This is a genomic window from Robertmurraya siralis, assembly GCF_005502275.1.
GTDB classification, from domain to species: domain Bacteria; phylum Bacillota; class Bacilli; order Bacillales; family Cytobacillaceae; genus Robertmurraya; species Robertmurraya siralis.
Genome location: NZ_SWLZ01000007.1, coordinates 57,672 through 115,342, shown reverse-complemented (window position 1 = coordinate 115,342; position 57,671 = coordinate 57,672). Strand labels below are relative to the sequence as shown.

Annotated in this window: 59 protein-coding genes (2 of these 59 cut by a window edge); 17 read left to right on the top strand and 42 right to left on the bottom strand. The window is 38.0% G+C overall.

All coding sequences use genetic code 11. The features are described 5' to 3' along the window. Window positions 1-272, bottom strand: the 5' portion of a protein-coding gene (yugI, locus tag FCJ93_RS11260; protein WP_095314328.1) for a S1 domain-containing post-transcriptional regulator GSP13. The gene continues 118 nt to the left of window position 1, outside the view; only the first 272 of its 390 coding nucleotides appear in the window; its start codon is at window positions 270-272; its stop codon lies beyond the left edge, outside the window. A 549-nt stretch (window positions 273-821) separates the two neighbouring features. Between yugI and FCJ93_RS11255 the strand changes: the two genes are divergently transcribed. Then, window positions 822-1,208, top strand: coding sequence for a hypothetical protein (locus tag FCJ93_RS11255; RefSeq protein WP_095314326.1), 387 nt, complete (start codon window positions 822-824; stop codon window positions 1,206-1,208). Window positions 1,209-1,416: 208 nt separating this feature from the next. Here FCJ93_RS11255 and FCJ93_RS11250 read toward each other — a convergent pair whose 3' ends face one another. The 27 genes from FCJ93_RS11250 to FCJ93_RS11120 form a co-directional block, all read right to left on the bottom strand. Beyond that, complete coding sequence (locus FCJ93_RS11250; RefSeq protein ID WP_137743712.1) at window positions 1,417-2,352, bottom strand: metallophosphoesterase; 936 nt, start codon at window positions 2,350-2,352, stop codon at window positions 1,417-1,419. Window positions 2,353-2,564: 212 nt separating this feature from the next. After that, the gene (locus tag FCJ93_RS11245; protein WP_095314321.1) at window positions 2,565-3,641 is read right to left on the bottom strand and encodes an acyltransferase family protein; all 1,077 of its coding nucleotides are present in this window, start codon (window positions 3,639-3,641) and stop codon (window positions 2,565-2,567) included. Between the two features lie 111 nt (window positions 3,642-3,752). Continuing rightward, window positions 3,753-4,706 carry an ATP-grasp domain-containing protein gene (locus FCJ93_RS11240; protein WP_137743711.1) on the bottom strand — a complete coding sequence of 318 codons (954 nt, stop codon included), beginning with the start codon at window positions 4,704-4,706 and terminating at the stop codon, window positions 3,753-3,755. 13 nt (window positions 4,707-4,719) lie between these two features. Next, complete coding sequence (locus FCJ93_RS11235) at window positions 4,720-6,444, bottom strand: M28 family peptidase (protein WP_137743710.1); 1,725 nt, start codon at window positions 6,442-6,444, stop codon at window positions 4,720-4,722. 20 nt (window positions 6,445-6,464) lie between these two features. Next, on the bottom strand, window positions 6,465-7,763 hold the full coding sequence (locus FCJ93_RS11230) for a type III PLP-dependent enzyme domain-containing protein (RefSeq protein WP_235879451.1): 1,299 nt from the start codon (window positions 7,761-7,763) through the stop codon (window positions 6,465-6,467). Between the two features lie 11 nt (window positions 7,764-7,774). Beyond that, a complete protein-coding gene (locus tag FCJ93_RS11225) occupies window positions 7,775-8,701 on the bottom strand; it encodes a beta-1,6-N-acetylglucosaminyltransferase (protein ID WP_137743709.1) in 927 nt (308 codons plus the stop codon). A gap of 149 nt (window positions 8,702-8,850) precedes the next feature. Then, window positions 8,851-9,903, bottom strand: a complete 1,053-nt coding sequence (locus FCJ93_RS11220; RefSeq protein ID WP_170211291.1) for a lipid II:glycine glycyltransferase FemX — start codon at window positions 9,901-9,903, stop codon at window positions 8,851-8,853. Next, the gene (rfbB, locus tag FCJ93_RS11215) at window positions 9,900-10,949 is read right to left on the bottom strand and encodes a dTDP-glucose 4,6-dehydratase (protein WP_095314311.1); all 1,050 of its coding nucleotides are present in this window, start codon (window positions 10,947-10,949) and stop codon (window positions 9,900-9,902) included. The genes FCJ93_RS11220 and rfbB overlap by 4 nt, the downstream gene beginning before the upstream one ends. Before the next feature lie 217 nt (window positions 10,950-11,166). Beyond that, window positions 11,167-12,258, bottom strand: a complete 1,092-nt coding sequence (locus tag FCJ93_RS11210) for a DegT/DnrJ/EryC1/StrS family aminotransferase (RefSeq protein WP_137743707.1) — start codon at window positions 12,256-12,258, stop codon at window positions 11,167-11,169. Then, window positions 12,224-13,129 carry a glucose-1-phosphate thymidylyltransferase RfbA gene (gene rfbA / locus FCJ93_RS11205; protein WP_095314305.1) on the bottom strand — a complete coding sequence of 302 codons (906 nt, stop codon included), beginning with the start codon at window positions 13,127-13,129 and terminating at the stop codon, window positions 12,224-12,226. The genes FCJ93_RS11210 and rfbA overlap by 35 nt, the downstream gene beginning before the upstream one ends. Before the next feature lie 36 nt (window positions 13,130-13,165). Then, window positions 13,166-13,663 carry a GNAT family N-acetyltransferase gene (locus tag FCJ93_RS11200; RefSeq protein ID WP_137743706.1) on the bottom strand — a complete coding sequence of 166 codons (498 nt, stop codon included), beginning with the start codon at window positions 13,661-13,663 and terminating at the stop codon, window positions 13,166-13,168. A 2-nt stretch (window positions 13,664-13,665) separates the two neighbouring features. Next, a complete protein-coding gene (locus FCJ93_RS11195) occupies window positions 13,666-15,156 on the bottom strand; it encodes a lipopolysaccharide biosynthesis protein (RefSeq protein ID WP_137743705.1) in 1,491 nt (496 codons plus the stop codon). Then, window positions 15,153-16,145, bottom strand: coding sequence for a glycosyltransferase family 2 protein (locus FCJ93_RS11190; protein ID WP_137743704.1), 993 nt, complete (start codon window positions 16,143-16,145; stop codon window positions 15,153-15,155). The genes FCJ93_RS11195 and FCJ93_RS11190 overlap by 4 nt, the downstream gene beginning before the upstream one ends. Window positions 16,146-16,176: 31 nt before the next feature. Beyond that, entirely contained in the window at window positions 16,177-17,532 is a 1,356-nt protein-coding gene (locus FCJ93_RS11185; protein WP_170211290.1) for an O-antigen ligase family protein, read from the bottom strand. Further along, on the bottom strand, window positions 17,525-18,598 hold the full coding sequence (locus FCJ93_RS11180) for a glycosyltransferase (RefSeq protein ID WP_137743702.1): 1,074 nt from the start codon (window positions 18,596-18,598) through the stop codon (window positions 17,525-17,527). Before FCJ93_RS11180 ends, FCJ93_RS11185 begins: the two co-directional genes overlap by 8 nt. 1,480 nt (window positions 18,599-20,078) lie before the next feature. Continuing rightward, complete coding sequence (locus FCJ93_RS11170; RefSeq protein ID WP_137743701.1) at window positions 20,079-21,167, bottom strand: glycosyltransferase; 1,089 nt, start codon at window positions 21,165-21,167, stop codon at window positions 20,079-20,081. Further along, window positions 21,160-22,173: a glycosyltransferase gene (locus FCJ93_RS11165; protein WP_170211289.1), complete on the bottom strand. Its 1,014-nt coding sequence runs from the start codon at window positions 22,171-22,173 to the stop codon at window positions 21,160-21,162. Before FCJ93_RS11165 ends, FCJ93_RS11170 begins: the two co-directional genes overlap by 8 nt. 65 nt (window positions 22,174-22,238) lie before the next feature. Then, window positions 22,239-23,399, bottom strand: a complete 1,161-nt coding sequence (locus FCJ93_RS11160; protein WP_095311220.1) for a glycosyltransferase family 4 protein — start codon at window positions 23,397-23,399, stop codon at window positions 22,239-22,241. Window positions 23,400-23,450: 51 nt separating this feature from the next. Beyond that, complete coding sequence (locus FCJ93_RS11155; RefSeq protein ID WP_137743699.1) at window positions 23,451-24,215, bottom strand: tyrosine-protein phosphatase; 765 nt, start codon at window positions 24,213-24,215, stop codon at window positions 23,451-23,453. A 26-nt stretch (window positions 24,216-24,241) separates the two neighbouring features. Continuing rightward, window positions 24,242-24,928, bottom strand: coding sequence for a CpsD/CapB family tyrosine-protein kinase (locus tag FCJ93_RS11150; protein WP_211344110.1), 687 nt, complete (start codon window positions 24,926-24,928; stop codon window positions 24,242-24,244). Next, window positions 24,906-25,649: a YveK family protein gene (locus tag FCJ93_RS11145; RefSeq protein WP_137743698.1), complete on the bottom strand. Its 744-nt coding sequence runs from the start codon at window positions 25,647-25,649 to the stop codon at window positions 24,906-24,908. The genes FCJ93_RS11150 and FCJ93_RS11145 overlap by 23 nt, the downstream gene beginning before the upstream one ends. Before the next feature lie 63 nt (window positions 25,650-25,712). Then, the gene (locus FCJ93_RS11140) at window positions 25,713-26,048 is read right to left on the bottom strand and encodes a helix-turn-helix domain-containing protein (RefSeq protein WP_095311228.1); all 336 of its coding nucleotides are present in this window, start codon (window positions 26,046-26,048) and stop codon (window positions 25,713-25,715) included. Between the two features lie 56 nt (window positions 26,049-26,104). Beyond that, the gene (locus FCJ93_RS11135; RefSeq protein ID WP_095311383.1) at window positions 26,105-27,217 is read right to left on the bottom strand and encodes a DegT/DnrJ/EryC1/StrS family aminotransferase; all 1,113 of its coding nucleotides are present in this window, start codon (window positions 27,215-27,217) and stop codon (window positions 26,105-26,107) included. An 81-nt stretch (window positions 27,218-27,298) separates the two neighbouring features. Further along, on the bottom strand, window positions 27,299-27,904 hold the full coding sequence (locus tag FCJ93_RS11130) for a sugar transferase (RefSeq protein WP_095311230.1): 606 nt from the start codon (window positions 27,902-27,904) through the stop codon (window positions 27,299-27,301). An 81-nt stretch (window positions 27,905-27,985) separates the two neighbouring features. Further along, window positions 27,986-29,047 carry a UDP-glucose 4-epimerase GalE gene (galE, locus tag FCJ93_RS11125; protein ID WP_095311232.1) on the bottom strand — a complete coding sequence of 354 codons (1,062 nt, stop codon included), beginning with the start codon at window positions 29,045-29,047 and terminating at the stop codon, window positions 27,986-27,988. A gap of 349 nt (window positions 29,048-29,396) precedes the next feature. Continuing rightward, on the bottom strand, window positions 29,397-29,567 hold the full coding sequence (locus FCJ93_RS25885) for a hypothetical protein (protein ID WP_170211288.1): 171 nt from the start codon (window positions 29,565-29,567) through the stop codon (window positions 29,397-29,399). A 14-nt stretch (window positions 29,568-29,581) separates the two neighbouring features. Continuing rightward, entirely contained in the window at window positions 29,582-31,405 is a 1,824-nt protein-coding gene (locus tag FCJ93_RS11120; RefSeq protein ID WP_137743697.1) for a polysaccharide biosynthesis protein, read from the bottom strand. Between the two features lie 800 nt (window positions 31,406-32,205). Between FCJ93_RS11120 and FCJ93_RS11115 the strand changes: the two genes are divergently transcribed. Both FCJ93_RS11115 and FCJ93_RS11110 read left to right on the top strand, forming a co-directional pair. Beyond that, a complete protein-coding gene (locus FCJ93_RS11115) occupies window positions 32,206-33,546 on the top strand; it encodes a sodium-dependent transporter (RefSeq protein ID WP_095311236.1) in 1,341 nt (446 codons plus the stop codon). A 166-nt stretch (window positions 33,547-33,712) separates the two neighbouring features. Beyond that, window positions 33,713-33,946 carry a helix-turn-helix domain-containing protein gene (locus tag FCJ93_RS11110; RefSeq protein WP_095311238.1) on the top strand — a complete coding sequence of 78 codons (234 nt, stop codon included), beginning with the start codon at window positions 33,713-33,715 and terminating at the stop codon, window positions 33,944-33,946. Window positions 33,947-34,127: 181 nt separating this feature from the next. Here FCJ93_RS11110 and FCJ93_RS11105 read toward each other — a convergent pair whose 3' ends face one another. Beyond that, the gene (locus tag FCJ93_RS11105; RefSeq protein WP_095311239.1) at window positions 34,128-34,721 is read right to left on the bottom strand and encodes a TetR/AcrR family transcriptional regulator; all 594 of its coding nucleotides are present in this window, start codon (window positions 34,719-34,721) and stop codon (window positions 34,128-34,130) included. A gap of 111 nt (window positions 34,722-34,832) precedes the next feature. Between FCJ93_RS11105 and FCJ93_RS11100 the strand changes: the two genes are divergently transcribed. After that, window positions 34,833-35,381 carry a hypothetical protein gene (locus FCJ93_RS11100; RefSeq protein ID WP_137743696.1) on the top strand — a complete coding sequence of 183 codons (549 nt, stop codon included), beginning with the start codon at window positions 34,833-34,835 and terminating at the stop codon, window positions 35,379-35,381. A gap of 241 nt (window positions 35,382-35,622) precedes the next feature. Here FCJ93_RS11100 and FCJ93_RS11095 read toward each other — a convergent pair whose 3' ends face one another. Both FCJ93_RS11095 and FCJ93_RS11090 read right to left on the bottom strand, forming a co-directional pair. Further along, complete coding sequence (locus tag FCJ93_RS11095) at window positions 35,623-36,792, bottom strand: aminotransferase (protein WP_137743695.1); 1,170 nt, start codon at window positions 36,790-36,792, stop codon at window positions 35,623-35,625. Beyond that, the gene (locus FCJ93_RS11090) at window positions 36,792-37,292 is read right to left on the bottom strand and encodes an Lrp/AsnC family transcriptional regulator (protein WP_137743694.1); all 501 of its coding nucleotides are present in this window, start codon (window positions 37,290-37,292) and stop codon (window positions 36,792-36,794) included. Before FCJ93_RS11090 ends, FCJ93_RS11095 begins: the two co-directional genes overlap by 1 nt. Window positions 37,293-37,604: 312 nt before the next feature. On the opposite strand from FCJ93_RS11090, the gene FCJ93_RS11085 reads away from it, so the two are divergent. Then, window positions 37,605-38,468: an alpha/beta fold hydrolase gene (locus FCJ93_RS11085; protein ID WP_137743693.1), complete on the top strand. Its 864-nt coding sequence runs from the start codon at window positions 37,605-37,607 to the stop codon at window positions 38,466-38,468. 75 nt (window positions 38,469-38,543) lie between these two features. Here the strand turns inward: FCJ93_RS11085 and FCJ93_RS11080 are convergent, their stop codons facing one another. Continuing rightward, window positions 38,544-38,798 (bottom strand): DUF1871 family protein, encoded by a 255-nt coding sequence (locus FCJ93_RS11080; protein WP_211344106.1) that lies wholly within the window; start codon window positions 38,796-38,798, stop codon window positions 38,544-38,546. 128 nt (window positions 38,799-38,926) lie between these two features. On the opposite strand from FCJ93_RS11080, the gene FCJ93_RS11075 reads away from it, so the two are divergent. Further along, window positions 38,927-40,096, top strand: a complete 1,170-nt coding sequence (locus FCJ93_RS11075) for a MalY/PatB family protein (RefSeq protein WP_137743691.1) — start codon at window positions 38,927-38,929, stop codon at window positions 40,094-40,096. Window positions 40,097-40,175: 79 nt separating this feature from the next. Here the strand turns inward: FCJ93_RS11075 and FCJ93_RS11070 are convergent, their stop codons facing one another. After that, window positions 40,176-40,385, bottom strand: a complete 210-nt coding sequence (locus FCJ93_RS11070) for a hypothetical protein (RefSeq protein WP_095311255.1) — start codon at window positions 40,383-40,385, stop codon at window positions 40,176-40,178. Between the two features lie 126 nt (window positions 40,386-40,511). After that, window positions 40,512-41,213 carry a peptidylprolyl isomerase gene (locus FCJ93_RS11065; protein WP_095311257.1) on the bottom strand — a complete coding sequence of 234 codons (702 nt, stop codon included), beginning with the start codon at window positions 41,211-41,213 and terminating at the stop codon, window positions 40,512-40,514. A 122-nt stretch (window positions 41,214-41,335) separates the two neighbouring features. On the opposite strand from FCJ93_RS11065, the gene FCJ93_RS11060 reads away from it, so the two are divergent. Further along, complete coding sequence (locus FCJ93_RS11060; RefSeq protein ID WP_095311260.1) at window positions 41,336-41,716, top strand: kinase-associated lipoprotein B; 381 nt, start codon at window positions 41,336-41,338, stop codon at window positions 41,714-41,716. A gap of 62 nt (window positions 41,717-41,778) precedes the next feature. Here the strand turns inward: FCJ93_RS11060 and kapD are convergent, their stop codons facing one another. Next, complete coding sequence (gene kapD / locus FCJ93_RS11055; RefSeq protein ID WP_137743690.1) at window positions 41,779-42,399, bottom strand: 3'-5' exonuclease KapD; 621 nt, start codon at window positions 42,397-42,399, stop codon at window positions 41,779-41,781. 307 nt (window positions 42,400-42,706) lie between these two features. Here kapD and FCJ93_RS11050 point away from each other — a divergent pair, with 307 nt between their 5' ends. Beyond that, a complete protein-coding gene (locus FCJ93_RS11050) occupies window positions 42,707-44,572 on the top strand; it encodes a transglycosylase domain-containing protein (protein ID WP_211344105.1) in 1,866 nt (621 codons plus the stop codon). A gap of 62 nt (window positions 44,573-44,634) precedes the next feature. On the opposite strand, the gene FCJ93_RS11045 is transcribed toward FCJ93_RS11050, so the two are convergent. The 3 genes from FCJ93_RS11045 to FCJ93_RS11035 form a co-directional block, all read right to left on the bottom strand. Next, window positions 44,635-45,810 carry a TIGR04053 family radical SAM/SPASM domain-containing protein gene (locus tag FCJ93_RS11045; protein WP_095311266.1) on the bottom strand — a complete coding sequence of 392 codons (1,176 nt, stop codon included), beginning with the start codon at window positions 45,808-45,810 and terminating at the stop codon, window positions 44,635-44,637. 284 nt (window positions 45,811-46,094) lie between these two features. Further along, window positions 46,095-46,652 (bottom strand): DUF5366 family protein, encoded by a 558-nt coding sequence (locus tag FCJ93_RS11040; RefSeq protein ID WP_095311269.1) that lies wholly within the window; start codon window positions 46,650-46,652, stop codon window positions 46,095-46,097. Window positions 46,653-46,870: 218 nt separating this feature from the next. Continuing rightward, window positions 46,871-47,089, bottom strand: a complete 219-nt coding sequence (locus FCJ93_RS11035) for a hypothetical protein (protein ID WP_095311272.1) — start codon at window positions 47,087-47,089, stop codon at window positions 46,871-46,873. Window positions 47,090-47,595: 506 nt separating this feature from the next. Between FCJ93_RS11035 and FCJ93_RS11030 the strand changes: the two genes are divergently transcribed. The 8 genes from FCJ93_RS11030 (at window position 47,596) to FCJ93_RS10995 (ending at window position 54,940) form a co-directional block, all read left to right on the top strand. Next, window positions 47,596-50,004 carry a Na+/H+ antiporter subunit A gene (locus FCJ93_RS11030; protein ID WP_137743689.1) on the top strand — a complete coding sequence of 803 codons (2,409 nt, stop codon included), beginning with the start codon at window positions 47,596-47,598 and terminating at the stop codon, window positions 50,002-50,004. Further along, on the top strand, window positions 50,001-50,423 hold the full coding sequence (locus FCJ93_RS11025) for a Na(+)/H(+) antiporter subunit B (RefSeq protein ID WP_095311277.1): 423 nt from the start codon (window positions 50,001-50,003) through the stop codon (window positions 50,421-50,423). The genes FCJ93_RS11030 and FCJ93_RS11025 overlap by 4 nt, the downstream gene beginning before the upstream one ends. Then, window positions 50,423-50,764, top strand: coding sequence for a Na(+)/H(+) antiporter subunit C (locus FCJ93_RS11020; protein WP_095311280.1), 342 nt, complete (start codon window positions 50,423-50,425; stop codon window positions 50,762-50,764). The genes FCJ93_RS11025 and FCJ93_RS11020 overlap by 1 nt, the downstream gene beginning before the upstream one ends. After that, window positions 50,757-52,238, top strand: coding sequence for a Na+/H+ antiporter subunit D (locus FCJ93_RS11015; RefSeq protein WP_137743688.1), 1,482 nt, complete (start codon window positions 50,757-50,759; stop codon window positions 52,236-52,238). The genes FCJ93_RS11020 and FCJ93_RS11015 overlap by 8 nt, the downstream gene beginning before the upstream one ends. A gap of 5 nt (window positions 52,239-52,243) precedes the next feature. Beyond that, window positions 52,244-52,720 carry a Na+/H+ antiporter subunit E gene (locus tag FCJ93_RS11010; RefSeq protein ID WP_137743687.1) on the top strand — a complete coding sequence of 159 codons (477 nt, stop codon included), beginning with the start codon at window positions 52,244-52,246 and terminating at the stop codon, window positions 52,718-52,720. Beyond that, entirely contained in the window at window positions 52,720-53,004 is a 285-nt protein-coding gene (locus FCJ93_RS11005) for a Na(+)/H(+) antiporter subunit F1 (RefSeq protein ID WP_137743686.1), read from the top strand. Before FCJ93_RS11010 ends, FCJ93_RS11005 begins: the two co-directional genes overlap by 1 nt. Next, on the top strand, window positions 52,988-53,353 hold the full coding sequence (gene mnhG / locus FCJ93_RS11000) for a monovalent cation/H(+) antiporter subunit G (protein WP_095311287.1): 366 nt from the start codon (window positions 52,988-52,990) through the stop codon (window positions 53,351-53,353). Before FCJ93_RS11005 ends, mnhG begins: the two co-directional genes overlap by 17 nt. A 441-nt stretch (window positions 53,354-53,794) precedes the next feature. Next, window positions 53,795-54,940, top strand: coding sequence for an FAD-dependent monooxygenase (locus FCJ93_RS10995; RefSeq protein WP_095311289.1), 1,146 nt, complete (start codon window positions 53,795-53,797; stop codon window positions 54,938-54,940). Between the two features lie 14 nt (window positions 54,941-54,954). On the opposite strand, the gene FCJ93_RS10990 is transcribed toward FCJ93_RS10995, so the two are convergent. Together FCJ93_RS10990 and FCJ93_RS10985 are read right to left on the bottom strand one after the other, a co-directional pair. Next, window positions 54,955-55,338, bottom strand: a complete 384-nt coding sequence (locus FCJ93_RS10990; protein ID WP_137743685.1) for a hotdog fold thioesterase — start codon at window positions 55,336-55,338, stop codon at window positions 54,955-54,957. A gap of 50 nt (window positions 55,339-55,388) precedes the next feature. Next, a complete protein-coding gene (locus FCJ93_RS10985) occupies window positions 55,389-55,994 on the bottom strand; it encodes a DedA family protein (protein WP_095311293.1) in 606 nt (201 codons plus the stop codon). 235 nt (window positions 55,995-56,229) lie between these two features. Here FCJ93_RS10985 and FCJ93_RS10980 point away from each other — a divergent pair, with 235 nt between their 5' ends. Next, window positions 56,230-56,637 (top strand): hypothetical protein, encoded by a 408-nt coding sequence (locus tag FCJ93_RS10980; protein WP_137743684.1) that lies wholly within the window; start codon window positions 56,230-56,232, stop codon window positions 56,635-56,637. A gap of 492 nt (window positions 56,638-57,129) precedes the next feature. Here the strand turns inward: FCJ93_RS10980 and FCJ93_RS10975 are convergent, their stop codons facing one another. Both FCJ93_RS10975 and FCJ93_RS10970 read right to left on the bottom strand, forming a co-directional pair. Then, window positions 57,130-57,360 carry a hypothetical protein gene (locus FCJ93_RS10975; RefSeq protein ID WP_095311297.1) on the bottom strand — a complete coding sequence of 77 codons (231 nt, stop codon included), beginning with the start codon at window positions 57,358-57,360 and terminating at the stop codon, window positions 57,130-57,132. 275 nt (window positions 57,361-57,635) lie between these two features. Beyond that, window positions 57,636-57,671 carry the 3' end of a Na+/H+ antiporter family protein gene (locus FCJ93_RS10970; RefSeq protein ID WP_095311299.1) on the bottom strand. It continues 1,275 nt past the right edge of the window, so the window shows 36 of its 1,311 coding nt (coding positions 1,276-1,311); the start codon falls outside the window, past its right edge; the stop codon is at window positions 57,636-57,638.

Here is a 57,671-nt window from a genome sequence, read left to right as displayed (position 1 = left end):
TCCTTCGGTGCTTCCGTTTGAGCCGGAGCCTCTTGAGTAGCACGGATGGATAAACCAATCTTTCCTGCTTCTTCGTCAATGGAAAGTACTTTTACAGAAACTTCATCTCCTACTTTTAAATGCTCGTTAATATCTTTAACAAAACCGTGAGTAACTTCAGATATATGAACTAGTCCTTGTGTATTTTCATCAATTGCAACAAACGCTCCGTACGGCTGGATTCCCGTTACCTTTCCAGTAACAACACTTCCTACTTCAATCTTTTCAGTCATGTAAACACTCCTAAGTTATGATATATTTTTATACTTTACCCTACTCTATAGGCGATAACCCTATAATTTTAGGGAATTTGCCTTAGAGTACAACCAACCTTAGTAATCATAAACGAGACAAATATTCCGTCCACATATTCTACTTGTCCTTCTTATATAAATGATGATTACTTCCTAAGATTGATATCACTTTATACGCAATATAAAATTATATCATAACATAGTTTTTTTTTCAAAAAAGGGAAAACTGTAACTGTAAGATTTTAATTAACTTTTATTTCATGTTCTCTCAATGCTATTTTAATATCCATTCATTTTATTATTTCTTAAACATCTTATAATCCCACCCTTACACTTTGAACAATATTATTGATAAAACTCATCAACGCTGGCATATAAGAAAGCTTAGCAAAAAATAAATCTGTAAATTAAAGAAACACGATAAGAAAATTTATGATAAACTTATCTAACAAACGGAGTAACGTATCGAATTGTCCGAGTATAGACAATATACTTAGTAGTAGATGATAACAAATAGGAGATGAATATATGCTTAAACGGATTCGAAATAAAATAAATGCCATACAAGAAGCGGAAATGGAGCTAGATAATATTTATACAATCTTACCTCCACCAGGTACCATTATTGGTGAGGCTACAGAAGAGGAAATGGAAAAAGCAGCTGAACTTGAAATAAAACACATGGCTTTTATTAGATTGCAGGACATGAATATCCATTTTGAAGGTGCTTCATATCGAGAATTATTAAGAGATTTTCAGGAATTCGAAACAGAATCAAGTCAATTTTGGAGAGGTGTAGCAAAACGGCTAGCCGTTCCATATGAATGGCCGATTAGAATCGACCATGCAAACGGCCCTATTTATCTGGGGGAACACGAGATAATTGAAGAATTAGAAGAAGAGAGAGCAGATTAATTAATTTTGCATACTTAATGCGCCAACCTATTGGTTGGTGCTTTTTTTTCAAAACATGCTCAGCCATCTTAAAGACGAACAATACGATTGTTGAACATTCAAGAGAGTAATGACTTCAAGTCCTTTGTACTGCAAACGGATAGAAAAAACAGACTTGAAGTGCACATTCATGAAATTGACTAACCTATAAACTGACATCAGTATTTGATTATTTTTTCTTTAATGTGAGCACATTTACTTCCGGTGGATTGTAAAATCGAAAATTCAAAAACGAAATTGCATCACTGCTACCTAAACCTGTACTAACATATTGTTGAATTCCATTATAGTTCCACAAGCCCTTGACCCGATCCTGAGGTGGAAAAAAACCGTCCCACAAATAATAAGGCTCGGGGATAAACACAGCACCAATGTACGGCAGGCGAATCTGCCCTCCATGATAATGACCAGCTATCAATAAATCATATGCCCACAAACGTTCCTCTTCTTTTAAGAGATCGATTCTGTCGTCAGGGATGGGGTAATGATTTAAGGCGATGAGCACTTCTGAATCGAAATACTGCTCTAACATCAGCAACCTCTCAATGTAGGGATCGAGCTTTTTATCCTGCTCACTCTGCTCTAATAACGCGATGGAATTTTCAAAATAGGTAAAATATAAGTTGGAGGAACCGACTTTCACTTTTTCAATTGTGTCTAACAATTTTATACCGCGCTCTTCCATTCCCTTAATAAAACGGTCTCTTTCATATACTTCCTTTTCCCCAATGATAAAGCTTTGTGGGTCCGTATTTCCTGGTACGAAATAGGCAATATTCTTCTTTCTTATTCCTTCAATCAAAGTATAAAACGGAGCATAATTGTTGCTTTCTGGTGAAACAAGCATATCTCCGGTAAACACAATCGCGTCATAGTTGATGGAATTAATCATATTTATCAGCTTACTCTGTTCTTTTCCAAAGACTTTTTCATGTAAATCTGTTATTTGCACAATTGTGAAACCTTCCAAGTCTTCAGGAAGCTCTCGAATAGGAATGGACTCCTCTACAACAACAATCCGATTGTTTTCCCAAATTATATATCCGCACATGATCATCAAGATGATCATCATGGCCCATAATTTTTTCCTGAGCAAAGTTTTCATAAAATACAGATGCTCCTTTGTTTCATCTCGACTTTTTATCAATAACTGCAAAAGCGCTGTTTTTTACCTAATATCAACAGCATTTTAAAACGAAGGCTATGCTATATGATTCTGTTGATTTTTGGCTCATTTCGTGAGAAAGCTTGTTTTCTCCCTCGTTTCATCGAGTCAGAGCGAAAATGAGCAAATAATGGCATGATCAACAATATTTTTTAACACAACCAAAAAGAGAAGAAACTTTGCACGACGACAATTTCCATGCGCTTTGTTCTTTTTCTCAGCCTTCGATACAATGGTTTTTCCACAAACGCATATACAAATACACCACCTATCATTGAAGCTGTAATAAGCAAAATAGCTAACATGATGTTAGGAATAGCCAATGATGAAGCAGTACTAAAGAAAATACTTATAGCAGACATGGAGGTGAAATGGGTTAAATAAATCGAAAATGAAGCATCACCTAATAACTTAGCTAGCCTTGGAATGCGGATTTCCTTTTGTAAATCCAGCGACGAAAAACCAAGAATAAGAAGAACAGATGCAATTGTCGTAGTATATGGCAAATCAATGGGAAGAAAACGATTTTGTTCATTGATCCATGCCAAAGGAAAGCCCGCAAGTCCAATAATCACCATAATCGTTGAAATCTTCACACTAATTTCAACTCTTAAAATAACATAGGCGCATAAGAATCCGAGCAAAAAAATGAGATTATTAAAATTGAACAAATAATTTATAAAATAATTTGTACTGGACAATATATGTAAACTGAAAAACAAAGATAGCATTGCCCATAGAACGGGAAGAAACAGGGAAAGCCATTTGTTTTTAAAAAAGAGCAGACCAATGATTAAATAAAAAAAGACCGTATGAACCAACGACCACGCCACGCCTAATATCGGCGGTCTCCCATCAGGAAAGAGCAGCAAGGAAGAGAGTATATGCCCGATTTCTCGTTCATTTCCGGAACCAAGATTAGGATAGATGAAATAAATAGGTAATATCATGAACGTGATCATCCAATACAGTGGATAGATTCTAATGAATCTGTGGTATAAATACTCTTTTAATTTTGAAGGATCGCCAAAGCTTTGATGATACAAGTAATACACCATAAAGCCTGAGAGGGCGAAAAAATAGTACACTCCTCCTGAACGGTCAACATTAGATAGATGCAAAAAATCGTAATGGAAGTAAGTAGTTAGAAAAGCTTTGGCATGCAATAAAATGACAAAAAACGGGACCAGGACTCTTGAAAATTGAATTAAATTCAAATGTTTCCTCATCACAACGTCCTCTTTCCATCTGGAAATTTAATTTCTATCTTATATTGCGATTGCTCCTTACCATTTTGGAAGATTTTTTAAAAGCCGATAGCAGTAAACGAACGATCACGATTACAAAACAAGATAATGGTCATATTTTATAAGAATTTTTCCTTCTTGATAATTTACTTCATCACGGACATTGGCGATATTTTGCAAGTTAGTGACTAAATTTTTGACAAAGTTTTGCCCCATTGCATGAGCATGGAGATAGCCGCCACCGAATCTTGGATTAATTTCGGAAATCACATATCCCTGCTCCGTATAAAAGCAATCAATATCAATTGGACCGACTGGCTGCAAAACTTCCAATAATGCGGTCATAAGCTCCCTTAGCCTTGGATCTTTGACAGCAACCGATTTGTCTGTTTCACCAGCCCTCATTTTTATTTTTTTCTTCATAAAAATATTCGTTGCTTCTTTTGTAATCAAATCTATATAGCAATCGACCCCAAATTCTTCACCTTCAATAAAAGGCTGAATCACAACATCATGGTTATAAAAGAATTGAAGCTGCGTAATTGTGGTGACATATTGTATCCCCATGCTTGCACTGCCGTTTCTCGGTTTAATGATTAAAGGAAAACGCAGGATTCCTTTCCCTAAAGCGCTTCTCACTTCCTCTATATTTGTATAAGTAGGAATGTGAGGAAGCCCATGCTCCTGCAAAAACGTCGAAGTCAAATATTTATCAAAACAAATTTCTATTATCGGCTCGTCTGAAACAATCACCGCGACACCATCTTCTTTAAATTTTTCCTTGTAACGAGCCAACAATGAAAGCTCTGGATCGATCAACGATAGAACAGCCGAAATCTCATACTTCTTGCATAACGCCTTAATTTCCTGAACATAGTCATGCTGATCAATTCGAGGAACAATTTCAAATTGATCAGCAAAGTACAGCGCTGGTGCAGTTGGATCACAATCAACGGCAACAACCTTGCCATTGATTTCATTTAACTCCCTTTTGAAATATTCAATCAATTTAACACGTCTTCCTACACTGCATATTAATATATTCATAGCTTTCTCCTTTTTAGTGACTCCACACTAATAAAAATGTCAATACCCCCGACAGTAATAAAAACGCTGGGAATATAGATAAATAGCGTCTACTTATTTGACTGAACGCTGGAATTATGAACACCAGAGATAATGCAAAAGCAGCAGCAAGAACTCCCACATAATGGATGGTGAGCAGCACATAAACTAAATACATAATCGGGGTGATAAACAGGCATGAAAAAATAACGATCATTAAAGAGACTACTTTTTTCATTATGCTTTTCTTTATCCTCAAGAAAACATTGACTCCAATCAGAGCAAATAAATATGGCCAAACAAAGATATAACTAGAATCTTGATAAAGAAAACTGCTTACGACGATTAAAATTAACCATCCTAATAATGATCCCATGAAAAAATTCAGCCCTTTTATAGCATCTAGTATGAAACAATAAGCACCAGTAAGAAGGGCAGCAATCATGAATAGAATTGAGATAAATAAAGGATTACTCAATTTTGGATAAGCACCGATTGACCATAGATCGGAACCGGTCAACGCTGAATAAAGTTTTAATAACCCTTCTGCTGCAAAATAAGAGAAAGCCACACTTAAAACGCAGAAAAGAAAACCAAACAGGATTCTTGCTGTGGTCATCTCTTGTTTTCTTATCCCATGCACGCATGTTAAAATAAAGAGAAAAATAGCCGCAATCATGATTGGAATGACGTACTGCTTCCCATAAAAGACGACCTTTTCGGCAAACAGGTTGAAAAATAGGCTGGAGCCATCTTCTTTCGCCTCCAGTTCCATGTTTCCGAAATGATGAACTAATTCAAGCATATTTTCACCATGATGCTGGAGACTTTTGATACTTAAATTTTCAATAGAGTCTTCGGGAGAATGGTAGCCATATGTGCCTTCAAAAAAGGCAAAATTCAACCCATACATTCCATGTGATTTATATAAAGTTAAATCTGTTTCGTTCGGCATCATTCTATATAAATCGGAAATAAAGGAATGAGCGATTGGATGGGAGCTCCCTTTCGCAAACTCTTCTATTAATCTTTCATTATGTTCATTCGTTTCAAATAAAACTGAAGGACCTTCACTTCCTCTCGCCTCAAAATTTAAGACAATTCCTATATCGTGCACCCACGGATGCTCGTTAACAAACGCTTGCGCTCCCAGTAACCCCAATTCTTCACCGTCAGAAAGGAGAATAATAACATCATTTTTTAATGGTTCTCCTTCCTGCAAAATCCGAACCGTTTCCAAAATGGCCGCCACAGCCGCTCCATCATCAGCAGCGCCAGGACTATTATGTTCCGAATCATAATGGGCTGTTAGCATAATCGCTTGCGAGGAATTCTGTCCCGGTATTCTTGCTAAAATGTTCTCAACGATGCCATCAAAGGGTTCACCCCATGAAAAAAGAGAGTCTGCAACTGTCTGTATTTCCGGAGAGAGCCCTAGCCCCTCCAAAGCGTTCACTAAATAATCTCTGACTCTTTCATGTTCAGGTGAGCCAACAGGATGCGGGCTGATTGCAAAGTTCTCCAAATATCGCAAGGCCCGCTCTGCTGAAAATTGCTCTGCGTTAGCTTGAAGCGGTTTCACCTCCGGTCCACGAAACTGCAGAAAACCGAGGTAAACAGCAATGATGCATGTCACCAAGATCGCAAAAATATAGAGGACATTTGCAAGAAGATACTTTCTTTCGCTAATAGGGACTGTTCTTCTTAATTCTTCTTTCATGCTTTCCCTCTTTCCTCAATTTAAAAACGATAAATATTTTCATTGAAGGCATCTGCAAGCGTCTCTTTTTTTCTAATAAGAAAAGCCTGTCCCTTTTCCCTTGCTACTACAGCAGGACGCTCTTTAATAAAAAGTGGATTCAAGACGAGCGTATACGCTCCGACCTGCTCAAAAATGAGATAGTCCCCTTGCTGTGGAAGAGTTCCATGTACGTTATGCGCTAAATAATCTCGTTCCATGCACGTATAGCCAACGATATGAAATAAATGCTCGAGCTTTGAGTTATGATTTTTTGCAACAATTTTAAAAGGAAGATTACTTTTATGCATAGTAGGTTTAATATTGTAGGCACTTCCATCAACAAGGATAAAACTAGTCCCCTGCACGCGCTTATGTTCCATTACTTGGCAAGCGAAGCTCATCGTATTCGCAACCATCGAAACACCCGGTTCCAATATTAATTTGGGCTTATTGCTCGCCCCAGCAAATTCATTTCTCATTACTGAGCCAATTGCCGCAGCATAATCATCGAAGGAAGGAACGGTCCTATTAAAGCTCTTTGGCAGCTCTCCGTATATTCCTCCGCCAATATCAATAAACTGGAGTGTTTCATTAATGTATTTTTTTGCAAGCTGACACAGTCTTTCTGTTTTGTGACGAAAAAAAGCCAGAGAGCGCGTTCTTGTTGAAAAATGCCCATGCAAGCCAATTATTTTTACTTGCGCTATTTTTTTCAACTCGTAAATCGCCCTTTCTAAATCTCCATTTTCTACTGAAAACCCAAATCTACTGACATCATAGCCATCCTGTAAAATACTCTCGCCATCCTCCATTAACGCAAAATTCACCCTCACCCCAAGCGAAATAGAGCGCGACGGATTTTCAGAGGCATACTGTTTCACGTAGTCTATTTCATAAAATGAATCTAAATTAATGATGCTTTCTTGCTGCAGAGCAAAATAAATATCTTCTTTACTCTTTATCGGTCCATTGAAAATAATATGCTTACCGTTCTCGCCTAATCGAAGAGCAAGATCATACTCCAATCTTGAAACAACCTCTGAATAAGCACCTAATGAAATTAACTTTTTACATAAAGCAGGTAAATAATTGGTTTTATAAGAATAAGCAATAATGAAATTGTTATATTGCTTTTTAAATGCTTGATTGATTTTATGATAGTTATTCTCCAACTGATCGAGATCAAGTAGAAAAAAAGCGCCTCCGCAGCTCTTTGCTAAAGACTGAACGATTTCATAATTCATGTTCTTTCCCATCAAATCTATTACTAAATTGCGATCTTGTACTGAGCTTTTCAAAACAGGCCTCCTCAATATTTGTGTGCAACCAATTCATTTGCTCGATCTAGTTTCACTCGGGCTTTAAAATACTCCACAACCTCTTTGTCGAACTGTTCATTAAACTTCCGCGCAAAAAACATATTAGAGTTTTCAATTAAAGCTCTGTCTCCGATATGCAAACATTGCGGCGAATTTCTTTCTTTCAGCGATTCCCCCCATTTTAAAAAATAGAGGTTAGTATTAATGACCTTTTCTTTGTAAGTGGAATTTAAAAGAAGCGTATGAAAAAAACTCTCATCTGGTACTAATGAATGTTCAAAAAAAGGATAGTACCAGCGATTCTTATTCAGAAAGTCAATGATAAAAACAGCCGCCTCAAACGGGATTGTGAACCATTGCGACCCTTTGTAAAGCGTGAAATGCTCAGGGAAATACCTTCTGTTTGGCAGAATATGTACGCCTCGTTTGTAAAGCAAAAGCAATAACCGGCGCAATAGGCGTAAAGGATGATAATTAGCGTAACGATTTCGGACGATTTTTGGCCATTGTATTTTTACCATCCCGAAATCTTTCTCTTGTAGCGTCCGATATGCTAAAAAGAGAGAATTTCTATGCTCTGCTAAAAATTGTTTAAAACCATTTCTCACTAATAAATCCTGCCCGCTTCTTAAGCAAACAAAATCATAGTGAACGTCCGAATTGCAAACAGCTTCTAATAAAAGAAGCGTAGCGTCAACCTGACTAATGTCACCCCAGCTTACAGCCACTCTTTCTTCTAAAATCGTTATATGAGGATGCCGAATAATTCTTTCCCTCATGCTTGGATCGCTTTTCGCATCAATATGAATAAATACATCCGCTGCCTCCTCTTCGACTAGCTGCATTAAAAATTTATTCAACTGTTCAGGATGATTATGCACAAGCAACATAAAAGCGGTCTTTGCCGTTCCCTTCAATTTCAAGACTCCTTTTTAAGAAAATAGCTTTATATTTCGTCCATTTTTGACTTTGTCTGTCCAATCCTCGTTTTTTATACCGAACATTTCTCAGAAAAATCAACAATGATTCTTATTTGTATACATTATAGTTCTTTATAAAGAACAATTCAATCGTTTTGTCCCATTCTATACGCTGGAAAATAGCTTTTTTCACTCGACTTGATTGCTGGCTTTGTAAGCTCGCTATATTTCTTTTCATTAATAATATGTTTGCCTAGGTAATAATCAAAAGAGGCTTTGTTCGTAAATGAGGTTTTAAAGCGATACAATTCATCCTCATCTAAATACCCACCTCCTAAATGAAGAAACTTGGAATGGCACATTTTTGCATATTCAATCATCGCGTCAAATAAGAGATGATTCGGTCGTAAGGACAAGAATTCTGCTCTCGATGCACCGAGATGATAATGGGCAAATTGATTGCCTATTAACAGCAGCACTCCAGCGATCATCTCTGAATGACTCCATGCTAGCAAAAGCACTGACTTGCTCAAATTTGTGTCCATTAATTGCTTATGAAAATAGGAACGATCAAAATAATAAAATTTTGATGCTTTATGGCGATCCATCGTTTCATAATACATATTTGTAAATTGATCAATTTCCTCTTTGCTGTTCGCAACGGAAATCGTCACCTCGTTTTTAACGGCCTTCCGAATATTTCTTTTCGCATTCTTTGAATATTGACTTCTAATTTCGTCCAGCGAAAGGGACAAATCAACAGCTGTTGTTTTCCGCACATAATCCGTCTTCATAACTTCTTTTATATATTCATGATTTTTTAAGAGTGGATGGAGTGTGACTGTCTCAGAAACAATATTTTGTTTGAGACAATACTCGGTAAATAATGAATAAAACGAGCGAATAATCGTCGGATCCCCCTCAACTAACGGACCACCATATCCATATGGTGTAATAAGGTCAAAATATAATTCCCCGGTACCATCAATGCCTCTTTTTATAAATGAATAAAAGACCTTTCCATTTTCATTTTCAAAATAAATCGCGTTCGGTGTGCCATTTTGAATAACAGCAAATAACTCTGCATACTCTTTTGTATAATAAACATCAAGATTCGAGAACCGAGCTAAAAAAGGGCTCCAATCATCTGCTGATCTAAGCAAATGAAGCTGTTCGAGAAGGGAGGAATTAGCACTCATATCCATGCTCCTTCCAGTCCGTCCACATATTTTTTTAAGTAATAAGAAACAGTCTGTTCCATTCCCTCTTGCAAAGAATATTTGTGAACAAAGCCAAGTTCTTCGCAAAGTTTGCGATCATCAATCGCATAGCGAAAATCATGACCTGGACGATCGCTCACATACTGTATTAATTCTTTATAACTTGTAAGATGGTAACTTTTGAGCTGCTCGGACAGAACTTGATCAAGAACTTCACAAATCATCGTTGCAATCTCTATATTTTTCCTTTCATTATGACCACCAATTACATACGTTTCACCAGCTTTGCCCTTTACAAAAACTTTTTCTATTGCTCGGCAATGCTCAGTAACAAAAAGCCAATCCCGGACATTTTCTCCATTTCCGTAAATGGGAATCGGCTTTAATGCGAGTGCCCTTCGGATAATCGTCGGAATAAGCTTCTCATCATGCTGTCTTGGACCAAAATTGTTCGAGCAATTAGTCGTAACCACATTCAAGCCAAAGGTCTCAAAATAACTGCGGACGATCATATCGGCAGAAGCCTTGCTAGCTGAATACGGGCTATTCGGCGCATACTTCGTTTCTTCTGTAAAATGGCCTGTTTTTCCAAGACTTCCATACACCTCATCTGTTGAAATATGATGAAATCTTGCATGTGCAAACCCTTTTTTATAAACACCGATTCCATCCATCCAATAATTTCGCGCCGCTTCTAATAACGTATAGGTACCGATAATATTACTTTGCAAAAAAGGCCTTGGATTTTCGATTGATTTATCAACATGAGATTCTGCAGCAAAATGGATCACTCCGTCAATTTTATAATTCTCAAAAATCTTTGCGACAAGATTTTCATCACAAATATCTCCGTGAACAAAGGAATAACGTGGGTCATTCTCCACCGCCTCCACATTACGAAGATTTCCGGCATACGTTAATTTATCCAAATTAACAATATAAAGATCATTCCTAACGTTTGACAGCATATAGGAAATAAAATTAGAACCGATAAAACCAGCCCCACCCGTAACCAATAAATTCATCCGATCTCTCCACCTCTTTATTTATGAAGCTTACGTTAGACACACACCTATTTTTCTTTATCAGTCATACTCCAGTAAATTACTCTGGCTTTCAAAAGGCATTGGCAAAACGAAAGGTGAAAATAATACTTAGGCCTTCACAAATCGCCATATTAAAAACTCATTCCTTTCCAAAAGCGACTTTTTCAACCGTCCTTTTCGACTACTTTTTCCGCCTCTAAACGATGACTGCTTTTTGTCCTTCTTTTACAATGGCAGCAATCCATTCGACTTCCTCTAAAGTGAGGTCACTGTATAATGGCAAACAAAGGATTCTTCTGGAAATATCCTCAGAAACCGGACATTTGTGAGCGCTCGTCACATAAGGCAATGTATTGAGTGATGGATAAAAATATCGCCTTGAGGCAATCTGATTATCACGTAAATTTTTTTGCACTTGCAATAACAGTCCCTCCGTTTCGAACAGAATTGGATAATAAGCATAATTATATTTCGTTGACTTCATTATATCGGGCGTTTCTCGCTTGTCTCCAAGAAGTTTGCGATAAGCTTCAGATAGCTCTTTTCTCTTTTCAATCAATGCATCGACATATTTCAAATTACATAGACCCATAGCCGCGTGAAATTCCGAATTTTTACCATTCAGTCCGATCATCGCGTAATTCTCTCCAACAAAACCAAAATTCCTCATTAATTGGATCGTCTGGTCAAGTTCGCTATTTTCCGTATTGTTCATAATTGCTCCACCTTCAACCGTATGGAAGAGCTTTGTTGCATGAAAGCTAATCGCCGATAAATCTCCATATGTCAGCAATGAGCGGCCTTTGTATTGCACACCGAATGCATGTGCAGCATCGTAAATCACCAATAGATTATGCTTCCTTGCAATTTCTTCAATTCTTTCAACCTCACAAGGTATACCGAAAACATGGGTTGCCAAAATAGCCTCTGTTCTATCCGTTATCGCCGCCTCGATTTTCTCTGCGTCGATGCAAAATGTCGTCGGATCAATGTCAACAAAAACAGGGGTACAGTTCTCCCAAAGAATCGATGTCGTCGTCGCCACAAATGAAAAGGGAGTAGTAATCACTTCATTTTTTATTCCCAGGCCTTTGATGGCAAGGTGCAATGCTGATGTACCATTGTTTACATAAAAAAGGGAAGAACACTGGCAGTACTTCTTTAATTCACTTTCAAGCTGCTGGACATATATCCCTTGATTTGTAAGCCATTTCGTATCCCAAAGCTGTGAAATATACTGGTCATATTCTTCTTTAGGAGGTAGAAATGGTTGTGAGACTGGTATCATTGGAATCCCTCCTAAACACTAAGTCGTGAAGATAAGCCCCGTATTCGTTCTTATAATTTAAAGCACTCGTCAAAACCTCCGCTTCAGAAATCCACTTATTGCGAAGACTAATTTCTTCTAAGCAAGCAATCTTGTATCCTTGTCGTTTTTCTATCGTTTCCACAAAATGACTGGCATCCAAAAAACTCTCAAATGTTCCTGTGTCAAGCCAGGCAAAGCCACGTCCTAATAACCCGACCTTCAATTGCTTTCTTCGTAAATATTCCTGATTAATATCCGTAATTTCCAGTTCCCCACGGGGGGAAGGCTTTACCTTCTTTGCGATCTTCACCACTTCATTATCATAAAAATAGAGCCCTGTGACGGCATAATTAGATTTTGGCTCCTTCGGTTTTTCCTCAATGGAAATTGCGTTATGATGAGCGTCCACCTCGACAACACCAAAACGTTTCGGATCTTTTACTTGATAACCAAAAATGATCGCCCCTTCTTTTAAATTTGCTGCGATTGTTAAAATCGGGGTGAATCCTTGACCGTAGAAAATGTTATCTCCTAGAATCAGAGCGACTTTTTCATCTCCGATAAATTTTTCCCCAATAATAAAAGCATCCGCTAAACCGCGTGGATGCTTCTGTATTGCGTATTCAAGCTCAATGCCCCATTGTGAACCGTCCCCAAGCAATTGCTGAAAGGATGGAAGATCCCTCGGCGTGGTAATGATTAAAATTTCTCGAATTCCTGCTAGCATAAGAACTGATAGAGGATAATATATCATCGGTTTATCGTAAATCGGTAATAATTGTTTCGAAATAGCCTGTGTAATCGGGTACAGTCGAGTTCCTCGCCCCCCTGCTAAGATGATGCCTCTCATTTCCATCAGCCTCCATTTATCGATTTTCAAATATATCTACAAATCTTTAATAATCAAGTACGAATGATTGTCTGTCTCCTTTTCAATTTGAAATTGATAGCCCAATAAAAACTGAAGCCATTTTGAATTTTTTTTATTTATCTCTGCTCGATATTTTTCCATCCCGACCTCCTTCGCAAACGCTAAACTAAATTCGACTAATTTGACAACAATCCGATTGCCCCGATAAGCAGGAACGATTCCAAAGCTGTTGCAAAATGCTATTTTTGTTCGATAATCATTCGCATAAATAGAGGTGATCGCGATATCCTCCTTCCCAGTTGATAAGATAAAATTATAACCGTTTTTTAGCAGCTTATTGGCATACGTTGTCAACGCTTCTTTATCTTCAACAGGAAAAAGAAACTCAGAATTTAAAGCCTCAAAAATGCTACTTATTCGCCCGACATTTTCCTCTGTTAACGGAAGTAGTTCAAAACGATAGCCTTGTGCTTGAAATTGTTGCTGGTATTTTTGCACTGTAACATCATTCATATTTATGCTCCTTTTGCCTTCATTAATTTTTCTTTGCGACCATTAAAAATTCTCATCAGTTCCGAATATAAAATCTCAAATTCAAATAGCTTTAAGACCCTGCTCATAGTAAAGTAGAAAATAACTCCACTTAATCCTTGGACAAGGATACGGATGAAATATAGCTCTGGCAGCAACATTCCAACCAATAATACGAAGCCTCCCATTAACAGTGCTAAAAAAAACGAAGGGATTAAATCTTTCAGCTGTTCTTGAACAGAATAGGATATTTCCCTAGCGGAGTAGTAAGTATTTATAAACAAAGAAAGATAGGAACACAAAACCGCCGCTGTTATCAAGCCGTATATCCCTAAGGAAAACAATAAAGACGCCCCAATTAGTAGCGTCAACAATGATTTCTTTATAATCTCAAGCTTTAAAAACAAATCTGCCCTTCCCTTCACCTGAAGAATATTCAAATTTAAAGCATGCAACGGGTAAATCATCGCCGCTAAGCATAATAGTTTAAAATAACCAATCGAATGAATCCATTGTTCCCCGAGCAGCAAAGGAATGAACGATTCAGCCACCGTCAGAAATCCGATCATTAATGGAAACATGATATATGCTGCAAGCCTGATCAATCTTTCATACATATTCCGCAGTTGCAGCGCATCATCTTGAAAGCCGCTCAATACAGGATATGTAACTCTCTGAAGTGCAGCGGTTGTCGAATTAGCAATAACATCGGTCAATTTCGCCGCATTCGTATAATATCCGAGCATGGCTGCTGGATAAAGCCTTCCGATCAAAAGTGAATAAATATTTTGATAGAAAGTGTCAATTAATCCTGAGAGCAGAAGCTTGGAACCAAAACGAAATAATCTTCGAAAAAAGGCTATTTTAAATGACCATACAGGCAGCCATTTCGTAACAGTCCAAAGGAAAATAGTTTGTAAAGCTTGGGTCATCAGTGCCTGCACGACTAAACTCCATACTCCATAACCCTTTGCCGCTAAATAGACAGAGAAGATTCCAGCTAAAGTCGAAGAAGTCATTGTAATGAGCGATTGCGTTCGAAACTGAAGCTTTTTAATAAGCAGGACTCTCGGAATAATCGCAAAGGAATTGACTACGATTCCGAAAGACAAGAAGCGAATCATGATCATTAACTGTGATTCATTAAAAAAAGCACTAATATAAGGGGCCGCTACATATAAAGCCGTATACAGCAGACTCGACATCAAAATATTGAAATAAAAAATAGTAGAGTACTCTGCTCTGGACACTTCTTTCTCACGAATAAGCGCTTGAGAGAAACCACTATCAATAATCGAATTCGAGACCGCAATCACGATCGCCACCATTCCAATTAAACCAAAATGCTCCGGTGCTAAAATTCTAGCAAGAATAAGCAGGACGACAAATTGAATTCCTTGGCTTGCTAATAAATCAATAAAGCTCCAAATTAATCCACTTATCGTTCTTTCTTTTACTTGTTGGTAATCTCTCATCTATTCACACCAAGACGTACGATAGCCAGTTTCTTCAGAAGCTTCTTCAGCTTGAGTATCCATCGATAAACCCTTGGCAAGTGGTAGCGCACCCTCAATTTGATACGATGACTGACGGTTAATTCTTTGTAAAAAGTTCGATAGGGCTGTTTTTTCAGCTCCCCCATTCGATTTTGGAGCAGCAAAATAGCAAATTCGTTTTTCCTCTTTGTACTTTCAATCGCCATTTGATAACGTCCATTTGTAAAACGATGGAATTCCTCTAATAGACGATTATCAGCTTCCTTTAATTTGATTGCTTTCTCAAGCCGATCCTCCCCGGAATTTAATTGATAGTTCCAAGACATTTCAGCACCATAGCGGTATACCGCCATCATTCCATCCAAATAATAGGCATAGCCTTGACTTGCTAAATACATTTGGAGCGGGTAATCACCTACATGAGCTTTTTGAAAAAACAATGGCAGTTGCTCCGCAGACTGTTTACGGAACAGCAAGGAAGCTGTCGGGCAAAATCCACCTCCTCCAAAAATAATATCTTCCACTGGACTAATCCTACTTTTAACGTACGGTTTAATATCTGAAATCATTTTTTGTTTTCCTTCATCAAAAATTTTAGCACCATGAAAACAGAGGGTGCAGTCCGAATGATTTTCCATATAGTCGACTTGTTTCTGTAATTTATACGGATCTGTCCAATAATCATCCCCCTCGCAAAGAGCGATATACTTTCCTTGCGAAGCCTCAAGCAATCTTAAGCTATTTTCACTTGAACCAACATTATTTTGAGAAGTAATGATCCGAATCTTGTCGGGATACTGTTTTCTATATGCTTCAACAATCTCACGCGTTCTGTCGGTGCTACAGTCTTCTCCAATCAAAATTTCAAAAGCAAATTCTGTCCGTTGCATCAGAAAACCTTCTATTGCACAGCGAATATATGCTTCATGGTTATAGGTAATGCAATTAATACTCACGAGCACGCTCATTTTCAATCTCCTTCTTGTAAAAAATTTTCCCTTAATGCCTTTTTAAATCGGCTCCGTCGGATATTCGCAGTGCGCAAAAGACAACGATTAACGGAAGCATCATAATATGTGGAGAAAGGAATTGTAATGCTTGAATATAAACAAACAAAGTAATAATCGGCAATAAATAGATCCTCTCATTTCCATCCTTATAACGGGCCTTATTACAACGATAGAGTCCGAATAAGAAGATCATAAATAAGAGGAATCCGACAATTCCTCCCGCAACAAATATTTGTTGAAATCCGTTATGTGGCACATGGAAGAATCCTGCCTTTACATGCATCTCCTGAATACCGATGCCAAAAATAAGGCGATCTAATTTTGCCAGCATAAATTCTTGATATTGATTCCAAATCTCCGCCCGACCGTTTGTAAGATCAGCCTCCTGAAAACGTTTGATAATAAACTGAAACGTTGTTGGAAAAAACGTTTGAATGACAATGAAAATGGACATGATTGAAGCAGCAAGAGAAGTTGAGGCCAAAATAGAATTTTTGCTAATCCGCAAATTCATTAAGAAATAATAGGCAATCACACCGACGCTAATGACAATAAACGTTCTGGAAAGGGTTAAACTCCCATAAATAAAGGCAATAACAATACATACAACTGCCCAAGGAGGCGATAACTTTTTTGAGAACAATAAGACGAGAAAAAGGGAAAGTGCAATCGCACAGAAATAGCCGAGTGTATTTTGATCTAATGTTAACGTAATATCCGTAACATCGAACTGTGCATTCACTGTTGCAATATTCCCCAATCTGATGCCATTTTTAATAAGCAGGCTTAAGGGCATATATTTCAATGTATTTAAAAGGATGATCGTAAAGGCCGCGATAACACCCATTCCAAAAGATAATAATACGAGCGTCGGACGCTCATTTTTTTCTTTTTTCAACAAAACGAGCGCTATTAAAATAATATAAAGACTGAATTTGACAAAGCCACCAATAGAAGATTGATACAAAAAAAGATGAAAAAGTTGCAAAAGAAGAAAGGCATAGGCAGCGAACATATACCCATTAAGCACAATTTTCCCTTGCTTCAATATAAGAAAGAAAATAGCAGCTGCCACAATATAATTTCCTGGTAAGCCTGGCAAGAACGGAATAAGAAAAGCAAAGTAGGCAATGAGAAAGCTCTCGCTCAAATAAATAAAAGCAACTACCACAATCATTAAAAGTACATATTTATGAATTGGTACATCAAAATAATCGCGGAGGAGTACAGTCAAAAAAATCAGGGCAGCAAAGAAGACGAAATATTTGTTTTCGTTCCCGAATACATTCGACCAACGCTTCTGCTGGAAGGCTTTTTCCCTATTAACGGTCATGACATTATCCATATTTCTTGTATAACTCCCCGTACTTCTGTGCCACAATCGCCACATCATAAGCTTTGACGTTTTCCTTTGAGCATTTCGACATTTGCACTCTTTTCTCCTTATCTCTCGCCAGTTCTAACATCCCATCACTTAAGGCAAGCAGATCCCCGCTCTCTACTAATAAACCATTGCCCTTTATTACGTCTGCAATCCCGCCAACATTCGTTGCGATAATCGGAAGACCACTTGCCATTGCTTCTAAAATTGCTAAAGGCAAACCTTCATAAATAGAAGTAAGCACAAAGATATCTGAACGGGCCAAATAATCCTCCACATTAGACACATTTCCAGTAAAAACCACCTTATCTTTTATTCCTAGTTCAACAGCATTTTCTTCTAACGTCTTTTTCTCCTTCCCATCTCCAACCAAAATCAATGAAGCTTGCGGCAACTCTCTATTTATGATGGAAAAGGCCTGCAGCAAGAGCTTATGATTTTTAATAGGTTCTAATCTTGCTACATTAATATAAGTAATTGCTTCGTTGCTAAAGCTAGTTTCTCGATATTTTACAAGTTGAACAGGATTGTAAACTAATTCAACCTCATCTAAAGGAAGCTTGTATAGCTCAGATGCCTCCTTCCTAATTGTGCTCGAAATAGCTACTGGAATGGCTTTTTTCAACTTATAAAGACGCTCCATCAAAAAAATGAGCTTGGAAGAAAACTCGACTTTTGGCGTGCTGTGAATCGTCTGCAGCATGGATGCTGAATGGGTGCAAACCCAGGGAAAAACATAAAGGAAAGCATGTAAATGAGTATGTACGATATCCGCTTTAAACTTACTCAACTCCCTCCAAACCAGAGCAACAGTCTTTAAACTCAATTTGCCACGGTTGTTTAAAAATACGAGATCGAGCCCTTGTTTCTGCAATTCTTCTTCAAAAAACGTGTACTGAGGCGGGCTTAATGAAATTAGCTTAAGCACAAATTCGTTTCTATCTAATGCTGCCGCAAGCTGATATACCATCTTCTCTGCACCACCAATAACGAATGATGGCACAACTATAGCTACTTTTCGTTTTCTCATCTATAATCTACCCTCCCTCTTCATACGTATTTGTCCTCATGAACCCTCTATGGGGACACACTTTGTTTTTTTTTCAGCGTTCTTTGTCCTCATGAACCCTCTATGAGGACACGCTTTGTTTATTTTCAGCTTTCTTTGTCCTCATGAACCCTCTATGAGGACACACTTTGCTTTTTTTTGGCTTTCTTCGTCCTCATAAAACCCCTATAAGGACACACTTTGCTTTTTTTTGGCTTTCTTCGTCCTCATAAAACCCCTATGAGGACATGCTTTGCTCTTTTTTGGCGTTCTCTGTCCTCATGAACCCTTTATGAAGACACGCTTTGTTTATTTTCAGCGTTCTTTGTCCTCATGAACCCTCTATGAGGACACGCTTTGCTTCTTTTTGGCTTTCTTTGTCCTCATGAACCCTCTATGGGGACACACTTTGCTTTTTTTCAGCTTTCTTTGTCCTCATGAACCCTTTATGAGGACACACTTTGTTTTTTTTTGGCTTTCTTTGTCCCCATGAACCCTTTATGAGGACACGCTTTGTTTTTTTTTGGCCTTCTTTGTCCCCATGAACCCTTTATGAGGACACACTTTGTTTTTTTTCAGCGTTCTTTGTCCCCATGAACCCCCTATGAGGACACATTTTGCTTTTTTTTAACATTCTGTGTCCTCATGAGCCCTCTATGAGGACACGCTTTGCTCTTTTTTGACTTTCTTTGTCCTCATGAACCCCCTATGAGGACAAACTTTGCTTTTTTTGGCCTTCTTTGTCCTCATGAACCCTCTATGGGGACACACTTTGTTTTTTTTTCAGCGTTCTTTGTCCTCATGAACACTCTATGAGGACAAACTTTGTTTATTTTCGGCCTTCTTTGTCCTCATGAACCTTTTATGAGGACACGGGCTACTCTTTTTTGGCTTTCTTTGTCCTCATGAACCCTCTATGAGGACACACTTTGCTTTTTTTCAGCTTTCTTTGTCCTCATGAACCCTCTATGAGGACACGCTTTGCATTGCTTTTGCTTCCTACGTCCCCATGCATCCCTAAAAGGAAAAGTACCTGTTGTTCATCCAGAGTTATCAGCCTTGCCAACGATGCCAGCCCGATCGACTAAACTCATTGGGTTCGCTCAACAATGGATTACCCAACAGAGGCTGCCTCACTAGCAGAGCCCTTAAATTTTTGAGCTGTTCAGCAATCGGCGTCAGCGAACTCTTGACAGACCGAGCTAGCCAATGGTTTAAAATGGAAATAGCCAAGGGCGATTTGGTATGTCTTCTTTTGTCCCCTTCACCCTTGTTCCCCCACACACAAACCATTGGCGTGTTTGTCAAGAGCGATTGCGTGGCCTTTCCACCTAATAAGGAACCTAAACATCTAAGTCGTTTTCGTAGAACTTTTGACACTATCTCTTCATATTAAACTCTTTTTTCGCTTCGCAAAATCGTTTCTCACTCACATGCAGATACTTGAAAAAGGAGCAATCTTTCAAGATGATGAACGATACGCAATATATAATTGCTCATATTCAAGGGAGATCGATTCGATATCATATTGGGAAGACATCAAAAACCCTTGTTCTCCCATCATTTCTCTTAATTTTTTATGCTTTGCTAGCTTCAGCATAGCTTCAGCAAATTTATGAGGCTGATCTGGATCAATTAATACACCATTGTCTCTCACAATGTCTGGAACACCACCAACACGCGTTGCGATAACAGGAAGGCGCGCCCCCATTGCTTCTAGAATTGTCAGCGGCAGTCCTTCATACGATGAAGCCAATACAAAAATATCCGATGCTTTCATAAGCTCTGGGATATTTTCAACATTGCCTAAAAAATCGACTCGTTCACTAATTTTTAATTGTTCAGAAAGCAGCTTTAGCTGATTCATTAGCGTTCCTTCACCAGCCAATACTAATCTTGTATTTTCCATTTCACTTTGAACAATTGCAAAAGCTTTTAACAGCATTTTATGATTTTTTTGCGGCTCCAACCTTGCTACACATACAAACTTAATGGTATCGTCTTCTTGCCTCTTCTCTTTTTTCTTAAAAAGGCGAAGATCAACAGGATTATAAACAAGCGGAATCGCTGTCTCATGAAGGCTGTAAAAACGACTTATTTCTTGTCTAATCGTATCTGAAATAGAAACAGGAATGGCTTTTTTCAATTTAAACATCCCTCTTAAGACCACTCTATGAAGGGCTGGCAGCTCCTTAACGGGAAGGTTGTGAACAGTATGGAGCAATTTCTTGCCGCGAATCAATGTCCAGGGAGCAGCGTACAAGCAAGCACCAAGATGGCTATGAACAATTTCAGTTTGATGCTCTTCTAATGCCCTCCACATTTTTCTAAACGTGAGTAAATTGAGCCCAAGTCCTTTTTCAAGAAAAACAATCTTCACTCCAATCCGCTGAAGCTCCTGTTCAAACGTCGTTCCGGTGCTTGAATAGAGACAGATAAATTGTAAATTGAAGCGGTCTTTATTAATCGCTTTTGCCACCTGAAAAGCCATGTTTTCTGCCCCGCCAGTTTGCAAGGATGGAATCACAATGGAGAGATTGATTTTAGTCAAGCGGTCTCACCATACTTTCTCTTTCTTTTTCAGCTAAAAAGGCTTGAGACTGATACACTGTCCGAAGTTTTTTCTTATAATCAACCAAATCATTAATAGCGTGGGATTTTTCCAGTGCATTTTGCGAAAGACGATGGCGCAAGCGATCGTTTACAATAAGTTGACAAGCATACTCGACCAGTTCAGCGTCCTCATCTGAATAAAAGCCATCAACTCCGTTTTGTATCAATTCCTTTATGCCGTCCACTCCGGTAGAAACAACCGGGAGCCCCAATGTCATCGCCTCTAAAATACACATCGGTGTTCCTTCTAAACGGGAGGTCATCAGCATAAACCGTGATGCTCGCAAATACGGAAAGGGATTTGACAAACATCCGGTAAAAGTAATATTATCCTGAATATGCAATTCCTCAGCCAATGCCTTCGCTTCCCCTAATAGATTCCCTTTTCCAATTAGGACAAATCGAGCATCAGGGAGCTTTTTTACAATTTCTCCAATTATTTTAATCAGCCTTTGCGGATTCTTCTGCCAAGAAAACCTTCCTAAAAAAACACCATCATAACCAGCAATTTTCTCATGCTCAGCCATTTCTTTAATGCCTTTTTCATCAACCGCATTGTATAAAACAGATGATTTATGCCCTAAAGCTTTTGAAAAGACATACTCTGTTCGAATACTATTGGAAACGGTAAAAACATGATTAAATTTCGGTAAACAAAGCTGATACAAGAGCGACTTCACTGTAATTTTGGACATTTCGGCAAATCTACAGTGGAGATGGGATATAACCATCACCCTTCTTGAAAACTGAGAAGCAATGACACTCGCTCTAACATCATGAGCGTGAATCATATCTGGCTTGTATTCGTCAATGACCTTTTTTAATCTCCCAATAGTTAGACGCTCGAGTGGGATGTATTTCATCTTCTTCTGTTGAAGTGTCGCCCTAATCGGACCATCGGGAGAACAATAGACCATATCAATCTCTCCCTTAAACAATCTCATAATCTGGCACACCACATTTTCTGCGCCAGAAAAACTATTACTTGAAAGTAAATGCAGTACTCGCATTATTTATTAATCACCTCTCCGAAGATTGCTGGAGTCTGTTCCCTATCCATTTGCAGCAAAGCGACATAGAGTGAAGCCATTTCTTTCTCAACTGCTTGCAAAGAATACTTCTTCATGTACTGCATTCCTTTGTCGCCCATTTCTTTTCGAAGAAGAGGAGCGTGATAGAGCTCTTCAACATAGGAAGAACATTGCTCAACATCATCGACAGCCATTAAAAAACCGGTCTCTCCATCCTTCACTAAATCCCGGTTACCACGGCAATCCGTTGCTACAACCGGGAGCCCTACTGCCATGGCTTCCATGATATTCACAGGCAGTCCTTCTCTTTTTGAAGATGAAAGGGCAACATCTGAAAGCGAGAGAAGCTCGGCGATATCACTTCGGTAGCCAAGAAAAAAAACATGCTGCCTAAGCCCATGTTTTTCAACAAGCATTCGATATTTTTCTCGCAGTAACCCGTCTCCTACAAGCAGAAGCTTGATTGTGGGAATTTTATCTTTTAATTTATCGATCATCCGTATTAAAAGATCTTGCTGTTTATTTTCATTAAGCTCCGCCACAAATATTAAGATAAAGTCGTTTTCCGAGTAATGATATTGCGCTCTCAACTGACTTTTTTGCGTCTTTGTCGGCGGAGTAAATTTTTTTAAGTCAAGGCCTACACCATTTACCAATCTCACCTGATTCGCAAAAAATCTTTGCCCTTGTACATAGTCCTCGCTATTAATCGTAACCAAACAATCTGTATATCGGGAAAGCCATTTTTCAACAGGATAATAGATCGCCCAGTTCATCCACGGTGCTCCTTTGTAAAAATGGAACCCGTGCGCTGTATAGACAACTGCTGTCCCTTCCTTTCTTTTTTCCTTTGCCGCCCATCTTGTTAACGCACCCCCCATCGGTGTATGGCAATGGATAAGCGAATAATGCTGAGAGTGTATAAGCTTTTTTAATTGTTTATACGCTTGCCAATTTGACCAATTAAAAGGAGAGCGCTGAAAAGGAATATGAAACTTTTGGTCGCAAAAGGGAATGGTTGTTTTGCCGCTGCTAGCAATATGAACTTCAAACCCATTTTCTTTAAACCATTTAAGATAAGGGAGATGAAAAGACCATATATGCTCATCTATCGTGGCCGTGAATAAAATTTTCCTCATTTCATTTATTTCTCCTTGATTGATTAACGTAGATTTTCCACCAAAATTCCGCTAAATAAAGCCAAAAAGTTTTCTTCGCATCGGTTTCGCTTCTTCGGCTACAATATTTTGTCCACGTAAAAGCAGTTCTGCATTTTCCTTGTAATAAAAAATCGCATCCACGCCGAATTTTTTTGTTATCGCTTCAAACGCTTGCTGGAGAAAAAAGCCTCGTGAGTGCGTATTATGGGCATCCGATGCTATAAAATGAGTCCATTGATGCTCGATTAATTTTTCCGAGAAGAGCTTTATTTTTTTCCCGAACTGTCCAATAATACTTCCAGCAGTTAATTGCGTTAATGCCCCATCTGAAAGCAAATCGTACAGTAATTCCGGCTCTTCCACAATTTTTACATTTCGTTCGGGGTGTGGAATAATAGGCGTTATCCCCCGTAACCTTAATTCATATACCACTTCATGAAGATAATTGGGTACATTCGTGCTAGGTAGCTCCAGTAATACATATTTTCCCTGATTATCAAGTGTTAACATTTCATCTGCTTCAATAGTTTGAAAAATCTCACGATGAACTCCCAATTCTTGCCCTGGATGCAACACCAATGGAATCTTCTCTTCGATCAGATAATTGGAATATTGACGTGTCATTTGCAAGATTTTATTTTTAGGATTTTCATAGCTTCCATTTAAATGATGGGGAGTTGCAAATAGATGAGTCACTCCCTGCTCCACAGCAATGCGAGCCATTTCTAAAAACTGTGAGATATGTGATGGACCATCATCAACATCCGGAATAATATGACAATGTAAATCTATCACTGATGAATGCCTCCCCGTTTCTTTGGCTATCGGCCATAATACTCATCCTTCATCGATTCCACGCCATTAACGACAACTCCTAAAATTTTTGATTTTGCTTTCACTAATAGCTCCTTCGCTTTCAAGGCCCGGTCTTTTTGCGTTTTGCCACTTGCAATCACCAAAACGGTTCCGTCACACCTGTTGGCAATAATTTGCGGATCTGCGACTACCAGCAATGGGGGCGTATCATAGATTACATAATCATAAAAAGTATTTAATTCCTTCATTAAATTTTCCATTGCTTTAGAATTTAATAGTTCTGACGGATTGGGTGGGATCGGGCCGCTATTTAATATTTGAAGATTTCCGATATAGGAATTTGAAACTGCACCATCAATGTCAATATCCTTCGTTAATATGCTTGTCAAGCCGAATATATTGCTCAATTGGAAAGAATAGTGGATGCTAGGCTTCCTTAAATCTGCATCTACAAGCAATACTTTTTTTCCTTGCTGCGCGAGGACAATGGCTAAATTCGCCGCAGTAGTTGATTTCCCATCCCCTGGTTCAGAAGAGGTAATCATAATCGATTTTACTTCTTCATCTACTGATGCAAACAAAATGTTCGTTCTGATTAATCGATATTGCTCAGAAATAACTTCTCTAGGGTAATTATAGGCAACTAACGGAATCCCGCTCTTTTTTTCCCTAACCCTTGACTTGCGGCTCAATAATATCAACTCCCGTTCTTTTAGATTTAGCTCTTGGCCGCCCCTTTTTCTTCGGTATTTTCTGAATCGAGCCAAGCACAGGCAGCCCCAAATAGGCCTCAATTTCATCAACACTTTCCAAAGAATTGTCCAAATATTCAATGAGGAGAGCTAAACCTACTCCCACCATCATGCCAAAAATGATTCCGATCGCAATATTAATAAGTGGCTTAGGACTAACTGGAATCGGGTCTTCCTTTAATTCTGCCTTCGCCAAAATATTTACATTATCCACATTCATAATGCTTTTTATATCTTGTTGAAATGTGTCTGAAATCGTATTCACTATTTTCACAGCTCGTTCTGGTTTACTATCAGAAACAGTGATGGAAAATACTTGTGACTCCGCTTCGCTGTTTACAACAATATTTCGATTTAACTCTTCTACATTTTGACTAAGTTTTAGCTTTTCAATCACTTTCTCCAAAATAACGGGGCTTTTAATAATTACACTGTACGTATTAATTAATTCCACATTCCCTCGCATTTGCGACGGATCAAATTGGGCCATTGTATCCTTCTGATTGACCAGAATTTGTGTTGATGCTTCATATTTCGGAGTGAGCAAAAAATAAGTTACAGTTCCGCTCACTACTCCCATTAAAAAAGTCAGAATGACAATCAATTTCCAGCGTTTTATCCATATTCCAAGAAGCTCCTTCATACTAATTGAATTCTCCATTGTAACCTCCAATTTAGTAGACAAACAGTCTAGTCTTACCTCCTTGATTAATTTAGAGGAACGTCATCTGCTATTTTGCCATTTAATAAATTCGACTAGGGTTTGATATTCACGAATATCATTCTTTTCAATCCCCAGTTCCTTTAGCTCCTTAAGGAGAGCGCTCCACTCTTGTTCTCTATATAAATGCGACTCTATATTTAAATCAGGTTCTATTAACATCATAAAATCCACATTTAAGACTTTGGCGATTCTCTGCAGTACTTCTACAGAGGGGTTATTATTAATATTGCGTTCAATATTGCTCAAGTATGACTTCGAGATATTCGACAATTCAGCTAACTCAGACAGGTTATAACCTCTTTTTTTCCTTATTTTTGCGATATTTTTTCCGATCATATTTTTACCTCTTTAAGATAAATTTAATTTAAAAAGTAGATCAGCAATTCTTCAAACTAAATGCCGGAGCATTCATTCTTTATACAATTAATGACTCTCATTTGCTCCTCTAAAGTCATACTTGTTCCCGAAGGCAAGCAAAGTCCGTTTAAAAATAATTGCTCTGAAATGACATGATCTTGAACATGAGGATAAAATCTGTTTCTACTAAAAAGGGGTTGCATATGGAGCGGTTTCCACACCGGCCTTGCTTCTATATTTTCATTCGTTAACACTTTAAGGAGGTGATCCCTGTTTTTTTCAATTGCATTTTGCTCAATTAAGCAAACTGTTAGCCAGCGATTTGAACATGTGTTTTCTAACTCTGGCATAAATCGGATTTCTGGAAGTTGGCTAAGCTCCTGTTTGTACTTTGCAAAAATTTCTCGCTTCTTTTGTATACGCTTCTCCAATACCTCCATTTGTCCCCTGCCGATTCCTGCTAATACATTACTCAATCGATAATTGTAGCCCATTTCCTTATGCTGATAGTGGCTGGCAGGCTCTCTTGCTTGAGTTGCCAAAAATCGCGCCTTTTCTAATGCCTCAACATTGTTGGATACAAGCATGCCTCCTCCTGAGGTCGTGATAATTTTGTTGCCATTAAAGGAAAAAATCGCAAATTCACCAAAGCTGCCACTCATTTTTCCTTTATAAGATGCACCTAATGATTCTGCAGCATCTTCGATAATCGGAACTCCGTATTTGGAGCAAATCGCTGTCAACTCCTCCATCCTTGCTGATTGCCCATAAATATGGACAATGATCACAGCCTTTGGCAGCTTTCCTTCGCGAGAGGCTTCAAGTAAAGCTTGTTCTAAAGCCTGAGGCGACATATTCCACGTTTCTGGCTCAGAATCGATAAAAATAGGCGTCGCTCCTTGATATAAAATCGGATTTGCTGATGCAACAAAGGTTAAGCTCGAACAGAACACCGTATCCCCGGCTTTTACATGTAATAAGGAAAGAGCCAGATGAAGCGCAGCAGTCCCTGAACTTACTGCAACTGCTCCCTTTACTCCAATGTACGCCGCTATTTCGTTTTCAAATTCATCTACATTTTTTCCTAATGGCGCAACCCAATTGCTTTGGAACGCTTCACTGATATATTTCCATTCTTCTCCGCTCATATGGGGTGGAGATAAATGAATTCTTTTTCCTACCTTTGCTTTTGGCAAAGTGAATCCTCCCTTTACTTATAATTTCTTTTCTTACATTGACTTCGTTGATATTTCCTTATCAGCGCTCCCTTCGAAGTCTATTTCATCAAGGCTTACATTTTCTGTGGAAATAACTTTTAACAATGTCAGTAATAAAATGCGCATATCCAGGAAAAAGCTACGGTTTTCCACATACCAGACATCAAGTTCAAATTTTTCTTCCCAAGTGATCGCATTTCTGCCATTAACTTGGGCCCACCCTGTTATCCCCGGTTTGACCAAATGTCTTTTTGCCTGTCTCTCAGAGTACAAAGGGAGATACTCCATTAGCAATGGTCTCGGGCCAACAAGACTTACCTCACCTTTTATCACATTGAATAGCTGTGGCAGTTCATCAAGGCTATACTTTCTGAGAAACATGCCAAACGGCGTAATCCTTTGTTGATCAGGCAGTAACTGGCCATTCTGGTCATTTTCATTAGTCATTGAACGAAATTTATAGAGTTGAAACGGTTTTCCATTTAAACCGGGTCTTTGCTGCTTAAAAAGAATGGGCGTCCCTAACTTCCATCTAATAATAAGCGAGATCACTAGCATCAGTGGAGCAGCAACGATCACTAGCGGTAAAGCTATCGATAAATCTACTATTCTTTTCATCATTTCACTTCCATTATTTCTTCTACATTTCTTTCTAGCTTTAGCAAAAGTGATATTCGCAAACTATCATGCCTTTCTTGGCTATTTTTCATAAACATATGGTAAGAAGGTCAATGGCTCCAATTCATTGAAAATTGAATACCCCCCTGGGTTATTCGACTGCCATCTCCAGGCATCTTCACACATTTCTCTTATTCCCCTCTCAGCAGACCAATGTAAATTTTGTTTAGCCTTATTCGGATCTGCATAACAGATCGCTATGTCCCCTGGTCTAGGTTCAACGACTTGATAAGGAATTTCCACTCCTGAAACCGATTGAAAAGCGAATACCAACTCGAGCACACTGAATCCCTTACCCGTGCCTAAATTGTATGCTTCAATCCCATTATCTTTAATCGTTTGCGCCAACGCCTTAAGATGCCCTTTAGCCAAATCGACGACATGTATGTAATCACGTACACCAGTCCCATCCACCGTAGGATATTGATTCCCAAAAACCTGTAAATAAGGTAATTTTCCTACTGCCACTTGTGAGATGGCCGGCATGATATTATTGGGAATACCATTCGGAGCTTCACCAATTAAGCCACTTTCATGAGCTCCTATCGGATTAAAATAGCGTAAAATAGAAATGCTCCATTCTTCGTCTGAACTACATAAATCCTGTAAAATTCCCTCAATCACCATTTTCGTCCGCCCGTACGGGTTAGTTGGCTTCAGTTTGGAGTTTTCCTTAATGGGAACTGTATCTGGAGCACCGTATACTGTAGCTGATGAACTGAATACCATCTTTTTCACATGATATTTTTTCATCAAATTACAAAGGATGATCGTCCCCGTCACATTGTTCTCATAATAGCGCAGAGGAACCTTAACAGAATCTCCCACTGCTTTTAAACCGGCAAAATGGATAACAGCATCGATTTCATTCTCCATAAACACAGCTTCTACTTGATGTTGAACTGTTAAATCCGCCGTATATAGTTTAATGTTCTTGCCCGTAATCATATGAATCCTTTCAAGGGCTGCAAAATGACTATTGGCAAAGTTATCGATGACAATGACATCGTACCCTTCATTCAAAAGCTCAACACATGTATGGCTTCCTATATAGCCGGCTCCACCTGTTACAAGAATGGCCAATTGCTTTTCACCTCCAAATTAATGAATAAGAATTAAAGCGCTAGCGGCGCGTTCGGAACAATTAAAGTTCGATTTAAGATAGCTGAAACTCGCTGCACACAAACGGAAATTTCCATCCCTTAAAAACAAAAAGTACTTTGCCCAGTCTAATTCCAGTTAAGAATCAACTCAGGTTCAGTACTTTTTGTTTTTACACCATTAAATCGGCAAGCGCAGTAATGGGCATCTCCTAATCCGTTCGCTTCCTTTTTTCTAATATAGTTGAGATTCGCCATATTAGAAAAGCATGTCATATTAATATTTTTTTAGCAGTGTTTCTTCCAGTTCATGCGATTTAGCAAAATGATCCTCAGGTAGCTCGTTTTCCACGTCCTGTGACAATAATCATATCCTCTTCCTCAGCGATATATTGGCGTTGGTTTTCGACAATTGGAAGCTTCCCATTCGGCTGGAATTTTGACGCTCGCAAAAATTTCGGACCAAGCCCTGCAGCTGGAATAATCGTTTTTCTAAATCTCATCCTCGGTCACCTATCTATAATACTGCTAATCTTTTACTGCTATTTTCTTGCTTATTACTCAGCTCCAGCAATCGTTCCTTTAATGTAGGTTCATCTAATAGCGGATATTCATTAATGAGTTGTATAATCTCCTCAACATTGTAATTAGTTGTTTTCCCCGTATAGATCTTTGGAAATACTTGAATCTCGTTATATTCGTTTGGATTTAGTAATTCTTCATATAATTTCTCCCCAGGCCTCATTCCTGTGAATTCAATCCCTATTTCTTCCACTGAGTTTCCCGATAGCCTAATTAAGTTCATCGCCAATTCGACAATTTTCACTGGTTCTCCCATATCTAACACAAAGATTTCGCCACCATTTGCCAATGCACCAGCCTGAATAACCAACCTAGACGCTTCTGGAATCGTCATAAAATAGCGGACCATTTCTGGATGCGTTACGGTCACAGGTCCCCCTTGCTGGATTTGCCTTTTAAATAGGGGAATGACACTTCCTCTACTTCCTAAGACATTTCCAAATCGAACAGCGACAAATTTTGTCTCACTTTCCAAATTAAGGTTTTGAATAAGAATTTCTGCGAGACGCTTACTTGCCCCCATTACGCTTGTTGGATTAACAGCTTTGTCTGTTGAGATCATGACAAATTCATCAACATGGCTCCATTTTGCTGCATTCGCTACATTCAATGTTCCAATGATATTGTTCTTCACAGCTTCTTCGGGATTACTTTCCATTAATGGAACATGTTTATGTGCAGCTGCATGATAGACTACATTCGGGTGATGCTTACTCATAATCGTCAGCATTTTATCCCCGTCTTGAATATCTGCAATTTCCGCCACGAACTCTATCTCTTTATACCTATACATTTCCTTCAATTCCAGCAAAATTGTGTAAATGCTATTTTCACCATGTCCAAGTAAAATCAGCTTTTTGGGAGTGAATTTGCAAATTTGGCGGCAAATTTCGGAACCAATTGAGCCTCCAGCACCGGTGATTAAGACAATTTTCCCCTTAATAAATTCAGATATTTTTTCCGTATCTAATTGTACAGGCTCTCTTCCTAATAAATCTTCTACTTGAACATCTCTAAAATGATTGACTGATACTTTCCCAGTCATGATGTCTTCTAATTTCGGAATCGTTTGCGTCTTTTTTCCCGTATTCACACATGCCTGAACAATTTTATTAAGTTCCTTTTTTCCGAGTGAAGGGATCGCAATCACAATCGTTTCTATCGCCAAATTTTTCACTGCTTTCTCAATTATTTCCCTACCACCCAATACTGGAATTCCTAGTATATCAAGCTGGTGTTTTTTTTCATCGTCATCTATAAATGCGACTGGCTTCAACTCACAATAATGATTATTTAGCAATTGTCTGGCCACCATTGTTCCTGCAGAGCCAGCTCCAACAATAAGAGTGCGTTTTTTATCATCCACCTCCTGTTTATGAGAATTACTGATGATCCTCCAACAAAATCGTGAACCACCAATCAACAGCATATGGAGCATCCAGGTAACAACCAGCAATCGATAATCGATCGTTTGGAACATAATAAACTGTAAACAGGAAACAAATAGAAATGTATTTGTGATCGTTTTAAAGACGATCATTAATTCACCAATGCTCGCATACATCCACGCTTTTTTATAAAGTTTGTATAAATAGCTAAAGAAATGATGGCAAATAAGTAAAATACCTATACTTAGCAAAAATGTTGCCGATCTATCATTAAGATTCGAATCAACTAAATGACTTCCTATTAAAAACGCTGTGATGACAATAATAGAGTCAGTAAAGAAAAAAACCGACAATCTTTTTCGATATTCCACTCCTATACCCCTTTCTCAAAAATGGCCATGTTAAACAAATTTAACCGCTTGCATACGGAAAGAAGTTTGCAATCGGTCACATCAGCCACTTCGATCATTCACAACCAAAGAACAAAAGCGCGGGGCGCCTTCGGAACAATTAAAGTTTATTCCTGCGATGATTATTCAAAGTTGTTTCCTTCTTGCTGTTCAAACGATCAAGGGTCTGTTCTTTCCTTATCGAAGGTTGTAAAAATGCAAATACCGATTTTTGTTAGTCTTTGGCTGCTTGCAAAAAACTAGATATACTCATTAAAATGAACAAATAAAATTTATAAATTCCTAAATCAAAACAGATTGGGCATCTAACCCACCCTCACATCACACTATCGACGACTTGCGTCTAAGGTTGATCCAACCCACAGCATGATCGAGTGCCTTCATTGATATTGGCAAGAAGACATCGCCGAATCCGAAATAGTTCTTTATAAAGAACGATAAAAGTAAAAAAATCGCACACGGAAAAATTAGTTATTCCCCTAAAAATACCTAATAAAATCAGCATTGGCCGATTCTTTATAACGAATAAATTCTATATAAAGAACTATAACACCTTTATAAGGAACGATACAAGTGTTTTTTGTGATTTTCTCCCATTCTTTAATAAAACTTTAACTTCCCAGAGGGAGGAGAAGGTAAAAATTCGGCAAAATAGCAAAAATCACATAATATACACGAAATGTATTTTTTTAAACTACCCTTTTTCGACAATTCATAGTAACATGGAAAAATATGAATTGATTGAAGGAGATTTGTCTAACATGAAACAGGAACAATGGACATCAAAGCTAGGATTTATTTTAGCTGCCGCTGGGTCTGCAATTGGACTAGGAGCAATTTGGAAATTCCCATATGTAGCGGGAACTAATGGAGGCGCCGTGTTTTTCCTAATTTTTATTGTTTTTACCGTATTGATTGGAACGCCCATTTTAATTGCGGAATTTGTCATCGGCAGAAGTACACAAAAAGATGCGGTCAGCTCCTATCGTCAACTTGCTCCCGGTTCGGCCTGGCAATTACTCGGATACTTAGGAGTAGTCGCTTCCATTATTTTATTATCCTTTTATAGTGTTGTTGGAGGATGGATTTTATCTTACTTATGGAGAAGTATAACGGGAGCATTTTCTGGATTATCGCCAACCGGATATGTCGACCTTTTTAACCATACAATTGGAAATACAACCGAAGTCATCATTGCCCAATTTATCTTTCTTCTCATTACAATTTGGGTCGTTCAAGGTGGCATTCAAAAAGGAATTGAAAAAGCTAATAAATATTTGATGCCAGCATTGTTCATCCTTTTTATCGTTCTTGCGATCCGCTCCATCACCTTGGAAGGAGCATTGGAGGGAGTCTCTTTCTTATTAAAGCCGGACTTTAGCAGTGTTACTGGGGAGACATTTCTCCTTGCTTTAGGTCAATCCTTTTTTGCTTTAAGCGTAGGGATATCTGTTATGGTCACATATGCTTCCTACTTAGCAAAAACGGAAAATATGATGAAGTCAGCATTTTCCGTTGTCGGATTAAATATTTTGATTTCATTATTAGCCGGACTGGTTATCTTCCCAGCGGTATTTGCTCTTGGATTTGAGCCTGGTGAAGGACCAGGGCTTGTTTTCGTCGTTCTTCCAGCTGTCTTTAACAAGATCGCATATGGCGGATTAATCTTAACGATTTTCTTAATTTTATTGCTGTTCGCGACCTTAACATCTGCTTTTTCAATCCTTGAGATTGTCGTGGCAGCAAGTGTTAAAAATGAAATTGGCAAAAGAAAAAAAGCAACATGGCTTGCTGGTATTCTTATCTTTATTGTTGGCGTACCGAGTGCACTTTCTTTTGGCAGCCTAGCTGATATAAGCATTTTTAATAAAAATATTTTTGATTTCGCCGATTTTCTCGTCAGTAACATTAGCTTACCGCTTGGTGCCTTCTTTATCTCTTTATTCATCGGTTATCGCATGCCGAGACAAATGGTCAAAGAAGAGCTCAATCTCGGCACAAACGGATTAGGTACCCTCTTCGATATTTGGTACTTCACCATTCGTTACATTGTCCCTGTCGGCATCATTTTTGTCTTCTTGAATTCAATCGGAATCTTTTAAAGAATAGATGGCTGCCAACTAAATTGATAGCCATAAGCCAAAAATCAACAGAATCATATAACATAACTAATATGTAAAGAATTATTCACGAAAGAAAACAGTCGACCAACCTTTGGCATGGTACACTATAAATAGATAGAAGTGTCATGGAAAGGATGGTGAAAATATGGGTTCCATCGGTGATAACATTAAGCTATACCGGGAAAGGGCCAATATGTCCCAAGAGGAGCTCGCAGTTAAAATTCGTGTTGGTACATCCAGAATTGAAAAATATGAAACTGGGCAGCACATTCCTACAAAAGCGACACTTTTGAAAATCTCAACTGTGCTGGACGTACCAGCAGCAGAACTACTACAAAATAATGATGAAATGAATGGTACAATGTTCGAGCAAGTATAATACCATTTCTTTTTTTGGCGAAGCTCTCTCACCTTCTATTAGCAGCTTGAAATAAGCATGCTTCATAATGTGATTATTGGCTCATCCTTTTTTTGCAAACTTAGGGGATGAGCTGATAATTGATTTCAACAAAAAAATCAAACAAAGAACAGGCCGAAAATTTGGTCTGTTCTCTCGTTTTTTAGACTTCATCAACACAGAGCGAATCTAAATGATAAACAAATAACTCATAGATCTTGTCTTTTCCCAACCTCTTTGGTTCCAGCAACGCATGCATAGCAGTACCGTCTAATAACGAATATAATCTTTCCATTTCAATTTCTTTATTAAGATTTTTCCGCAATATCTTCTCTTGGTCCAGATAGAGGATTAAGTTGCGAATCCCATCATAAATTCCATCCTGCTGTGCATCAAAACCTTCTTTTTTATATCTTGCATAAGCAATAAAAGAAAACCATACTTCCATTTCCGCCATCGATTCAGTATCTGTTGGGACAATCTCAAGCAGGATTTGTAAGACTTTTTCTTTTGGAGGTAATTCTTTCAGGGCTATTTTTTTAATTCGTTTTGTAACTCTTTCAATGACAAGATTCATAGCAAATTCTAGCAACTCATCTTGAGTAGAAAAATAATGACGTAAAGCACCTAATGAGAGACCAGCCTCTTTTGCTATATTCCTAACTGTCGCCCCTTCCATTCCCTGTTCTTGAATGACTCTCCATGAGGCTTCGGCAATTTGCTTTTTTCTTAATTCGTGATCAACTATTTTTGGCATAACTCTATTGTATCAAAAAAAAATCACTTTTATAATACGATTGTATTATTTTAATTATGATGCTATACTTTGTTTTAAATAATACAAATGTATTATAAAGGAGTGACCTATTTGAGTACTGTTGGTTGGATGATCGTTTTTTGTGAGATCGCATTTTGGATTGTCATTATTCTTGGATTAGTAGCACGTTATATTTTTAAGCTAAAACGATTAGGGATGTTTTTTTTGGCTCTTACCCCACTAATTGATTTAATATTGTTGATTACAGCAGGCATTGATTTATATCGGGGTGCAGTCGCGTCCACGGCACATGGTATTGCTGCTGTTTATATTGGGGTCTCCATTGCATTTGGTAAAAGTATGATTGAATGGGCAGATCAACGCTTTCAATATTACGTAACAAAACAGGGGGAAAAACCGAAGAAACGATACGGAATCGATTATGCTAAGCATTATATAAGAGGCTGGGTCAAACATTTAATCGCCTATCTCATTGGGGCCGGCTTATTAGTAGGATTGATCTTTTGGATAGATACTCCTTCAAAAACAGAAGCGTTCAATGGGATTATCCAAATCTGGTCGATCGTTTTAGTTGTAGATCTTCTCATTGCAATTTCAAATTTTATTTGGCCTACAAAAGAAAAGGCTCCATCAGCGTAACAAACCATTTAACGAAGCTGTCCCAAAAGTATTTTGATACACACTTGGGAGAGCTTCGCCTTTTTATTCCCCCATTTAGTTTTAAACCTGAGGCGCTAAATCCAATGCTTTTGGATATATCGGCGATTATTTAAATATATCGGCGAAAATCGGATTATATCGGCGTTTTTTCAAATATATCGGCGAAACGCCAAAAACCGACAAAAAAAGAGACGCTGACATGACAGCATCTCTAAAAAATTTAAAATTGTCTCTCTAAAAAACGCTTCATTCTTTTAATGGACTCCTGCAATTGTTCCATTGAAGACGCATAGGAACAACGTATATGCCCCTCACCGCTTTGACCAAATACATTTCCGGGAACAACAGCTACTTTTTCCTCCACTAATAATCTTTCAGCAAACTGTTCTGACGTTAGCCCTGTGCGTTCGATAGATGGAAATGCATAAAATGCTCCTCCAGGCGTATGGCATTCAAGACCAATCTCATTTAATGACTGCACAAAATAATTTCTTCTTCTTCGGTAGCTTTTTCTCATCCCGTTTACATCTTCATTGCCATGCTTTAACGCTTCAATTGCGGCAAATTGAGCCATTGTCGGTGCACACATCATCGCATATTGATGAATTTTTAGCATTGCCTCGGTCAATTCCTTTGGTGCACAAACGAAGCCTAAACGCCACCCCGTCATTGCAAATCCTTTCGAGAAACCAGAAATCAAGATCGTTCTCTCTCTCATCTCTTCAATTGCGGCAAAGCTGACAAATTTTTCATCATATGAAAGCTCAGCGTAAATCTCGTCAGAAATGATCACTAAATCATGATTCTTCGCCACGGTAGCAATTGCCTCAAGATCCTGCTCATTAAGCATAGTGCCAGTAGGATTATTAGGAGAACAAAGAATGATGGCCTTCGTCCGATGCGTGATTACTTCCTCTAACTCTGCTGGTGTAACCTTAAAATCATTTTCCTTTTTCGTCTGTACAGCAACACCTTTGCCACCGGCCAAATTGACAAGTGGGATATAGGAAACAAAGCTTGGTTCAATGACAATGACCTCATCTCCCGGATCTACCACTGCTCTCAATGCTATATCTAGCGCCTGACTGGCACCCACCGTCACAATCATTTCATTGCTTGCCGAGTACTGGAGGCCAAAGCTGTTCTCCATATAGGCAGCGATTTCTTCTCTTAATTCAAGCAAGCCTGCATTTGCTGTATACGATGTATAGCCTTGTTCGAGAGAAAGAATGGCCGCTTCTCTGACAGACCATGATGTTACAAAGTCAGGTTCTCCAACACCAAGAGAAATAACGCCTTCCATTCCCGCTGCAAGATCGAAAAAACGGCGGATTCCAGAAGGTTTTAGTTCTTCCACAGTTTTTGATAAATATGTTTTTGTTTGTTTCATTAAGGTGACACCACAATTCGTTTATCTTTTTCGCCCTTTTCAAAAATGGTGCCGTCATGCTTATATTTTTTTAAAATAAAATGAGTGGTGGTAGAAAGCACTGAATCTAATGTGGACAATTTTTGAGAAACAAAGTTTGCTACTTCATTCATCGATTTTCCTTCAACAATAACTGATAAATCATACGCTCCAGACATCAAATACAAAGCTTTTACTTCTTTAAAACGATAAATCCTTTCTGCTATTTCATCGAAGCCTACCCCACGTTTCGGAGTAACCTTGACATCGATCATCGCTGTAACACCTTCATGTCCAGATATTTTTGACCAATCAACAATAGAAGAATACTGGACGATCACATTGTTCTCCTCTAATTTCTTGATTAATGCCTCTGCTTCATTTACACTGATGTTTACCATTTTAGCGATATCAACAACTTTTGTTCGAGCATCTTGTTCAAGAATTTCTACGATCTCTAATTCTTTTTCAGTTAGCTTCATCCATGACCCACCTTTAATATCAAAATAGCTAGCAATTTACATTCGTACTCAAATTAATAAAAATTAAATACAAACGTCATAAAATAACTAAATTATAGCAAAATATCCATAAGTTGATCAATTTCAGATTGAGCAATGGGGAAAAAGGTCTGCCATATAACGTTGTTGCACGTTCGATCTATAAGGAACCTTGAACAAACTGACCTAGTTTTCCCATAAAATGAGCAAAAATCATCAGCGTTATTTTGATATTTAAGCACTATTGCAGCAGAATGGAAGCACGACCTTTAAATTGGAAGGAGGAAGTTTCAGTTGGAGAGCCCTCATTATAAAGGTCATCAGCAAATTAATGGAAATGACCTCTACTATGAATACTATAAAAACGAAGCCTCAACGATTACGCTTGTTTTAATACATGGATTCTTATCTTCCTCTTTTAGCTTCCGCCGATTAATTCCATTGCTAAAAGAAGAGTATAATGTCGTTTCTGTCGATCTTCCTCCCTTTGGAAATAGTGGAAAATCAACACAATTTATTTATTCATATGAGAATATGGCTAAATCGATCATTGAACTTACACAAAAATTGGGAGTAAAAGAATTTGTCGTTATCGGTCATTCCATGGGTGGCCAAATTTCTTTAAACATTGCCTATTTGCAGCCTGATCTCGTCAAAAGAGCGGTACTGCTCTGCAGTTCAGGATATTTAGAACGTTCAAAGCAATCCTTAATTTTAGCAAGTTATTTGCCATTCTTTCATTTAATTGTCAAAAGACATTTAGCCCGCTCTGGCGTATTGAAGAATCTCCAAAATGTCGTCTACAATCAATCTTTAATTGATGAAGAAATGTTCCATGGGTATATGCGGCCATTTTTAGCGGATGATATTTTTAAAGGGCTGACGCGGTTAATTCGTCATCGGGAAGGTGATCTCCCCAAGGAAAAACTCCATCAAATTAATACTCCATGCTTATTAATTTGGGGTGAGCAGGACAAAGTCGTCCCGCTTCAGATCGGTAAACGACTTCATCACGATTTAAAGCATTCTAATTTAATTGTATTCGAGGAAACTGGTCACTTAGTTCCTGAAGAACGGCCAGAAGAAGTTTTTCTACATATCAGGAATTTTATTGTGAATGATGAAGATGCAACGATTAAAGCAAATGAACTTCACTGACCTTTGTTGAACTTTTTGCTCAGGGGGAAATTCCCACAAACAAGGGCTGGTTTAGAGGTGTCGATTGAGACACCTCTAAATGGAACAAGCTCCCTCATTCTTAATAGTAAGCAAGGCTCGAGCGATTTTTTGACATTGTTCGAGCGGAATTAGCTCCTCAAAGGAAAACTCATAAATTGCTTGGATTTTTTCAGCAAGCATCTCTTCATCATTAAGAGCATGAACCGCGGCAATCGAATCAGCAATTTCCGGATCATATGACTCTTCACCATAACCAAATGGATCCCAATCCTTCAAAATTTTAACGAGCTTTATGTTTGTTTCTATCATTTCCAATTCAATCACCTAAAATAATTTGTATTTGTTTTAAAGAGACAATCTCAATTAGTTTCTATTTTACGGTTAATATTCTATCATAAGGATAATGAACTTAATATTTATTGAAACGGGGTGCCGCAATGGGAATTTATGACTTTCATAAGAAAATTGATCGCCTTAACACAGCCTCTGTTAAATGGGGAATGAATCGAGTTGTTTTCGGAACAGAAGAAGTTCTACCAATGTGGGTAGCTGATATGGACTTTGAACCACCACTTGAGGTCACCGAGGCCTTAAAAAATAGAATAGACCATGGAATTTATGGCTATACCTATGTTCCTGACAGCGTCTCACAAACTATTCAAGCATGGGTAAAAAAACGTCATGATTGGGAAATTGACCATTCAGCGATTCTTTATAGCCCAGGCGTTGTTCCATCGATCGGAATGGCTATTCAAGCACTTACGGATCGTGGCGATAAAGTTATGCTTCAATCTCCGGTCTATACACCTTTTTTCAATATGATTGAAAAAAATGAACGAATTGTCGTCAATTCTCCTTTGAAATGGAAAAACAATCGCTATGAAATTGATTTTGCCGATTTTGAGGAAAAGCTCAAGGAAGGTGTAAAGCTGTTTCTGCTTTGTAATCCCCATAATCCGAGTGGACGCGCATGGAATAGGGATGAATTAACAAGAATAGCAGAGCTTTGCATTCAATATAACTGTTATATTTTATCCGATGAAATCCATTCTGATCTTATGTTCAAACCGAATAGGCATCTACCAATTGCCTCATTAGATGAGAGGTACAAAGAGCAGATTATTACTTGTATTGCACCAAGCAAAACGTTTAATTTAGCCGGTTTGCAAGCTTCGGCTGCAATTATTCCAAACAAAGAAATCCGCAGCCTCTTTAAAGATGTGCAAAATAAGCTTGGATTTTTCAGTTTAAATACTTTTGGGATTATCGCAATGGAGGCTGCTTATAAATATGGTGATGTTTGGTTAGAGGAGCTTCTAGTTTATTTGCAGAAAAACGTAGCAACAGCAACGAGCTTCATTGAGAACGAATTACCAAATCTTACTGTGATGCAGCCTGATGGAACTTACCTACTTTGGATCGATTGTCGCAAGCTTGGTCTGTCAGACGAAGAACTGAAAGAACGCCTCATCAAAAAAGGAAAACTCGGACTTGAGCCTGGACCAAAATATGGACATGGCGGAGAAGGCTTCGTGCGAATGAACATAGCTTGTACACACGACACCCTAGTTGAAGGACTGAAACGTTTGAAAACTGCCTTCACTTAAATTGAGATAAAAGGTCTCAATATAAAGCACCATAAAAGGAAGCTGCTCCTCAATGCTGAGGTTGGCTTCCTTTTATCCCTCATTCTTTCTTTTCTTCTTGCGAATACTGAAGCATCTTCTCCTCAAGAGCTTTCGTTTTTTCCTCTTCTTGTTTCGACTTTTTCATGATAAACCGCATCGTCAGTATAGCAGCAATAAGAAAAATGACAGATGTGATCGCCGCCGGGATATACTCTGTTTTATCCTCAGGAAAATATAAAAAGAGCGATAAAATCGTCCAGTCAAACATGACATTCTTCCTCTCTGATCCAGTTTTTCAACCATCCTCTTCCATTCAAATATTATAGCAGTTCGGTTCCGGCCACACCATTATTTCAGCTTAATTCACAATAAGTTGCCTTTAAGTGCTGTTCCACTATTGTAAAACGGTTATTTTCTTAATTAAGACGTCCTCATTAGGTTTCCCTTGAGAGTCAACAGGTACAGATGCTATTTTATCAACCACATCCATTCCTTCAATTACCTGTCCAAACACAGTATGTGCCTGATCTAACCAAGGTGTGCCCCCATTTGCCTTATACGCTTCTATTATTTTCTGTGGATAGTTTGCTTTTTCCAAATCTTTTACTTGATTCTCATCAACATGTTTGCGTTGAACAATGAAAAACTGACTTGAATTCGTATTTTTCACCCCCATATTGGCCATCGATAACGCACCGCGCAAGTTATAAAGCTGCGGTGATATTTCATCTTCAAAAAACTCACCATAAATGCTTTCACCACCTGCGCCTGTACCAAGCGGATCTCCACCTTGAATCATAAAATCATTCAAAATGCGATGAAAAGTAAGGCCATCGTAATAGCCATTTTCGCTATGAGTGATAAAGTTCTCTACTGTTTTTGGCGCCTGTTCCGGGAACAACTTGATTTTAATTATCCCCATAGATGTTTCCAGCTCCACAAGACGCTCTCCAGGAAGAACCTCTGTTGTCAACTGTGGAAAAGTTTCATTTTCTTTCTCAACACCTTCATCTTGCCCACTTTTTAATAAATAAAAATAAGTTCCAAACAAGAGAACGGCTACTAGAACAATAACTAGATAATGCCCTTTCTTCATTGAATTCCCTCCATACAAAATATCTATCTATTGATGCTTTTAGCACAAATATTGTGATATTGACTTCATTCCGTCATAATTATGATAAATCATTGTTAAACCATTTGGAAAGGAGCAAGTATATGACTGAACTCAAAATTGGCGATTCCGTGACAGCCTTTTATAAAACAGGGAAGTATATTGGAGAAATCACCGATATTCGTGGGGATAAATATTTAGTGAGGGTATTAGCAGTAGCTAAGCACCCAATGCAGGGAGATATCCATTCAGGCAAGGAGATAGACGTGCCGTTATTCCATGAACGGCGTGCGCTTGCCTATAGGGAGCAAGCCAATATACCTATAAAAATGGTCAAACCTTATGCTGGAGAAATACCAGAATATGTTACGTCTTTAAAAGAAGCGGTCATGAAGATGAAGGAGGAATTAAAAGCTGAAGATTCTTTATGGGCTCAAAAGAGTATTAAAAATCTTGAAGCTCTTGAAAAGGACTATTTCAAATAAACTTCTCATCTTATAGGGAGCAAATGTTTATAAGCCAAATCTTTTATAAGTGATTTGGCTTATTATGCGAGATTATTAAAAAGTTTTGAGAAATCAACTCTGTCACCAATTGTTGTTGGTTCATGCTTCTTTAAGTACCTCTTGTCCTTTTCAACTAATTTAAAAATATGATAGGTTGTAAGAGCGTCATCCAAAGCTCTATGATGCTTTCCAACCCCTTCTTTTCCGTATTCCTCAACTGCCTTCCACAATCCTGTTTGATTTTGATCGCCGAAGAAGCGTTTATATTCCATCGATAAATCAATTTCTTGTCCCTTCAATGGAAATGAATAGCTCCCTTTTTGACAACTATTGCGAAAAACTTTCATGTCCATATTTCCCCAGGTAACAATCGTATTTTTTTTAATATCAGCGGTAATGTCTTCAAATTTCTTCACTAATTCTGCAAACGGAATTCCTGCGTCGACTTGTTCTTGCGAAATACCTAAAAAGGACTTGCACCGTTCAGATAAAATTGGAAATCGCTCTGGTAAAACATAGGAAGAATACTCTTCATATACTTGGTTGCCTCGAACAGCTACAATTCCCACCTCGATAATTTCCGGATAAAATCCCTTATATTTTACACTGCGCTCAGGCATTGTAAATTCAAAATCAATAAACAAATATTGATGATCGACCACATATTTCCCCTCCCTTTCGCATATGATTATCTTTTTATTATAGCATTTTTCGAATCTAGTTTTTTAACTTTTCTGTAAAAAGGAGACTCTTTTCGATAACATTTTTATTATCCCTATCTTCATATAATGATCTTATTCTGTACGATAACGAATTAGGCTAAAGTTTTAAAACATCTCTTTACATCTTTTCTACAGAAGCTTGTTCTTAGATTGTACATTCGATAAAGATGACATATAATGATGTAAGTCCTAGAATTTGGAACTTGAATTTAAAGAATCCGAAGTTTTTGAAAAGGAATGGATTAACATGGTGCGAATGTTCACCGGCTATTTTTTCATAATATTGCTCTTGCCTTTTTTTATTTTCCTTATCATGCTTGTTACCACTGAGGCAGGGCAAGTTCAAAGCTTCCATCGCATATTAGATGAACGAATCAATATTGCCGAGACCAAATTAACGCAAACTAGCTATATTAAAGATCGCAATAATGACATCGTTTCAGAAATCTATAAGCCGATGAACCGTATTTACATAAGCTCTGAACGCATACCCGAATTCACCAAAAATTTATTTATTCTGTCGGAAGATCAACATTTTTACGAACATCCTGGCTTTGATTTAACGGCAATGGGAAGAGCGTTGGCTGTCAATATATCAGCCAATGAGATTGAAGAAGGTGCAAGTACGATTACACAGCAACTTGCACGGAATTTATACTTAAATTATGAGCAATCTTATAATCGCAAGCTGAGTGAGGTTTTATATGCCTATCAACTCGAACGCACTTATACGAAAGAAGCCATTTTAGAGCTTTATTTAAATACTGTCTATTTTCAAAATGGTGCCTATGGCATTGAAGCTGCTGCCAATACATATTTTCAAAAAAAGACGGAAGAGTTAACTGCTGCAGAGCAAGCCTTTTTAGCTTCCATCCCAAACAATCCATCATTCTACAATCCTATTAAATATTTCGATCGTACAAAAGCTCGACAAGAACGATTAATAGATTTGATGGAACGAGAAGGGGTAATCAACAACGAAGAAGCGGTTGCGATGAAAGCAGAAACGATCGAGATACATTTGCGAAACAGAACAGATGAATACCCCGATTATATAACTTATGTAGAAGCTGAATTAAAAGAACTGATCTCAACTACAGAAGGCTTTCAAAGTAAAATCGAACGAGCTAACCCCAGCCAACAAGAGAACCTAAAGCGTGATTTAAAGTTAAGAATGGAGGAAGTGCTTGCCTCAGGAGTGATAATTGAGACTGCATTGGATCCAGCTGTCCAGAAAAGAGCTGTCCAAGCTGTTAAAAACAATCTCCCTTATAAGGATATTGAAGGCTCTGCCACCGTTATTGATCACCAAGCACATGAAGTCATTGCCCTTGTTGGCGGAAAAAATTATCAAAAATACGATTTTAACCGGGCATTCCAAGCTTATCGGCAACCAGGCTCAGCAATTAAGCCGCTTCTAGTATACGCACCTTATATCAATCAAACGAACGCTTCACTTGATGAAAAAATCAGTGCCGACGATTTTTGCGTAAAGGGTTATTGCCCGAAAAATTATGGCGGTGGAACATATGGAAAGGTTTCATTAGAACAGGCACTTATGCGCTCTTACAATACACCAGCGGTACGGATTTTGAATAAAACCGGTATTGAAAATGCCTTTAATGACTTGAATAAATTTCAATTTAAACGGATTACAGATGAAGATTATCGCTTGCCGTCAGCGATTGGCGGATTTACTTATGGAATGACTCCCTTAGAATTAACAAATGCCTATACTGTCTTTGCGACGGAAGGGTTTTTTCAACCAGCGAGAGCAATCCGACAGGTTACAGATTTAAATGGGAACGTCCTCTATCACTGGGAAGACACACCCGTTCAAGTCTGGAATCTTACAACAATAGCGAAAATGCGCACAGCCTTAAATAAGGTTGTCACATCAGGTACGGGAAAAAAAGCAAATTTCCAAAGTTCATATATTGGAGGAAAGACAGGTACAACCAATGATTATTATGACTTTTGGTTCATTGGATTAACCGATACAACAACGGCTGGTGTCTGGATTGGGAAGGATACTCCCTCCGATATCAAATATGTAGAAGCGACGGCACCTCATCAACGCATTTGGAAGGACATCGTTTCTAGAATAAAGTAAAAGGAAGAGGTCACACCAATATGTTTTGGCAAGACCTCTTCCTTTTTACTAGAATCCACTTATTATGCTTCCATTCTTTTCTTTTTATCTCTCATCGTCATTGGGACATACACACAATATGGCTCACTCTCGAGATAATCACCCGTAACTGCATAGGTTCTAGAACGCGATCCCCCGCAAACAAAGCGATACTCACAAACTCCACACTTTCCTTTATATAAATCAGGATTGCGAAGCTCCTGTAGTACCGGAGATTCTCGATAAATTTCCTTTAATGGTTTCTCTCTCACATTCCCAACTTTTATGGGAAGAAGCCCACTTGGAAGGACATCTCCTACATGAGAGATAAAGATAAATCCATTGCCATCATTTACACCTTTTGGTGCCCGCTTTAAGCCATCAATTACAGAAGCATGGTCAGTTGTAATCGTATCTTCATAACGAATATCCGCCCCATCTATTTTATGCTCTCTTGCCTTTTGCTGCAGTACCACTCTTCGATAATGCTGGGCTGCAGTTGTTTTTATATCAAACGGTGCCGTTTTACTTAGCTCATATAACCATTTAAACACTTTCTCATGCTCGGCAGGAGTGATACATGCATCCTCTTGACCTCTTCCAGTAGGAACTAGCAGAAAAATATACCACATAATCGCTTTAAGTTCCTTTACTAACTCGACCATTTGTTCTAAGTGTTCATAATTATAACGGGAAATAACTGTATTAATTTGCAGCGGCATATTCAGCTCATTCAAGTACTTGATTTTTTCCAAAGTTAAGTCAAAAGAGCCTGGGGTTCCTCTAAAATGGTCGTGGATTTCTGGAGTAGGACCATCTAAACTGAATCCCCATCTTGAAAGTCCGACGTTTTTCGCTCTTTCCATCTTTTCCTTCGTTACATTTGCTGTGGCACTCGGAGTCATGGAAACTCGCATTCCTTTTTTTACGGCATAGTCTGCTAATTCAAAAAGATCCTCTCTCATCATACAGTCTCCACCAGTAAATACAAGCATCGGATTGTTCATTTCATAAATTTGATCAATGAGCTTAATCCCTTCTTCATGTGTAAGTTCATTTGGATGCGGTTTCGTTTGTGCATCTGCGCGGCAATGTACACATTTTAGCTGACAGGCTCTTGTAACCTCCCAGATTGCAATAAATGGATTCTCATTATAATCTATCATTTTCCCCATACCATGGGGATGCCCTTTCCCGTGTGGGTGTCCTGTTCCATGCATGCTATTCACCTGATTCCTAATGTATTTTATACTTTGTATTTAATTATAAAGATTATAAATAGGACCAAGCAGTTACTTTTGTCACACCTAGGAAATCGCATAACGTGAAATACTCCAAACCGTAACTTTTTTGTCATAAGCTTTGTTAAACAATATTGTTGATTAAACGATTTTTGGCTCATTTCGCGTGAAACTAAGGTTTCACACGAAATGAGCCAAAAATCAACACAAGCATATTACAAATCCTGGTCATTAAAAAGATGCCCTTATTTACGGGCATCCGCTCAAATTGGCAAGCTAGCCATAATACTGTTATAAACCTTCAAGGCGATGTAGCAAACACCAATCACCATGGAAGACCAGACGATTACTTGAAATAAGATAACTCCTACTGTACCAATAAAAGACATGGATGAACTGATTTTGAAGACAAAGTACACGAAGTAAGTAATCGTTGCCCCTAGAAAAATCGCGGCAATTCCGATGAAGCTATACAAGCTTAATAACGATAACGCCCCCCCTATAAAGTAGATGCTTGAGCCACTTCGAATCTGTTTTAAGCTGTCACCCTCTGATTCTTTAGAGAAAAAAAGCAAAGACAGTTCGTTAATCGTATTGGCAATTAATTTAAGTGCTGCAAACACCATAAAAAACAGAACAAGCAATAGTACAATTAAAGCCAATTGAATTCCGCCATCTGAAAAAAATTCCTTCATTCCTTCATATATTCCAGCATTTTTTAACAGTTCAATGACTGTCATCTCAACACGAATAGATAGCGATAGACTAAATAAAAGAATGGCAAGTAACGGAAAATAACTAGTAAAATATGTATTTTTCATTATATTTCTCCAAAAATTGCTTTTTATAACTGCCTCTATAGTATAGTTCGATCCGTCTCCTCTCATCAACTAGAGAATGAACTTTAAGGTTAAAATGATCTAATTCCATGAATAGATTGGAACCAAACGAAATCAATATAAAGTGGCAACGCAACTAAAGCTCAAGAGCCGTAACTCTGAGCTTGCTGATGTTAGTTATTTATCCGCACATGTCATTTTCACAGCTTTTCGATACGAACGTATTCTCTTGCTTTAAATACCTCGTATTTTCTTGGCATACTAGCTGGGTTGGAAATGGGCATAATTTCAACCACTTCATCGTCACCATCAGCCAACCCTGGGTTGAAAAATTCCCGGGCATTTTGATGATCCCATAACCAAGCTAAGGAAAACATAAGGAAAAATATTGAAATGGATGCGATAATTTTCCTTTTCATGACACACCCCCATCAATGAGTAGTGTGCAGAAAAAAACAAAATTTTATACATACACATGAACATGCTCGCTTAAAAACAAGAACAAAATTTGTCCAAAACAAAAAATTTTTCTCTATAATTTACGCATTTCTACCTATTTATAATATTTAAAGCGTCCCTTTAGCCACATGCTTTAAAGGCATGCAACTGTATACTTTTTCATGTATAATTTAATTTATGTGATGAAAAGCAACGAGATTCATTCGATTTTATGAGAGAAGTCACCGCTACTTGAGAAGCCTTTCTTAAATACGTTTTATCATGAAATACAAAGAGAATAGAATTCTGCATATATCAATGGGGAAACATTAGACTAATTTTATTGCGTCTTTAATTTAAAATGAACAGTTAAAGCGTTCATTTTTTTAATGGAGATGTATGTTAGGCTTTACCTCATATTTACAATTTTAAAACCGATTTATTTGCCACTTCTTGAAGTGGATATGATTTTTAAGGGGGGTTCGTTTTGTCATTATTGCATTTAGCCATTGTTGCACCACTAATCTTCGCCATTTTGGTTCCATTTTTCTATAAAAGCTTCCGTCGAATACATACCGGATGGTTTGTCTTGCCATTACCTATTCTCTTATTTATTTACTTCTTTTCCTTTATTTCCACTACTAAGAGTAAAGAAGTAGTTATGAAAACCTTGGATTGGATCCCAACACTCGGAATCAATTTCACAGCTAAGGTAGATGGTCTCGGGCTGTTATTTGCCTTATTAATTACAGGCATTGGCGCTCTTGTAGTGCTCTATTCTATTTATTATTTGTCAAAGGGAAAAGAAAAGCTGCACAATTTCTATGTCTATTTACTACTCTTTATGGGTGCTATGCTCGGGGTAGTTTTATCGGATAATTTGATTGTTATGTATGCTTTTTGGGAATTAACAAGCTTTTCCTCCTTCTTATTAATTGGATATTGGTATCATCGCGAAAAGTCCCGTTATGGCGCACAAAAATCAATGCTTATTACCGTTTTTGGCGGCCTGTCCATGCTTGGTGGTATCATCCTGCTATACCTCATGACGGGAAGCTTTAGCATTTCAGAAATCATTACACAAGCGGATGTCATTGTAACAAGCCCATTATTTATACCTGCTCTAATTTGTATATTGCTTGGAGCATTTACAAAATCCGCTCAATTCCCTTTCCATATTTGGCTACCAGACGCAATGGAAGCACCAACTCCTGTCAGTGCTTATTTGCACTCGGCAACGATGGTGAAAGCAGGGATCTATTTAGTAGCAAGATTAACTCCTGTATTTGCCGTTGACGGTTTATGGTTATGGTTAGTTGCGAGCTTTGGGATCTTCACATTATTCTGGGGTTCTTTCTCAGCAGTAAAGCAAACGGACCTGAAAAGTATACTTGCCTTTTCTACCGTAAGTCAGCTAGGTTTAATTATGTCTCTGCTTGGTGTTGGAGCAGCATCCCTTCATTATGTTGGATTGGATGATAATCTTTATGTTGTTGCTACAACGGCTGCCATCTTTCATTTGATTAACCATGCAACCTTCAAAGGAAGCTTGTTCATGGTTGTTGGAATTGTTGACCATGAAACAGGCACAAGAGATATACGCAAACTTGGTGGATTGCTTCATTTTATGCCGATCACTTTTACCTTGGCGATGATCGGGGCATTTTCCATGGCTGGACTACCACCGTTTAACGGATTCCTAAGTAAAGAAATGTTCTTTACAGGCATGCTTCGTGTCCTCGAAATGGATTTCTTTAGTTTTGATTCCTTTGCGATTCTGTTCCCAATTCTCGCTTGGGTAGCAAGTGTATTTACATTTATCTATAGTATGATTCTTGTTTTCAAAACCTTTACAGGTAAATATCAACCAGAAAAGTTGGAGAAGAAACCGCATGAAGCACCTTTAGGTATGCTGATTTCACCAATCATCCTTGCTTCTTTAGTGATTATTATTTTCTTCTTTCCAAATTCTTTGTTATCCGACAATCTTATTTCGCCGGCGCTTTCTTCCATCCTCCCTAGCCTATTAACAGACGAGGAAGGATTTATGGTTCATATTTATCAATGGCATGGATTTAACCCTGAACTATTTATGACATTGGGAGTTATTGCTGTTGGAGTACTTCTTTATTTAACACTTCCAAAGTGGAGAAGAGTATATGATCTATTCCCTGAAAATCTTACGCTAAATCGTTTTTATGATGGGGCAGTCAACAGAGCCCAAACAGGTTCTTTTAAATTCACAAAATCATTTATGAATGGTTCCATCCGTTCTTACTTAGTCTATATTTTCACATTCTTTATCGTGATTTTAGCAACAGCACTTTTTTATAAAAATGCCTTTAAAGTGGACACGACCAACCTTGCCTCCATTGGCGTTTACGAAGTGTTGCTTGCCCTTCTCATCATGATTGGCGCAGTTAGCATCTTGTTTGCGAAAACAAGATTGTCACAAATTATTTTACTTGGTTCCGTAGGTTATACGGTTTCACTCTTTTACGTTCTATTTAGAGCACCTGACTTGGCCCTGACACAACTAGTGATCGAAAGTGTTTCAGTAGCTTTATTTTTAGTTTGTTTCTATCATTTACCGAAGTTACGTCGGGAAGAAACGCGCATCCGATTTAAGCTCACAAATGCTATTATATCTGTCGGAGTGGGGGCAATTGTGACATTAATTGCTCTATCAGCGCACAGCAATAAATTTTTCTCTTCGATTTCACAGTATTATATCGAAAATACGTACGAAAAAGCTGCGGGTAAAAATATGGTCAACGTCATACTAGTAGACTTCCGTGGATTCGATACCCTTTTTGAAATAACCGTTCTCGCAATTGCATCACTAGGAATATACGGTATGATTAAATTACGACTTGCTAGGAGGGAAGAGGATTGAGATCAAATAATATCATTCTGGAAACAGCGATTAAAGTGATTCTCTTTATCATTGTCCTCTTCTCTGTCTATATATTCTTTGCAGGACATTATTATCCTGGTGGGGGATTTATCGGTGGTTTAATGACTGCCGGAGCACTCGTTCTCCTGCTAATCGCCTACGACATCAAAACTGTTTCAATGATTTTACCGTTTAACTACCGAATCATGACAGGAATTGGCTTGTTATTTGCCATTGGAACGAGTGCCGGAGCGATATTTTTTAATGTCCCATTTTTAACTCATGCATTTGGCCACATTGATTTACCAATACTTGGGGAAATTTCCCTTCACACTGCAACGATCTTTGACCTAGGAGTCTATTTAGTAGTTGTTGGGGTTTCAATGACCATTATTCAAACGATAGGAGAGGATGAATAGTGGAAATATTAATGTCCATAGTCGTTGGCGTATTATTTATGACAGCGACATACTTGATGCTTTCAAAAAGTTTATTACGAATTATCGTGGGAACTGGTCTTCTCAGCCACGGTGCTCATTTACTTATTTTAACAATGGGTGGTTTAAAAAGAGGTGCTGCTCCTTTATTAGGAGAAAATGCTGAAAGCTACACTGACCCTTTGCCTCAGGCACTAATCTTAACGGCGATTGTTATTAGCTTCGGGGTTACAGCCTTTTTCTTAGTTTTAGCATATAGGGCATATAAAGAGCTAGGAACAGATAACATTGAACAAATGAGAGGAACAGAAAGCAATGAATAATTTAATCATATTGCCCATATTAATCCCGTTTCTTGCTGCAGCGATCTTGATTTTTTTACCAAAAAAAATCATGGCGCAAAGATGGATTTCTGCCCTAGGATCTGTTGCCACCATCGTCGTTGCTTTATTTTTAGTACAAAAAGTACACACAAATGGGATTCAGTCTCTTAATATTTCGAGTTGGGAAGCTCCTTTCGGAATTACTCTTGTTTCCGATATGTTCTCAGCTTTACTCATATTAACAACAAGCATTGTTTCCTTTACCTGTCTCATTTATTCATTCAAATCGATTGGAAAAGAACGTGAAAATCATTATTACTATCCGGTTTTCAATTTCTTAATCGTTGGTGTGAACGGTGCCTTTTCAACAGGTGATATTTTCAACCTATTTGTATTTTTTGAAGTGATGCTTATGTCCTCCTACGTGCTATTAGTTCTTGGTGGAACAAAAATTCAATTAAGAGAATCAATTAAATATTTGCTTGTTAATGTTATCTCATCGGCTCTTTTTGTTATTACGGTCGCCTATTTATATTCGATTGTAGGAACGTTAAATATGGCACATATTTCCGCAAGAGTATCGGAAATCGGACAACCTGCCATTTTATCCGTTATTGCGGTCTTATTCTTAATCGTATTTGGATTAAAAGGGGCTATTTTTCCGCTATATTTCTGGATGCCAGGTTCTTATAATGCCCCTCCCATACCTGTATTAGCTTTATTCGGTGCATTACTAACAAAAGTCGGGGTTTACTCCATTACAAGAACGTATACCTTATTTTTCTATCACGATGCAGGCTTTACCCATGTACTATTACAAGTATTAGCCATTCTAACCATCATTATTGGGGTTATCGGAGCCATAGCCTATTGGGATGTAAAAAAAATTATCATCTATAACATCATTGTCGCAGTTGGTGTCATTTTATTTGGTATTTCCGTTATGAACATCGATGCCTTTACTGGTTCAATTTATTATTTAATTCACGACATGATTATTAAAGCAGCTTTATTCCTCCTTGTAGGAATTGCCATTGCCATTACTGGGACAAGTAATCTCCGAAATATGAGTGGTCTAATTAAACGATATCCCGGTCTAGGCTGGACTTACTTTATAGCGGCACTTGCTCTTGCCGGAATTCCACCTTTAAGCGGATTTATTGGAAAAGTACTGATTGTACAAGGTGGATTTGCAGGAGAAAGTTATTTAGGTGCAGCCGTTGTCTTAATCTCAAGCTTGCTCGTCTTGTTTTCAGTAATGAAAATTTTTATAAATGGTTTTTGGGGCGATGACCAAAACTATGCGAATGAAGATAAAGCACCTGTTAAATGGTTATTAATTTCTCCAGTCATACTGGTAATACTTTCAGCAGTGTACGGTATTGGTACTGAAGCCATTTTACCGTATATTTCTCAGGCAGCAGAGACTTTAGCAGATCCAAGTCTATATATTGATGCTGTCTTAAAGGAGTGATGGGAATGGCCTTTCAAATTCTACTTAATGTATTTCTAGCCTTCATATGGATGTTTATAAAAGTTTCATTTGATGTTTCCAGTTTCATAAAAGGTTATTTCTTTGGACTCATCATTATTTTTGTGTTTAGACGATTCTTCGGTTCCCGTTTTTATTTGGCAAAAATAATTGCTGCGCTCAAGCTGCTTCTCCTCTTTTTAAAGGAGCTAATCCTTTCAAATATTGCCGTCCTAAAAATGGTTTTAAAGCCAAAGTTAGACATGCAGCCTGGTATCTTTGCCTATCGAACAATGTTGACAAAGGATTGGCAGATTACATTGCTCTCTAACCTTATTACACTTACACCTGGTACATTAGTCATTGATGTATCCGATGATAATCAAACATTGTACATTCACGCAATAGATATTGCTGATGTAGACGAAGCAGTTAAGAGTATTAAACATACATTTGAAAAAGCCATTTTGGAGGTGAGTCAATAATGTTAGATATGGTTTTTCATGTCGCGTTATTTTGTTTAGCTCTCTCCATGATCGGTCTCATCTATCGAGTCATTAAAGGACCTTCGATTCCGGATCGGGTCATTGCTCTTGATGCTATTGGGATTAATTTAATTGCCATTGTCGCACTTACCTCAATGGTCCTTAAGACAAATGCCTTTTTAGAGGTAATCCTTCTAATCGGAATCCTTGCTTTTATTGGAACAGTTGCTTTTTCAAAGTATTTAGAGAAGGGGGTTATTTTCGAACGTGAACGAGATCGCTAGTTATTTTATCGCCTTCTTTATTTTAGTTGGAGCATTTCTCAGTCTAGTTGCAACCTTTGGTGTCCTTAGGCTTCCTGACGTATATATGCGCAATCATGCCGCTTCTAAATCGGCTACACTAGGTGTCATGTCTATTTTATTTGGTACCTTTCTCTATTTCTACTTTTTAGAAGGGCATTTTAATTCACGTCTTATTCTGGGAATTGCCTTCGTATTCATGACCTCTCCAGTAGCCGGCCATCTTATTAGCCGATCCGCTTATTATTCTGGCGTTAAAATGTCGGATCGCAGCGTCCATGACGATCTAAAAAAGGCGAAACAAATCGCTGAACCTAAAGAAACGGAATAAATCAAATATAGCAAGTGGAGACTGCAGAGGCTTGTAACTCCACTTGCTTTTTAACTTTTCGAAAATGTTGTTGTACTTTCTCAGTTGTTTGACTAATGAAATTTTCATTGCCTTTGCAGCGCTCCTAATGAGTTTCTTTATTGGATACATCTACACTTAAGAATCTGCCTCCAGCACAGCCGGCACTGATCTTTTAACCAATGGTGCGTTTAACTTGATTTTGTCAATATGTTCACGCTCCACAAAGCTTTATACTCTATTTTTTAAGAACGAAAATAGTTTCTGGATGTTATTGCTCATCTTCCATCAGTTGCCGTCCTTTTTGTGACAAGAATCCAACGGATGCCTTCAACTGGGAAATGTTCAATATTTATCCATACCTCTATCTTCAATTGGTAGTTTATAGTAATAATAGAATGATTTTGTGGGGAGGTGTTTCTTTTGAAAAATTTAATTTCTATTATCGGAGGCGGAATCAGTGGTTTAAGCACAGCGATCGCTTTAAAAAATAAAGGGTTTCATGTGAAAATTTATGAAAAAAACGCAGATTTTAGCTCGCCAGAAACAGGAGTTCTATTAGGTGCCAATGCTCTTCATGCATTGAACGAATTAGGCATCATGGCAGACATAAAAAAGCACGGCTTCTCAACCGATTCTTGGACGATTTTATCAGACACAGGAAAAGAACTCACCGAAATTTATCAGCTTTCCAAAGACTACCCCACCTATACTTTTATACATCGACAAGATTTAATTCAAATTCTGTCACAAAAAATTCAGCATGATATGATTTACTTTAATGAAAAGCTAAGTGACTTTATGTACACTCCTGATGGAATCGATCTGTATTTCGAAAATGGCAAACAGGTTGCTACCGAATACCTTATTGCCAGTGACGGTATCAATTCCAACATTCGTAAGCAGATTCAGCCGATGAAAAAACTACGCTATGCTGGCTATACATGCTGGAGAGGTATTTTCCACAATTGTCCCGACTATATTAAAAGAAGGTTTTCCGAAACTTGGGGGCCAAAAGGTCGCTTTGGGATCATGCCTTTATCAGGAAATCGGCTCTATTGGTATGCCTTAAAAAACTGTCCACCACATGATCCAGAACTCTCGTCTTGGACGACTAAGGAACTATTGTATAATTTTTTGTACTATCATGATCCGATTCCTCAATTAATTGATAAAACTCTAGACTGTCATGTCGTCCAGCATGATATTTACGACCTTGACCCTTTACATCAATTTACATACGATCGCATCATCCTTACAGGTGATGCTGCCCATGCAATTACACCAAATTTAGGTCAAGGAGCCTGTCAAGCTATTGAAGATGCCTATTTTCTAAGTAAAAGTCTAGAAAGCGAGAATGAGTTACATTTAGCTTTTAAAAAGTTTGAAGAGCTTCGAATCGAAAGAACGCGGAAAATTACTCAGGACTCCCGCATCTTTGGAAAAGTAGCTCAAATTGACATTCCTTTTCTTTGCTCTATCCGTAATAAAATGCTAAGCATCACACCCGCTGCCATTCATGAACATAAATTACGAAACGTCTTTTCATTAGAGGAAAATAGAGGGTAAAAGCGAATTTGTTTTTACCTTCTTTTTATAACAGCCATGGTGCACCTAGAAACACAAATTAACCGCTCTTCCTCGTCTGTAATTTTAATATCCCAAACCATCGTTTTTTTCCCTTGATGCAAGACAGTCCCTGTCGCTGTAACAATACCATCTTTTTTCCCTCTAACATGATTCGCATTAATTTCTAGCCCTACTACCACTTCACTCGACTTGTCAACGAGCTCAAAAGCTCCAACAGAGGCAACTGTTTCTGCTAATGCTACTGAGGCGCCACCATGCAGCAACCCCCACGGCTGGTGTGTTCTCTCGTCTACAGGCATTGTTGCAACCACCAACCCCCTTTCAACTTTAATCACTTCAATTCCAAGAGCATGAATAAGCGTTTTTTTTAGATCCATACTTTTTCCTCCATATCAATTCGATTAAATTTCCAAAAAAAATGATTTTATTATGTCATCGACTTAATTTTTTGTTTTCTTTTCCTTTTGATCAGTTTCAAAATAAAATAGCTGGTGGTAAGAACCGCGACTATAAGAAGAAGCTCTGTCTCCATCTGAAAAATTCTTTCCTTGTGGTCCCCAAACCAGTAACCTAAACTAAACATAATGATCAGCCATACAAACGCACCTGAATAAGCAAAGAGCATAAAGGTTTTAAACGATAGTTTACTAACGCCATATAAAAAGGGAACAAAGTTTCTTAAACCAGGAATAAAATAACTCATTGTTAAAGAATATGAATGGTATTTATTCATCACATTAAGAGATCTTTCTATCACTTTAGAAAAGCGCTTTCTTTTCTTTAAAAAAGGCAACAATGGGCTGCCAACAAACCGGCCTAGTAAATAAGCAGTCGTTAAAGCCGCTACAATTCCTCCAAATGTCACTAAAAAAGCAGCAATTGGATTTAATACTGCCTGCGAAGCGGCAATTCCAATTGTCATCACGATCAGTTCGTTTGGCAATGGCGCACCAAATACACCCAACCAAAGCCATAAAAAAAGCCCTAAATATCCGCTACTTTCAATGAGGTCCAAAATAAAATCAAGTTCCATATCTTGTACGCCTCTTTCTCAATGCCAAATAGAACATTCATCTCTTCCTAATATCTTCAGGCTTTTATTTTAAACATGTGCTCTTCATCAAATTATACCAATTATACATATAAACGTCTGTAATTTTGCCCAATATTCAAATCAGGCGAGCATGAATGGAGAACAAGCAATATAATATGCATTCACTAACCTCTCCTTACATATATATAACTAAAAAGGAAAGGGGATGAGTTCGATGTATCCATATTATCATTCCGCCTTCCATGCACATACTTACCCTCCTCTCCCCCATTATTACGGACAATATTCAGTACCAATTCAATTTATACCTTATATAAAAAGCAGACAATTTCCTACAGTAAATCCTGATATGTTCATGAGTTCTGCTCAGCATATGCAGACCCTAATGAAAGACGCAAGCCTTATATTAGCTAAAATGGCAAATTCTCATCAATTCGCATTTGATTTGATGACTGCCGCTCAAAGCTCTAATAAAACAAAAGTAAATGAAATATTAAAAGAGACTGGGATTCAATCATCGCCTTCTGTATCCTATACTCCAGACGGATTAAAGCTTGACTTCAAAACGGACGTTGATCATGTTAATTGCTGCCACCTTAACCTTTCTTTAAAGTGGATGTAATTTATTTTTATCAATTTTTGGCTCCTTTTTTCTATTGTTTTATCAGATGAGCTTTCAGCTATAAAAAAAGCTTATGAAACCTTGCTTTCAAACGAAATGAGCCAAGAGTCGGTTCATCAACAATATTGTTAAACAAAGCTATCAATTAAGAAAAAAGTTGAAAAATTCACGGATGTACCCGCATCTATTCGTGAACAGGAAAGAGCACTTTCTTAATCACTACTAATTTTGTCCCTAAAAGCTTCTCCAACAGAGGAGCTTTTGATCAACTGTAATAAGAACAAGCAAAAAATCGTGTGTACTTACACTACTTAAACGAAGATGCATTCCGGAAAAATCGGGATTAATTCCGAAATTTTTCTGCTTAATTCCGGAAAAAGCAGATATAATTCCGGGAAAATTGCATTAATTCCGGAATTTCACCCTACAATTCCGGAAACATAAGAAAAAGGCCCTCTTTTTCAAAAGAGAGCTTTCAGATCCTATTCAATCTTAATAAATCGGTGGCCCACCATAATATCCACCAAAGCCTCCATAGCCTCCAAATCCGCCATAGCCATATGGCACAGGGGCATATGGGACAGGATATGGTCTTGGACGAGGATAGAAGGCTCCACCAATCAATCCTCCAGCCAATCCTCCTAACAACCCTCCAACAAATGGAGCACCGAAAAAGAAAAACCGCTGATCGTTTGCGACTGGATTTCTATAGTAATGATACATTCGACTCCCTCCTTCAAATTACAACTTCCCTACACTACTTCATATGCAAATATCCCCTATTAAGAGTGGGCTTTAGGCATACTTAACCATAACGCTTGCCTATGAAAGTTAAATATGAATAGGATGAACTCGAAAAAAAGCTCGGGAATAATGATTAAGTGGATGAGAAAAATAATGCTCGTGCAAAATTCAGCTTTTTAACTTTCTATTTTCAATTAAAAATTAGAAAAGCAAGTGAGCTTTTCACTTGCTTGAATTTAAAAAGATTTTCATTTTTATAATATCATTACAGCAATCCAGCCAAAAATGAT

What these genes read in the sequence shown, in the direction of transcription:
- FCJ93_RS11255 (WP_095314326.1), top strand. Translation starts at nt 822, where the DNA reads ATGCTTAAACGGATTCGAAATAAAATAAATGCCATACAAGAAGCGGAA.
- FCJ93_RS11250 (WP_137743712.1), bottom strand. Translation starts at nt 2,352, where the DNA reads ATGAAAACTTTGCTCAGGAAAAAATTATGGGCCATGATGATCATCTTG.
- FCJ93_RS11245 (WP_095314321.1), bottom strand. Translation starts at nt 3,641, where the DNA reads ATGAGGAAACATTTGAATTTAATTCAATTTTCAAGAGTCCTGGTCCCG.
- FCJ93_RS11240 (WP_137743711.1), bottom strand. Translation starts at nt 4,706, where the DNA reads ATGAATATATTAATATGCAGTGTAGGAAGACGTGTTAAATTGATTGAA.
- FCJ93_RS11235 (WP_137743710.1), bottom strand. Translation starts at nt 6,444, where the DNA reads ATGAAAGAAGAATTAAGAAGAACAGTCCCTATTAGCGAAAGAAAGTAT.
- FCJ93_RS11220 (WP_170211291.1), bottom strand. Translation starts at nt 9,903, where the DNA reads ATGAGTGCTAATTCCTCCCTTCTCGAACAGCTTCATTTGCTTAGATCA.
- rfbB (WP_095314311.1), bottom strand. Translation starts at nt 10,949, where the DNA reads ATGAATTTATTGGTTACGGGTGGGGCTGGTTTTATCGGTTCTAATTTT.
- FCJ93_RS11210 (WP_137743707.1), bottom strand. Translation starts at nt 12,258, where the DNA reads ATGATACCAGTCTCACAACCATTTCTACCTCCTAAAGAAGAATATGAC.
- rfbA (WP_095314305.1), bottom strand. Translation starts at nt 13,129, where the DNA reads ATGAGAGGCATCATCTTAGCAGGGGGGCGAGGAACTCGACTGTACCCG.
- FCJ93_RS11200 (WP_137743706.1), bottom strand. Translation starts at nt 13,663, where the DNA reads ATGAATGATGTTACAGTGCAAAAATACCAGCAACAATTTCAAGCACAA.
- FCJ93_RS11195 (WP_137743705.1), bottom strand. Translation starts at nt 15,156, where the DNA reads ATGAGAGATTACCAACAAGTAAAAGAAAGAACGATAAGTGGATTAATT.
- FCJ93_RS11190 (WP_137743704.1), bottom strand. Translation starts at nt 16,145, where the DNA reads ATGAGCGTGCTCGTGAGTATTAATTGCATTACCTATAACCATGAAGCA.
- FCJ93_RS11185 (WP_170211290.1), bottom strand. Translation starts at nt 17,532, where the DNA reads ATGGATAATGTCATGACCGTTAATAGGGAAAAAGCCTTCCAGCAGAAG.
- FCJ93_RS11180 (WP_137743702.1), bottom strand. Translation starts at nt 18,598, where the DNA reads ATGAGAAAACGAAAAGTAGCTATAGTTGTGCCATCATTCGTTATTGGT.
- FCJ93_RS11165 (WP_170211289.1), bottom strand. Translation starts at nt 22,173, where the DNA reads ATGAGATTGTTTAAGGGAGAGATTGATATGGTCTATTGTTCTCCCGAT.
- FCJ93_RS11160 (WP_095311220.1), bottom strand. Translation starts at nt 23,399, where the DNA reads ATGAGGAAAATTTTATTCACGGCCACGATAGATGAGCATATATGGTCT.
- FCJ93_RS11145 (WP_137743698.1), bottom strand. Translation starts at nt 25,649, where the DNA reads ATGGAGAATTCAATTAGTATGAAGGAGCTTCTTGGAATATGGATAAAA.
- FCJ93_RS11140 (WP_095311228.1), bottom strand. Translation starts at nt 26,048, where the DNA reads ATGATCGGAAAAAATATCGCAAAAATAAGGAAAAAAAGAGGTTATAAC.
- FCJ93_RS11135 (WP_095311383.1), bottom strand. Translation starts at nt 27,217, where the DNA reads ATGAGCGGAGAAGAATGGAAATATATCAGTGAAGCGTTCCAAAGCAAT.
- FCJ93_RS11130 (WP_095311230.1), bottom strand. Translation starts at nt 27,904, where the DNA reads ATGAAAAGAATAGTAGATTTATCGATAGCTTTACCGCTAGTGATCGTT.
- FCJ93_RS25885 (WP_170211288.1), bottom strand. Translation starts at nt 29,567, where the DNA reads ATGAGATTTAGAAAAACGATTATTCCAGCTGCAGGGCTTGGTCCGAAA.
- FCJ93_RS11115 (WP_095311236.1), top strand. Translation starts at nt 32,206, where the DNA reads ATGAAACAGGAACAATGGACATCAAAGCTAGGATTTATTTTAGCTGCC.
- FCJ93_RS11110 (WP_095311238.1), top strand. Translation starts at nt 33,713, where the DNA reads ATGGGTTCCATCGGTGATAACATTAAGCTATACCGGGAAAGGGCCAAT.
- FCJ93_RS11105 (WP_095311239.1), bottom strand. Translation starts at nt 34,721, where the DNA reads ATGCCAAAAATAGTTGATCACGAATTAAGAAAAAAGCAAATTGCCGAA.
- FCJ93_RS11095 (WP_137743695.1), bottom strand. Translation starts at nt 36,792, where the DNA reads ATGAAACAAACAAAAACATATTTATCAAAAACTGTGGAAGAACTAAAA.
- FCJ93_RS11090 (WP_137743694.1), bottom strand. Translation starts at nt 37,292, where the DNA reads ATGAAGCTAACTGAAAAAGAATTAGAGATCGTAGAAATTCTTGAACAA.
- FCJ93_RS11080 (WP_211344106.1), bottom strand. Translation starts at nt 38,798, where the DNA reads ATGATAGAAACAAACATAAAGCTCGTTAAAATTTTGAAGGATTGGGAT.
- FCJ93_RS11075 (WP_137743691.1), top strand. Translation starts at nt 38,927, where the DNA reads ATGGGAATTTATGACTTTCATAAGAAAATTGATCGCCTTAACACAGCC.
- FCJ93_RS11070 (WP_095311255.1), bottom strand. Translation starts at nt 40,385, where the DNA reads ATGTTTGACTGGACGATTTTATCGCTCTTTTTATATTTTCCTGAGGAT.
- FCJ93_RS11065 (WP_095311257.1), bottom strand. Translation starts at nt 41,213, where the DNA reads ATGAAGAAAGGGCATTATCTAGTTATTGTTCTAGTAGCCGTTCTCTTG.
- FCJ93_RS11060 (WP_095311260.1), top strand. Translation starts at nt 41,336, where the DNA reads ATGACTGAACTCAAAATTGGCGATTCCGTGACAGCCTTTTATAAAACA.
- FCJ93_RS11050 (WP_211344105.1), top strand. Translation starts at nt 42,707, where the DNA reads ATGGTGCGAATGTTCACCGGCTATTTTTTCATAATATTGCTCTTGCCT.
- FCJ93_RS11045 (WP_095311266.1), bottom strand. Translation starts at nt 45,810, where the DNA reads ATGCATGGAACAGGACACCCACACGGGAAAGGGCATCCCCATGGTATG.
- FCJ93_RS11040 (WP_095311269.1), bottom strand. Translation starts at nt 46,652, where the DNA reads ATGAAAAATACATATTTTACTAGTTATTTTCCGTTACTTGCCATTCTT.
- FCJ93_RS11035 (WP_095311272.1), bottom strand. Translation starts at nt 47,089, where the DNA reads ATGAAAAGGAAAATTATCGCATCCATTTCAATATTTTTCCTTATGTTT.
- FCJ93_RS11015 (WP_137743688.1), top strand. Translation starts at nt 50,757, where the DNA reads ATGAATAATTTAATCATATTGCCCATATTAATCCCGTTTCTTGCTGCA.
- FCJ93_RS11010 (WP_137743687.1), top strand. Translation starts at nt 52,244, where the DNA reads ATGGCCTTTCAAATTCTACTTAATGTATTTCTAGCCTTCATATGGATG.
- FCJ93_RS11005 (WP_137743686.1), top strand. Translation starts at nt 52,720, where the DNA reads ATGTTAGATATGGTTTTTCATGTCGCGTTATTTTGTTTAGCTCTCTCC.
- FCJ93_RS10990 (WP_137743685.1), bottom strand. Translation starts at nt 55,338, where the DNA reads ATGGATCTAAAAAAAACGCTTATTCATGCTCTTGGAATTGAAGTGATT.
- FCJ93_RS10985 (WP_095311293.1), bottom strand. Translation starts at nt 55,994, where the DNA reads ATGGAACTTGATTTTATTTTGGACCTCATTGAAAGTAGCGGATATTTA.
- FCJ93_RS10980 (WP_137743684.1), top strand. Translation starts at nt 56,230, where the DNA reads ATGTATCCATATTATCATTCCGCCTTCCATGCACATACTTACCCTCCT.
- FCJ93_RS10975 (WP_095311297.1), bottom strand. Translation starts at nt 57,360, where the DNA reads ATGTATCATTACTATAGAAATCCAGTCGCAAACGATCAGCGGTTTTTC.